The following is a 55,617-nucleotide window of genomic DNA, read 5'->3' as shown; positions in this document are numbered from 1 at the left end:
TGGCACGCCCATGCAGAGCTGCACCAGCGCATCCGGGTCGAGCACCTTTTCCTCGACCAGTTGCTTGGCGAACCACAGATGTCCGGTATCGAAGGCCTCGATCTCGGGCTTCACGCCCAGCGCCGTCATCATGCCGCCCATGGCGCGCAGCATGCCCGGCGTGTTGGTCATCACATAGTCGGCCTCGGCGAAATTCATCGTGCCACAATCCAGCGTGCAGATCTCCGGCAGGCACTGGCGCACATGCTCCATGCGGTTGGTGGCGCCTCCCATGTCGGTGCCCTTCTCGTTGAGCGGCAAAGGCGCTTCCGGCGAGCCGAACACCATGTCGCCACCCATGCCGGCGGTGAGGTTCAGCACCACGTCCACGTTCGCCTCGCGGATGCGCTCGGTCACCTCGCGGTAGAGATGCACGTCGCGCCTGGGCTTGCCGGTCTCGGGGTCGCGCACATGGCAGTGGACGATCGCCGCACCCGCCTTGGCGGCCTCGATCGCCGAATCGGCGATCTGCTTGGGCGAGCGCGGCACATGCGGGCTGCGGTCCTGCGTGCCACCGGAGCCGGTCACGGCACAGGTAATGAAGACCTCGCGGTTCATCGCAAGCGGCATTTTGATCCTCCCAGATTCGATCGGCCATGCATGCCACCCAGAAGCGGGAGCCGATAGCGGCACGGCATGCACGGCAATTCAGCAAGAATGCCCGACTTGCTGGAAACTGTTTTGCGTTTTACGAAGCTCTCATGATCAAAAGCGAAAAGCCGACCATCTTTCGGTCCGAGCGCGAGAGGCTCAAGGTTACGCTCCTCGTGTTCTCGGGGTCCTCGATCATGTGCGTGGCTTCGGCGGTCGACCCGCTGCGCGCAGCAAACCGCATCTCAGGCGAGACGCTGTTCGATTTCAAGCTGGTCTCGGTCACCGGCGAGGCGCCGGTGACGACATGCGGCCTCCCCGTGGCCGTCAGCGGCCGTTTCGACGCGGCCGAGGCCACCGACATGCTGGTTGTCGTCGCCGGCTTCGGCACGCAGAACTACGCCACGTCGGCATTGCTCGCGGGCCTGCGCAGGGCAGCGCGCGCTGCCCGCGCCTGCGGCGGCGTCGAGGCCGGCACCTGGCTGGTGGCGCGCGCCGGCCTGCTCGAGGGCCGCAGCGCCACCACGCATTGGGAAGACATGGAGGATTTCTCGACCGCCTTTCCGGGCGTGGACGTGCGGCCGGACCGCTATGTCATCGACGGGCCGGTCTTCACCTCCGGCGGCGCCTCGCCGACCTTCGACCTGATGCTGCATCTCATTCGCACCCGGCTCGGCATGGCCGCCGCGCTCGATGTGGCGAGCGTCTTCATCTACGACCAGGCGCGCGCCGCGACCGACGCGCAGCCGCTGGTCTCGCTCGGCCGGCTCGACGGCTACGATCCGCGGCTTGCGCAGGCAATCCGGCTGATGGAAGCGCATGTCGACCAGCCGCTCACCATTGACGCCGTGGCAAAACGCGCCGGCGTCACGGCAAGAACGCTGGAAAGCATTTTTCGCAAGTCGATCGGCGAGACGCCCGGCGCCTATTATCTGAGGCTGCGCCTCAGCGCCGCCCGGCGGCTCGTGGTCGATACGCGCATCGCCATGGCCGACATTGCCGGGCGTACGGGCTTTTCCTCCGCCGCAGCATTTTCCAGGGCATTTTCAAGAGCTTTCGGCGAGGCGCCGGTCAGGCTGCGGCGCGGTTGAGAATCCAGTCTGTTGCGGCGGCGAGGTCATCGACCACTGCCGTCGGAGCCGGATCGTATCGCGTCTCGTCCTTGGGTCGGTACTTGCCGGTTCGCACGAGCAGCGCCGCGCCGAGCCCGGCGCTGAGCGCGCCGGCGACATCGCTCTCCGCGTCGTCGCCGACCATGACCGCATCGGCGGCCGGGCAGTTCAAATCGGCAAGCGCCGAATGGAAGAAATCCGCCGACGGCTTGCCGAGCACGACGGGGCTTCGGCCACTGGCGAATTCGAGGGCCGCAACGAAGGCGCCGGCGTCGAGGCTGAGCTGGCCGTCCGCATCCTTGAAGGTGCGGTTGGTGGCCAAAGCCACAAAATCGGCGCCGGCGGATAACGCGCGGAAAGCACGGTTGAGACTGGCGTAGCCGAACGCCTCGCCGGCATCGCCCACGACAACCGCCTTGCCGCTTCCTCCCTCCAGGCCCGAAAACTCTGCTTCGAGATCGGGATGGATGAGCAGATGCGGCTCGCGGCCATGCCTGCGCAACCATTCGATCGCAGCGCGCGCCGGCGTCAGCAATTCTTCATCCGCAACTTCGATGCCCATGGCGGCAAGTTGCGCGACGATCTTGCTGCGCGGCGAGCGTGTCGTGTTGCTGACAAAGCGGAGCGGCAGGCCGGCCTTGCGCAAACGCCCGACCGCGGTCACAGCTCCTGCGATCGGGGTATCGCCATCATAGACGACACCCACAAGGTCAAGCAGCACCGCGCGTATCATCGGTGCAGGATGGAGAAGCCACCTCTTTTCGTCAAATCACGGGAATTGTCAGGCGGCGTCGCGGCCCTCGCCGACGATGCGCGTGCGCATGCTCTTGGCCAGCGCCGTTTCCAACCGCGCGGCGACCGCGCGGTCCCATTCATTTGTCTTGCGACCGCCCTCTTTCGAATGGGGCAAGGCCATCAGCCGGTCGATGATCGATCCGGTTTCACCGGACGAAAGCAGGGCGTCGATCTCGCGTTCGTGCTGCATATCGGTTCGCCTCCTTCTTCTTCACCCGCCACAGGAGCCACGTTTATACGAGTTCCGTGACGGCTGTTTGAAGGCAAGAGCGGGGCGATTGAGGGGCGGCTCGGGGCAAAACCTTGTCGTGAAGTTCTGCCCCGCGCGAATGCTATACGCTCGGGCATTCCGCCTGAGCGATCAGACGTAGCGGTTGACGATGTTCTCCAGCAGTTCCTGCCGGCCGGAGCGCGGCTGCGGCTCGATCTTCTCCTTCAAGACGCGCTCGGCGATCTCCTCCAGCGTGCGCTCGCCCGAAAGCATCGCCTTGCCTTCGGCGGTGTTCCAGCCGGCATAGCGCTCGGCGAGCGGGCCGGACAGCGCCTTGTCCTCGATCATCTTGGCCGCCGCCTTGAGGCCGCGTGCGCAGGCATCCATGCCGCCGATATGGCCGATCAGGAGGTCGTCCGGGTCGAGCGACTGGCGCCTGAGCTTGGCGTCGAAATTGGTGCCGCCGGTCTTGAAGCCGCCGCCTTGCAGCACCTGGTAATAGGCAAGCGCCATTTCCGGCACGTTGTTGGGGAACTGGTCGGTGTCCCAGCCCGACTGGTAGTCGTTGCGGTTCATGTCGATCGAACCGAAGATTCCAAGCGCATTCGCCAAAGCCAGCTCGTGCTCGAAGGAATGGCCGGCCAGGATCGCGTGGCCCTGCTCGATGTTGAGCTTTACTTCCTTCTCCAGCCCGAAGCGCTTGAGGAAGCCGTAGACGGTGGCGACGTCGTAGTCGTACTGGTGCTTCGTCGGCTCCTGCGGCTTCGGCTCGATCAGGATCGTGCCCGTGAAGCCGATCTTGTGCTTGTAGTCGACGACGAGGTTGAGGAAGCGGCCGGCCTGCTCCTGCTCGCGGGCAAGGTCGGTGTTGAGCAAGGTCTCATAGCCCTCGCGGCCGCCCCACAGCACATAGTTCTCGCCCTTGAGCTTCTTGGTAACGTCGATACATTTCTTCACCGTCGCCGCCGCATAGGCGAACACATCCGGATCGGGATTAGTGGCCGCGCCCGACATGAAGCGCCGGTGCGAGAAAAGGTTCGCCGTGCCCCAGAGCAGCTTGACGCCGGTCTGTTTCATCTTGTCGGCGAAATAGTCGGTGATCTCGTCGAGGCGCGCGGCACTCTCCGAAAAATCCTTGCCTTCCGGGCGCACGTCTGCGTCGTGGAAGCAGAAATAGGGCGCGCCAAGCAGCGAGAACATCTCGAAGGCGACGTCGGCCTTGAGCTTGGCCAGTTCCATCGTGTCGACGCCGCCCGGCTTGGCAAACCAGGGCCGGTCGAAGGTCTGGCCGCCGAACGGGTCGCCGCCCGGCCATGCGAAGGAATGCCAATAGGCGACGGCGAAGCGCAGATGGTCTTCCAGCCTCTTGCCGGCCACCACCTCATCGGGGTTGTAGTAGCGGTAGGCCAGCGGATTGGTCGAATCCGGCCCTTCATATTTGATTGTCTTGATGTCGCCGAAAAATCCGCTGCTCATGGTTTCCTTCCTCTCCGAGATGGTTTCCCGATTACCTCAGGCGTAATTGGTTTCACTCTTTTGCCGGGCGAAAAGCGTCATGTCGAAACGATCCAACGAAGGAACATGACAATGACCGACCTCAACACGATCGCCCGTAACTACATCGCCGCCTGGAATGAGAGCGATGCGGCCCGCCGCAAGGGGCTGCTCGACGCGGCGTTCACCAAGGATGTCAGCTATCGCGACCCGGTCATGCAAGGCGATGGCCATGACGGCATCGCCGCGCTGATCGACGGCGTGCAACAGCGCTTCGTCGGCTTCCGCTTCTCCCTGAAGGGTGAGCCGGACGGTTTCGCGGACAAGATCCGCTTCTCGTGGAATCTTGGGCCGGAAGGCACGGAATCCGTCATCGAAGGCACCGACATCGGCGTCATCGAGAACGGCCGCCTGAAGAGCGTCACCGGGTTTTTGGACAAGGTGCCGGCGCAGTGAGGCTAATTGCGGAGGGGCGGTGCGATGCACCCCCCTCTGCCCTGCCGGGCATCTCCCCCGCAAGGGGGGAGATTGGCAGCTCCGGCGCTGCCGCGCTTTTTTCAATGCTGGCGATTGGCGAAGGTCCGCGTGACAGTCAATCTCCCCCCTTGCGGGGGAGATGGCCGGCAGGCCAGAGGGGGGGGCCTCGCGCATAGTCACGCAGTTATCGCTCTTATCGCCGGATACAGCGCCCGATATCTCTGATAAGCATCAGCAAAAGCGCCACCCAGCCCAGCATCCGGCTCGATCGTCGCATCCGTGGCCGGCGCAGTGCAGACGGCAAGCGGATCGGCGCCGGTCGCGGCGATCAGGCCGAGCCGCGCCGCACCAAACGCCGCGCCGAAATCGCCGTCGGTCGGAATATCGACCGGAACCTGCAGCGCGGTGGCGATCGCCTTCAGCCAATAGCGCGAGCGCGAGCCGCCGCCGATCGCGGTCACCCGGCTCAGCGTGGTGCCGGCCGTCTTCAGCGCCTCGAGACTGTCGCGGAAGGCGAAGGCGACGCCCTCGAGCACCGCCTGCGTCAGCACGGCCCGGCTCGATTGATGCGCCAGCCCGATGAACGAGCCGCGGATGGCGGAATCATTGTGCGGCGTGCGCTCGCCCGAGAGATAGGGCAGGAAGGTAACGCCCGTCGGTGCCTTTAGCGTATCGCCGAGTTCGCCGGTCAGGTCGCCGGCGCTCTTTGCCGTGATCTCCGACAGCCAGTTGAGCGAATCGGTGGCCGAAAGGATCACGCCCATCTGGTGCCAGGTGTCGGGCAGCGCATGGCAGAATGTGTGGACCGCGCTTTCCGGATTGGGCAGATAGGAGGCGTTCGCCGCAAACAGCACGCCCGACGTGCCGAGCGACACGAAGGCATGCCCGGCGCCGACCGTGCCCATGCCGCAGGCCGAGGCCGCGTTGTCGCCGGCGCCGCCGGCAATCGTGACGCCCGTCGCGATCCCCCATTTCGAAGCGAGCTCGTTCCGCAAGGCGCCGGCCTTGGCAGTGCCTTCGACCAGCGAGGGCATGTGCTTTTCGTCGAGCGATGTCGCCGCCAGCAATTCGGGTGCCCAGCGGCGCTTGCCGACATCGAGCCACGAGGTGCCGGCCGAATCCGACATTTCCGAAACATGCTCGCCGGTCAGCCAGAGCCGCAGGTAATCCTTTGGCAGCAGCACCTTGGCCACCTTGGCGAAGATTGCCGGCTCGTTGTTCTTCACCCAGGCAAGCTTCGGCGCGGTGAAGCCCGGGAAGACGATGTTGCCGGTGAGCTTGCGGAAGCGCGGATCGGCATCGAGCGCCGCCGCCTCGACATGGCTGCGCGTGTCGTTCCACAGGATGCAGGGGCGCAGCACCTTGTCCGAGGCATCGAGCAGGGTGGCGCCATGCATCTGGCCGGAAAGGCCGATGCCTTTGACCGCGGCAAGCTCCTTCAGGTGCGAAGCCTTGAGCTCGGCAATCGCCGTCTCGCAGGCTTCGATCCAATGCGCTGGATCCTGCTCCGACCAACCCGGATGCGGCCGCGAAACGTCGAGCGAGCCATGGCCGGAGCCGATGACCTTCTGGCTGTCGTCGATCAGCAGCGCCTTGACGCCCGAAGTGCCCAGGTCGAGGCCGAGATACATGATTTCCTCCCATTGCCGTTAATTTTTTCGGATCCCGAAAAAATCTGGCTTGGCCAGTTTTTAGGACAAGATCCGCTCCGGGTCAATTCTCTGACAAATCGGCGGCGCGACGCGAGAACAGCGCCGACAGCGGGCTGTCGGACCTGGCGAGCTGCCGTTCGGCCGTCAGCGCCCGCGCGAGCGCCGTATCGCCGGCGCGCAACGCGGCCTCGATCAGCGTCAGGTCGATCACGTCGCGCTGCGCATGGCTGCCGCCGAAACGATGCGCGATCGAGCGGATCGGCCGGATCAGGCGCGCGGCCTCGTCATATTTGCCTTCGCCGAAAGCCTTGATCGCAAGCGTCAGCGGATGGCCGACATCGCGCGTGAAGACGGCGTTGTCATCCTCGCCGCGCATCGCTTCGCGTTGCGCCTCGAGCAGCGTCTTGGCCGGCGCCTCCAGGCCTGCGCCGACAAAGGCCATCATCGCATGCGCGTCGTTGAAGGCATAATTGCCGGCGGCGGCTTTTGGCATCCAGTTGCCGGCAAGCGCCGCCCAGCGGTCGCCGACATCGACGCCGCCCAGTGCGAGGCGCCACAGGATCGCCGAGGCATCGACCATGTTGAGCGCCAATGTCGAGCGGTCGCCATAGATCGGCCCGTCATAGAGCTTGAGCACCTCGTCGGTTTCGCCGAGATCGTAATGGAACAGCGCCAGATGCCACCAATTGTGGATCTGGAGAAAACTCTCCTTGGTCCATGCATCTGGATTGGCGCGCATCCAGGCGATGCCGTCTCGTTGCCGGCTTTGCATTTCCATGACATGCGCGACCGCATGCTGCGCCCAGCCGTCGCGCGGTTCGATCTCCACAGCCTGCCGGCCGAAGGATTCGGCGCGGCCATAATCGCCCATCTCCTCCAGCCCGAAGGCCTGCATGCCGAGAATGGCGTGGCAGCCCGGCATGCCTTTCTGCCAGGCCGGCAGCGCCCTGCCGATGCGGTCGCGCAGCATGCGCGCATTGCCGGTGAAGAAATCGATCTGATGCCCGACCTGCAGCGCCAGCGCATCGCGCGGAGTGTCGATCGCGATGTCTTCGAGGATGCGCGCGGCTTCATGCCAGCGGCCATTGGCGAGATGCCCAAGCGCCGCAACATGCGCCCGTTCGCGCGTGGTGCCGGCGAGCGGCAGCGCCGCCATGTGGCATGATCGCGCGACGGCCATTGCGTCCCGCTCGGTGGCGAGGCCGAACAGATAGCCCTTGAAAACATGCGCCATGACGAAGGCCGGATCATCGGCGATGGCGCGGTCGATGGAGCCGACCGGGTCGCCGATGAAGCATTGCAATTCATGCACGGCGCGGGCGTAGGACGAAAACCCGGCTTCGGTCACACCGGAATAGGTAAGACCGAATGCGTCCTTCATAGCGTCAGTTGGCCGACCGCATCGCCACCGTGGCGATGCCGGCGCCGACCAGCAGCGTGCCGCCGGTGCGGTTGAAGATGCGGATCGCCTTCGGGTTGCGCACGATCGCCCGGGCCCTGGATGCGACCAGCGCGTAGCCGAAGGCGTTGGCGAAGGCCAAGGTCAGGAAGGTCGTCTCGAAGATCAGCATCTGCGTCCAGAAATCGGCATGCCGGTCGAGGAACTGCGGCAGGAAGGCGACGAAGAAGGTGATGCTCTTCGGGTTGAGCGCCGTCACCAGCCAGGCATGCGCCATCATCCTTACTGCCGAGACCGCGTCGGTGCGGGGTTCCGCCTTCAGCGCGCCGCCGGCGCGGAACAGTTTTATGCCGAGATAAATCAGATAGCCGGCGCCGATCACCTTGAGCATGGTGAACACCGTTGCCGAAGCCGCGAGCAGCGCGCCGATGCCCAGCATCGACAGCGTCATGGCGGTGAAGTCGCCCAGCGCGACGCCGCCCGCCATCGGCAACGCGGTGCGCCAGCCCTGGCCCAGCGCGTAGGAGACGACCAGGAGGATCGTCGGGCCAGGAATGACAAGAAGGATGGAAGAGGCGGCGGCGAAGGCAGCCCAGTTTTCGAAGGACATTTCCCTGCTCCTTGAGCGCAAAGAAAAGGATAAATCCTGGGGCCGGGGAGAATGTAAAGGGGCTGTCGGAAAAATCTTCAGCGCCCGGACCGGCGGCTCATCTACCGCCATAACGATCCGTTAGGGTTAAGCCCGGCACGGGCTCTTTCACCCTTTTTCAACGATGAATGGCGAAAATGCCTGCGATCCGGCCGGACCCCCGCCGGCAGCGTAGGGTTTGTGCATGCGCGAGTTGCCGCAACGTCTGACGCCGCCTTCCAACGGCGCCGCAATGGATACCGAAATTCAGCTTTCCCGCCGCGCCGTGCTTTCCGGCGCGGGCGCCATGGCGCTGCTCGGCCTGGCCGGCTGCAGCACCACCGACACGCTCGACCTGCCGCAAATGCAGCTCGACAACACCGTCACCGGTTCCGTGCCTCCCATGCGTCCGGCGATCAGCGTCGACAAGAACATCACCGGCCCGGACGTCATGTATGCCTCGCTCACCGACGGCGGCTTCCAGGTGCCGGAGGTGCCGTGGCAGAAGGTCAAGCCGCAGTTCCGCCGCCAGATCGTCGTCGACAAGACCGGCGAGGCGCCCGGCACCATCGTCGTCCACTTGCAGGAGCGCATGCTCTATCTCGTCCAGCCGGGCGGCGACGCCATCCGCTACGGCGTCGGCATCGGCAAGGACGGCTTCCGCTGGTCGGGCCGCGCCAACATCCAGTACGGCCGCGAATGGCCGGTGTGGACGCCGCCGCCGGAAATGATCCAGCGCAAGCCCGAACTGGTGAAATGGCAAGGCGGCCAGCCCGGCGGCCTCACCAATCCGCTGGGCGCCCGGGCGCTCTACATCTACCAGAACGGCAAGGACACCGGCTACCGCATCCACGGCTCGCCCGAATGGTGGAGCATCGGCCAGGCGATGTCGTCGGGCTGCGTGCGCCTGATCAACCAGGACATCATCGACCTCTACAGCCGCGTTTCCAAGAAGAACCCGGTCGTCGTGGTCTGATCTTTCCAGGCGACCTGTCTGGCCGCCATTTCGAGATCCCGTTTCTTCCGTTGCGCGATGCCGCAAGACAGGCGAAGGTGCCGTGAAAACCTTCGCCTCGGGAGAGAAAACATGGCTGGAACCTTCGTCATCGCGCAGGGCGGCGGCCCGACCGCCGTCATCAACCAGACGGTCGTCGGCGCCACGCTGGAAATCCGCAAGCGTCATCCAGGCGCCAAGGTGCTGGGCTCGCTCCATGGCGTGCGCGGCATCCGCGACGGCAATTATGTCGATCTCTCCGCCATCCCCGAGGACAGGTTGCGGCTGATTGCCGGCACGCCGAGCGCCGCCCTCGGCTCGACCCGCGATAAGCCGGACGCCGCCTATTGCGAGGTCATCCTCAACGGCCTGAAAAAGGCCGGCGCCGACGCCTTCATCTATATTGGCGGCAACGACACGTCGGGCACGCAGCAGATCCTGACCGATGCCGCCGGCGGCTCGATCGCCTTCGTGCATGCGCCGAAGACCATCGACAACGACCTCGAGGAGAACGACCACACGCCGGGCTTCATCTCGGCGGCCGAATTCGTCGCCGGCGCCTTCCTCTCCGTCGACCTCGATTTCCGCGCGCTGCCCGGCATCTATGTCGGCATCGTCATGGGCCGGCACGCCGGCTTCCTTACCGCCGCCGCGGCCGCCTGGCAGCTCGATCCCGACAGCGGCCCGCATCTGATCTATGTGCCGGAGCGCGCGTTCTCGGCGAAGCGCTTCATCGATGAGGTGCGCGAAAAGCTGGACCACCACAAGCGCTGCATCGTCGCCGTCTCGGAAGGCGTCAGCACCGCCGACGGCAAGGCTCTCGTCGAAAGCCTGGTGCCGCCGGAAAAGCTCGAGCGCGACCAGCATGGCAATGTCAAACTGTCGGGCAGCGACCTGCCGGCGGCGCTCGAACGGGCCCTGGCCGAGGGCCTGCCCGGCAAGCGCGCGCGGGTCGACGCGCTGGGCTATATGCCGCGCGGTTATGTCGGCGCGATCAGCGCTGTCGATGCCAAGGAAGCCTTCGATGCCGGCGCCTTCGCGGTTGCCGTCGCCGGCGAAGGCGGCGGCTCGGTCGCGATCCAGTATGACGGCTCGAAAACGGTGCTGAAGAAGGTGCCGCTGAAGGCGGTGGCCGGCAAGACGCGCCACATGCCCGACGATTTCATGAAACCGGACGCCAACCAGCTGTCGGAAGCCGGCATGGCCTATCTGAAGCGGCTGGTGCCGGAAAAATACAAGGTCGGCAAGCCCTTCGTCTGATGGGCGGCGGCCCGATGCCCGAGCTTGCGGTCGGCGACTGGTTCGGCAAGGCGAAAGTCGATGCCGGCACGACGATGCTGACCGAACCCTTCGTGCATGATTTCGTGCGCGCCAACATGTGGCATTTGAAGGGCCGCGACGCCGATCTGCTGGTCGATACCGGCATGGGCATCCGTCCGCTGGCGCCTGAGATCGACACGCCGCCCGGCAAGCCGCTCATCGTCGTCGCCACGCACATCCATCTCGACCATGTCGGCTCGCTGCATGAATTCCCGCTGCGCCTGGGCCCGAAGATGAGCGCGCCGCGGTTCGACGCCATGAATGATGCCGTCACCTACGCGTACATGTTCCACAATCTCGACGGCGCCGTCTCGAAACTGCCGGCGCCGGACTGGAAGGCGGCCGATTACCGGATTCCCTCGGCACCGCTGACGCGTGCGCTCGACGAAGGCGACATCGTCGATCTCGGCGACCGCAAATTCCGTGTGCTGTATCTGCCTGGACACTCGCCGGATTCGATCGCGCTTTTCGACGAGGCCGATGGCCTCTTCCTCGCCGGCGATGCCATCTATGACGGCATGCTGATCGACGATCTGCCGGATTCGGACCGCACGGCCTATTGCCGCACCATGCGGCGCCTGCTCGACCTGCCGATCCGCATCGGCCATGGCGGCCATGGCCCGAGTTTTACCGGCCAGCGAATGCGTGAGATCGCCTCCGCTTATCTGCATCGGAGAGAGCGGTTCGTAAGCGCTCTCTGAATTAAATCTTCGTAAGGTCATCCAAAGGCCCTGATTCAGGCCATTCCGCACCCTAAATCCTGATTGTCGATCCGGCCGGCTGCCATGCAAGGCGAGGCAGGCAATCCCGGTCGCCGACACGCCAACGGATGCGTGCTTCGAGACACATCCGGGGTGCCCGATCAACCTCTCGCCCGGACAGAAACGACCATGTCACCCATGAACATTCTTCGCAGACATCGCGTCGCGGCCCTGTTGGGCGCTGCGCTGATCATTTCTCCCGTTATTGGTTCCTTTGCCGAGAGCACGAACAACGCCGGATTGAGCAACGCCGTCGCCAGCACGCAAACTCCCGCCGCCGGCGTTACCGCGCCTAACGGCTCCTTCGCTCCCATCGTTGCCACCACAAAGCCGGCAGTCGTAACAGTCACGACAATGATGAAGGGCCAGCCGGACGCCATGAGCGAGGGTTCGCCCTTCGACGGCAACTCGCCTTTCGACGACTATTTCCGGCAATTCTTCGGCGACCAGGGCATGCCGATGCCCAAGACGCCCCCTCAGCGGGCACCACGTAGCGAGGCGCTCGGCTCCGGCTTCATCGTCAGCGCGGATGGCACAATCGTAACCAACAACCATGTCATCGACGGCGCCAGCTCGATCAAGGTGACGCTCGACGACGGCACCGAGCTTCCGGCCAAGCTTGTCGGCCACGATGCGAAGCATGACCTGGCTGTGCTCAAGATCAAGGCAGACAAGCCGTTGCCGACCGTCAAGTGGGGCGATTCCAGCAAGCTGATGACCGGCGACCAGGTGCTGGCGATCGGCAACCCATTCGGCATCGGCACCACGGTTACCGCCGGCATCGTGTCGGCGCGCGGCCGCGATCTCCATAGCGGGCCGTTCGACGATTTCATTCAGATCGACGCGCCGATCAATCACGGCAATTCGGGCGGTCCGCTGGTCGACATCCATGGCAATGTGATTGGCATCAACACCGCCATCTACTCGCCCAATGGCGGCAGCGTCGGCGTCGGCTTCGCCATCCCGTCGGATCAGGCCCAGAAAGTCGTGGCCAAGCTGATGAAGGGCGGCGACATCGAATACGGCTATCTCGGTGTGCAGATCCAGCCGGTCACTCCGGATGTTGCCGGCGCCATCGGCCTCGACCATCCTGCCGGAGCCTTGGTTTCGTCGGTCACGCCGGGCTCGCCGGCGGCCAAGGCGGGCATTGAAGTCGGGGATGTGATCACCGGCTTTGGCGGCCAGGAGATCAAGGATCCGAAGGACCTGTCGCGCGCCGTCGCAGATGTCCCGCCCGGCAACAAGGAAACCGTCGACATCTGGCGTAAGGGCAAGGCGGTTCAGGTCTCCGCAGACGTCGGCCGCAACACCGACGAGGTGCAGGCCGCCTCGAATGGCGAAGGCGGCAAGCCGTCAGCGGGCCAGGGCGTGCCGTCGCTCGGCCTCGGGCTGACCGATATCACTCCCGATATCCGGCAGGAGCTCAACCTTGCCGACAACCAGCACGGCGCCGTGATTGAGCGTGTCAATCCGGACAAGGCGGCTTCGGCGGCGGGCCTCCAGCCGGGAGACGTGATCATCGGCGTCGACCAGACGCCCGTAAAGAACGCCAGACAGGCGAACCAGGCGATCGCCGAGGCAGCCAAGTCGGGCAAGAAGTCGGTGCTGCTGCTTGTCGATCGCGGCGACCAGCAGATCTTCGTCGCAGTGCCTTTCGCGGCCGGCTGACGACGTCGTGGCGACCTGCCTGTTGCAAGGCGGGTCGCCAAGATTCTTGTTGCCCCTAGAGGCATATTCGAGAACACTGCCCGCATCGTTCCGCCGGTGCAGGAGACGTCCCGATGGTCACGCGCGGCTTCTTTTCCGGACGGCGTCCTCCTTCCGACACCGACCAGCGCATTCCGCCCGGCCAGTATCTGGAACAGGGTTTCCCGGTCCTCTCGGCAGGGCCGACGCCGCGCGTGCGCACCGAGGATTGGTCCTTCACGCTCAAGCAGGGGCCAAAGCCGATCAAGAAATGGAACTGGGCCGAATTCAACGCCCTGCCGCAAAGCAAGATGACGCGCGACATCCATTGCGTGACGGCCTGGACCAAGTTCAACACGCCCTGGCAGGGCGTGATGATCGACGACATCCTCGCCGATGCCGGCATCGAGCCGCCGACGGCCTACACGCTGGCGCTGTCGTTTGACGGCTATTCCACCAATGTGCCGACCAAGGACCTCATCACCGGCAAGGCGATGGTGGCGCTGCTTTACGAAGGCAAGCCGATCACGCCTGATCATGGCGGGCCGGCCCGGCTTCTGGTGCCGCATCTCTATTTCTGGAAATCGGCCAAATGGGTGAACGGGCTGCAGTTCACCGAGCGCGACGAGCCGGGCTTCTGGGAGCTGCGCGGCTATCACATGTATGGCGACCCCTGGCGCGAGCAGCGCTATTCCAGTGACCCGTGAGGGGCGATTTGTGAGCAGCAATCGATGAGTGCCGAGCCGTCGCCGCAATCGCCCTGGCAGGCAGCCACGATCACCCGCATCGAAAAGCGCACGCCACGCGTCACCAGCTTCTGGTTCCAGCCGTCGCGGCCCTTCGCCCATCTGGCCGGACAGCATGTCGACGTCCGGCTGACGGCGCCGGACGGCTATCAGGCGCGCCGCTCCTATTCTATTGCCTCGGCGCCGGGTGCCGTCGTCGAGCTCGCGATCGAGCGGCTCGACGACGGCGAGGTCTCGCCCTTCTTCCACGATGTCGCTGCCGTCGGCGACGAGATCGAGCTGCGCGGACCGCTGGGGGGCCATTTCATCTGGGAGGAGAGCGACGGCGGGCCGATCCTTCTGGTAGGCGGCGGCTCGGGCGTCGTGCCGCTGATGGCGATGGTGCGCCATCGCACGCTGCGCAACAAAGCGGTGCCCGTTGCGCTGGTGTTCTCGGCCCGGGTTTGGGACGAGGTGATTTTCCGCGACGAGCTGATCGGCCTCGACGATCGTCGTGACGGGTTCGATCTGGTGCTGACGCTGACCCGCGAGCCGGCGAGGCGGCCGCCCGACTATTCCCGGCGCGTCGACGCCCGCATGATGGTGCAGGCCGTCGAGCGCCTGCCGAAGGCACCGAGGCTCGCCTATGTCTGCGGCTCGAACGCCTTCGTCTCGGCCGCCGCTGATGCCCTGATTGGCGCCGGCGTTCCGGCGGGGATTATCCGCACCGAGCGCTATGGAGTTTGACAGAAGCCCGTTGAAATTCGACCGAAAGGTAATACCTTACTTACAATTGGTATTACTGAGGAGCGAAGATGGCCACCACCGTTACGTCAAAAGGACAGGTCACCATTCCAAAACCGGTCCGCGATCTGTTGGGGATCGTCCCGGGAAGCAGGGTCGATTTCCGGCGCGCCGCCGATGGGAGCGTAGTGCTTGCTCGTGTCGACAGAAAGCAAACGGCGAGCCGCTTCGCCAAGTTGCGCGGCCATGCCGGCGAGGGGCTTACGACCGACGCGATCATGGCGCTGACGCGTGGTGAAGCGTGACGCTCATCGACACCAACGTCCTGCTTGACCTTGTTACTGACGATCCAAACTGGGCAGATTGGTCGGTTGCTCAGCTTGAGGCGGCGAGCCTCACCGGACCATTGTTGATCAACGATGCGGTCTATGCCGAGCTCGCCGTACGCTATGCCCGCATCGAGGATCTTGACGCTTTTCTCGATGCGGCCGGTCTTGAAATGGCTCCCATGCCGAGGGCCGCTCTTTTCCTTCCCGGAAAGGTATTTACACAGTACCACCGGTCAGGAGGACAAAAGACTGGTGTTTTGCCGGACTTCTTCATTGGTGCGCACGCTGCGGTCGGCCGTCTTCCACTTCTGACCCGCGATATCGGCCGATATCGAACCTATTTCCCCTCCCTGAAGCTGATTACCCCAGGCTCTTGAGCCGTCCCGGACTGTTGCGCTGATGTCAGCCGGTCGGAGAGAATTTCGCCGAAACGAGCTGGAAAGGCAGCGCGCCGTAGCTGGCGACGGCCTGCTCGTTGTCCCAGACGCGAAACTGGCGTGACGGCCGAGCCTCCAGCACCAGGGCCCGTCCTGTCCCCTCAAGCTTCACCTTGCCGCGAAAGCGCAGCATCCGCTCCCCGCCGGAACGACTGATCGACATCGAGCGCAGCCGGGCCACGTGCCGGTCGCCCGCATTGATCTCCATCTCGATGCGTCGCCTGACCGGCGGGACGACGATGCGAACGATGAGATCGAGCATCACCTCGCTGGCCTCGCCCTGCGGTCCGTCCAGGGGTTGCGAGAGCACAAATGCGGCAGGCTCGCCTATGGCCTTGGTCGTCACGGACTTGCCGCGCCACACGATGTCGGGCTCGGTCTGCTTCAGCCGGCCCTTCTTGCGCTGCAGGCGCAGCTGCTTTGCAAATCCCCGCGACAGCCAGATCAGCGCGCCGAAATCGGTGCGCGGCTTGGCCTGCAGAACCGACGACAGCCGCGCCGCGCCGCGCCGGTCAGCCATGTCCACCACCTTGGCCAGCACGGCCTCCGGCACAGCGATGCCGATCTCCAGCGCAAGATAGGAAAGCGCCACCGCCGCGGCGACGGCGAGACTGCGCCTGGCGATGATATCGAGGAATATGGTCCAGTCGACAGTGCCGCCCTCGATGGCCACGGTGCAATCGACCAGCCAGTCGCTATGCGTATGTGCGTCGAGGCCGCCATGCGCGATGGCGAGCGCGATGCGGTCGGCGGCCGAGGGGACGACTACGCTGACATCGCTGAATTTGGCGGCAATCGCGCGGCGCCAGATGGCGAGGTCGTCCTCGGTGTTCTGCTGCGACCCGTCATAGGCAAGCTGATGCAGGTCGATGTCGCCGTAATTGCCCTTGAAGAAATTCATCGAGCGCAGCGATCCCAGCCGTGCGCGCAGATATTGCGGGGAAACACCGCTGGCGATCTGCCAGCCGCGGTCGCGCAACACATCAAAGGCCGGCTGCATATCGCCCGGCCGCACCAGTATATCGATGTCATGCGCCACGCGCCCGCGCTGCGCGGCGGCATCGAGTGCGATGCGGCTGGCGCCCTTGATCAGCATCACCGTGCAGCCGGCATCGACCATCGCCTTCAGTGCGGGCTCGGCCTCGCGCATGGCCATGCGCGACTTGGTCCACAGCATCTTCTGCAGGCCGACCAGGCGCGGATAAGCGGCGTTGCCGGCAAGCTTGCGTCCGAACCTGTCGGAAATCGCGGCAAGCAACCGGTGTTCCCGGAAGGAGACGTGGTCGATGTCGTTCTCGTTCAGCCAGCCGGCGGCGCAAAGGCGCGCCGCCTCTTCGTCGGGCAGAAGTGCTGCCTTGAGCAACTGGTCGAGCGAGCCGGTCGGCCAGGACCAGCCATAGTCTGGAAAACGCCTGCCGATGCGACGGTTCTTCGCCATCAGCTGGAGCTGGCTTTGCTTTGCGCCCGTCGCAGCATGGCCAGGCGTGCCACTTCCAGGTAACCGCGGTCGCGTGCCGCGTCGCGCCCATAGGACAGGCTCCCCGGCCTGATGCGCCGCAGCGCCAGGACATCAGGCATCATGTCGAGGACAAAACCGCTTTCCCGCGCGCGGGCGATCCAGTCGATCATCTCGCCGCGGCCGCCCGGCGGATCGACCATCGGGCCGACGCTCTCCGCGGTCTCCCGGCGCATCAGCATCGTTGAGCGCGACCAGCCGGGGGTTGCGGTCGGGGCCATCGCGTCGGGCTCTCCGTCGCGGAAGGCGCGCATATGGGTGAAGACCCCGGATACGCCGGGAAGCCGTTCGAGATGGGCAAGCTGCGCCGCGATCTTTCCAGGCAGCCAAAGGTCGTCGGCATCGAGCGTGGCGACGAAGGGCGTCGACAGCGCGGCGATGCCGCGGGTGGTCGCGCTGCCGGGTCCGGCATTGTCCTGGCGCAAAAGCCTGAGCGGCAGGTCGATGCCGCCGATCGCGCCGGCGAGATCGTCGGTCGAGCCGTCGTCGACCACCACGACCAGTTCGGGCCGCAACGTCTGCGCCGCCACCGAGCGCAGCGTCTCCGCGATCGTGGCGCTGGCGTTGTAGGCCGGAATGACGACGCCGTATGCGCTCATCACATGAACTGCCAGTCCGCGAGTTTCTTCAGTTCGAAGATGCCTTCGATCGGCTTGAGCGAAGGGTTGGCCCTGCGCCGCTTCATCGACTTGTAGATCGCGCGCATGAACTCGCGCGACTGGACATCTTGCTGCCTTGTCATGTTGCCGGCGTGCCGCCGGTAATAAAGCGCCAGCGTGTCCGGAAGCGCGCATCGGGGGCCGACCTCGAAGCTGCGCAGCAGGAAGTCCGTATCCTCGGCCTGGACGAAGTCCTCGTCGAAAGCGCCGATCCGGTCGACCAGACGGCGCGAGAAGATCGCCGCCGAGAGATGGATGCCGCGAACCGTGATGCGGTCGCTGTCGCGGGTCGGCTCCAGCGTCTCGTCGTCGATCCTGTCGACAAGCATCATCCTGGAATAGGTGAGCTCGAGAGAGGGATCGCGCCTGAAAAGGTCCAGATCCGCCGCGAAGCGCCCGGCTGGCGAGATGTCGTCCGAATCGAGAAAAGACACCAGTTCCGTCTCCGGCTTGAGCCGGCTGAGCCCGCTGTTGCGCGCCCGGGTCACGCCCATGTTTTCCTGCCGAAACAGCCGGATGCAAGATGCTTCGTCCATCATCGCGCGCACCGCTTGGGCCGAACCGTCGGTCGAGCCGTCATCGATGACGATGATGTCGAGATCGGCGGCGTCGCGCTGCCTGATGAGCGAACGCAATGCCGCAACGACATAGCGCTCGCGGTTGTAGACAGGCATGATCACGCTCAACTTCACCGGGCGCTCCGGACAAGGAAATCCGCAATCGTAGCGGCGATTTCTCCTGGGCGTGACCCAAGTGAAATCCGGTAGCATGGCAGTAGCCGGGTCAGATCGCTGAAGAAGCGAAAACCGCTTTCGCGTTCGCCAGGCATCTGGGCGATGCCGGACGGCGCCAGCGCGATGATGGCATCCTTGCGCGAAATCGGTGCGATCGAACTTGTCTTTCCGCCGCTGACATGTGGCACCAGCAACGCGCAAATGTCCAGACTCTCACCTACTGGCCGGGGCGCGATCTCGTGAATGTGGAAGGCATGCTTGCCTTGCCAGTTGAGCGGGCGGCCGGTTCCCAGCCGCCTTTCCAGCCCGAGCCGGGCGAAACCCGGCGGATCCTGCTTCAGGATCGAAAACAGCGGTCGCGCCGTCACGCCGCCGGAAAGGTCGATCAGCACGTAATCGTCGCCGACGCTGTCCAGCCCGTTGAGCAGTCCTGCTACGACGGTTCCGGATTTTCCCGCACCCCCGGCGCCTGCCAGCAGCACGCCCCTGCCGTCGAGGCCCAGCGTGCCGGCATGGGCAAGGCGCATGCCGCGCGCGGCGTATTCCCAGTGCAGGAAGGCGCGCAGCGGCGACCCCTGCTCCCAAGGCGGAAACGCGTCGGGAGACCGCATCAACTGGACGCCGATCCGTCGGGCGGGATCGTAGACCTGCCAGAAATCCAGATCGTGGTAATGATGGCCGCGCAGCCCTGCCTCGGCAAGTTTCCGGGCAAAGCCGTGCTCGGTGAAATGCGCATCGCCCCAGCTTGCCGGTTCCGGCATGTCGCCGATGCCTGGATGGCCGATGAAGATACGGCATTGGCGGGAGTCCCGCGGATCGCCTTCGGCTTCGATGAAGGCCTGGCCAAGGGCATCTGCGAGCGCGCCGGGATCGAGATGCGCGATCAATTCCAGGCCTGGCAGGCGGACAGCACGCCGGACCGGAAACTGCCCGGCCGCGCCTTCGGCAGCGGCGATGAGAAAGCGGGCATGGCCCGGCAGGGTCTCGAGCGTCACGCGTGGCATGGTCTGCTCCTGCCTGCCTGAACCCTTCGCCGGTCGCTCAGGAAACCTGCTTGACGGCCGGCCAGCCGAGCGGCTCCTCGACTTCATGGATCGGGTCGACGATGATCAAGTCGGCAAGGTCGTCATGGACGCTCACGGTGAGCGGTTCGCTCGCCGCAGCCAGCGCCGCCGGCAAATCGTCGGATGACGGCAGCGGCGTTGCGCTGGAAGGCGCCAGCAGCCCGAACTCGACCAGCTGCGTAATGAATGCCTCGATGGCGGCGGCGTCGATCCTGCCAGCGGCCGATCGGATCAGCGCTTCGGTGCCGACACCCGAGGACAGCGCCTGCCACACTTTGCTGCCGGAATCGGAGAAGCCGAAATACTTGCCGTTGGAGAGGTCGAGCACGACAGCTTCGCCGTCGAAGGATTCGAAAACGATGTCCCGGCTCGCAACGGCGTAGACGTCGGAAAGAGGCATGTTCTTGACCCCCGCTCTGCAATTCCGGCCGGCGGCTGCGCCGGCCGTATCGTTGCCCTGACCCCTGGACACCGCCTGTAAACACTCGATCCTTGCTTGGCAAGGCAGGGCATAACGGCGCCATCTCGACCATTTTGGCGTTCAACTCGCGGTTCGAGCCCCGATTTTGAGCGCCGACAAGCAGGGCGACCGCGACCCTCCCGGCGCGAATGCCCGCTGGCCTGCAGTCTGACCACGATCATGGAGCGGGCCGAATCGGCCTGTGGAACGGGGGTATGTTGGTTAATGGTATCGAAAAGTGACTATTAGGAGATTCTAAAATCGAACTGAACAGTTCGTTTCTGTTGACGGTGCGTGCAGGACGCTGTGAACGTTGGCGCTCCGATACATTTGGTGAGCCAACGGTCAAACACGAATAAGCCATTGATTAAATGCGATAAAAATAGAGTCATAGGCATGCTTATCAAAACTTCAAGATGCGCAATCATGGTCCAGATGGAAAAACTTCGTGATTGGAATCCTGCCCTCGGCTCACCCAAATCAGCGCTGTCCGAACGACGCGATTTCATTCCCAAGACACGCCGCTAGACGGACTGAATAAAGATACTGGAGTAGCAAAAATGAAAAAGATTGTTCTCACTGCCGCAGCCCTTCTGGCAATTTCTGGCAGCGCCTTTGCTGGTAGCGACCATTACAACCCGAATGAAGCCAATCAGGCGGCGGCCAAGGTCGACTCGTCCTACACGGCTGCGGTCCGCCAGTCTGCGCCGGCCACTCAGCAGCCTGCCACAACGGGCGCCGACCACAACCTTTTCGGCAACAACTAACGGTCGACTTGAACCGGCGGCGGGCTCGCCCGCCGCATCGGTCGGACCACAAGATTCAGGAGCACTGAAATGAAGAAGATCGTTCTTGCCACGGCCGCCCTGTTGGCCGTTTCCGGCGCTGCTTTTGCGGGCAGCGACAATTACAACAATAGTGGCGTCAACCAGCCGGCCCCGGCGGTCGATACCACCCCTACGTCGTCGATCGGCACCGACTCGCCTGTCTACAAGCTGCTGAACTCGTCGCGCGACGTGCAGAAGTCGGCGCCTCAGGGTGCCGACCGCGACCACTTCGGCAACCGTTGACAGCCGACTGTGATTTGAAAGAGAGAGCGGCGGGCCAGGCCCGCCGCTCTTTTTTTGCCGGGAAAGCCAGCCTGCCGATAAAGCAATTCCAGGAAAAGTGTAAGCGGTTTTCCGTCCGGAATTGCGTGAAAACAAAGAGATAGAGAGTTTCGCCGTTTCGGTGAAACGGTGAAACTCTAGCGTCAGGCAGCCTTTGCTTCCTCGCGATGCAGCGTGAAGGAATGGCCGTCGGCGTCGAAGATGTGCAGATCGCCGGCGCCGGCGTTGAGCCGCAGCGTCTCGCCGCGCTTGACCTCGACATTGCCCGGCAGCTTGGCAACCAGCGGCAGGTCGGCGCGGCCTATATCGATATAGACGAGCTGAACCTCGCCGAGCTGCTCGATATAGTCGACCTTGCCTTCGAACAGAAAGTCCGCGCCTGTGGCAATCGCGAGATCCTCCGGCCGCACGCCGAAGCTGACCGCCGCGCCATTGGCCGAGGCCGGCGTCGCGATCGGCACCGTCGCCTTGCGGCCGCCGACATGGCTGACCACGGTCGGATTGCCGGCCTTCTCGATCTTTGCCGGCAATATGTTCATGGCCGGTGAGCCGATGAACTGGGCGACGAACAGGTTGCCGGGCCGCTTGTAGAGTTCCATCGGCGTGCCGACCTGCTCGATAACGCCTTCCTTCAAGACCACGATGCGGTCCGCCAGCGTCATCGCCTCGACCTGGTCGTGCGTGACGTAGATCATGGTGGTGTTCGGCATCGATTCCTTGAGCTTGGCGATCTCGATACGGGTGGCGACGCGCAGTGCTGCGTCGAGATTCGACAACGGCTCGTCGAACAGGAACACCTTCGGGTTTCGCACGATGGCGCGGCCGATGGCGACGCGCTGGCGCTGGCCGCCCGACATCGCCTTGGGCAGGCGGTCGAGATATTTGGTCAGTTGCAGGATCTCCGCCGCCTGGCGCACGCGCTTGTCGATCTCGGCCTTGCTTTCCTTGCCGATCTTCATCGAGAAGGCCATGTTGTCGTAAACCGTCATATGCGGATAGAGCGCATAGGACTGGAACACCATGGCGATGCCCCGCTTCGACGGCGGCACGTCGTTCACCACCTCGCCGTCGATCTTCAGCTCGCCCGACGTGATCTCCTCGAGGCCGGCGATCGACCTCAGCAAGGTCGACTTGCCGCAACCCGACGGCCCGACGAAGACGATGAACTCGCCTGATTTGATATCGAGGTCGATGCCGTGGAGAATGTTGAGGTTGCCGTATGATTTCTTCACCTGGTTGAGCGTGACATCGGCCATGTTTTTCTTCTCCCGTTGATCCTGTTTTAGAAGTTCAGTCGATGCGTCCGAACCAGGCGCCGTAGCCGCCGAGGCGGACCGGCCCGCTGCCAGTCTGTCCCGAAAAGCCGTGCCCGGGCAAGGGTTGCAGCGCACCTTTGCCGAGATCGACCTCGGAGGGCTTGCTGCCGAGATTGAAGGCGCAGACGATCCGCTCATTGCCCTCGCGGCGCGTGAAGGCGACGGTGTCGCCATCGCTTTCGATAAAGTTGATGTCGCCCTTGGTCAGCGCCGGATGCTGGCGCCGGAAGGCTAGGAAGCGGCGGTAATGTTCGAGCAGCGAGCTTGCGTCGCCTTGCTGCGCGTTGACCGCCTGCGACAGGTGCTTGCCCGGCACCGGCAGCCACGGCTTGGCGGTCGAGAAACCGCCATTTTTGGCGGCCGCGTCCCAAACCATCGGCGTGCGGCAGCCGTCGCGACCCTTGAACTCCGGCCAGAACCGGATGCCGTAGGGATCCTGCAGGTCCTCGAACTTCAGCTCCGCCTCGCCAAGGCCGAGCTCTTCGCCTTGATAGATGCAGACCGAGCCGCGCAGCGACATCAAAAGCGCCGAGATCACCTTCAGATAGGCAGTCGGATCCGCCTCGTTGGCGGCCCAGCGCGAGGCGACCCGCATCACGTCATGGTTGGAGAAGGCCCAGCACGACCAGCCGTCGCTGGCGACCGTGCCGAAGGCCTCCAGCACCGCGCGCGCTTTCGCCGCGCTGATCTTCTCCGGCGCCAGGAAGTCGAAGGAATAGCACATATGCACGCGCTTGCCGTCGGCGGTGTAGGCGGCGACCACCTCCAGGCCGCGCTGGGAATCGCCGACCTCGCCGACGGCCGCCTGCGCCGGATATTCGTCGAGAAGCGCGCGGAAGCGCTCCAGGAAGCCGAGGTTCTCCGGCCGGCTCTTGTCGTAGATGTGGTCCTGGTAATTGTAGGGATTGACCGCGGGCGCCGTCTGGTCGTTGCGCTGTTCCGGCGGCAGCGGCGGATTGTCCTCCAGCCCCTGGCTGTGGAAGTAGAAATTGATCGTGTCGAGGCGGAAGCCGTCAACGCCGCGCTCCAGCCAGAAGCGGGTGATGTCGAGCAGCGCGTCCTGAACTTCTGCGTTGTGGAAGTTGAGGTCGGGCTGCTCGGCCAGGAAATTGTGCATGTAATATTGCTGGCGGCTGGTGTCCCACTGCCAGGCCGAGCCGCCGAAGATCGACAGCCAGTTGTTGGGCGGCGTGCCGTCGGGTTTTGCGTCCGCCCACACATACCAGTCGGCTTTCGGATTGTTGCGGCTGGAACGGCTTTCCTTGAACCAGGGGTGGATGTCGGCGGTGTGCGACAGCACCTCGTCGATCATCACCTTGAGCCCCAGCCGATGGGCTTCCGTCACCAGCGCGTCGAAATCGGCGAGCGTTCCGAACATCGGGTCGACGTCGCAATAGTCCGACACGTCATAGCCGAAATCCTTCATCGGCGATTTGAAGAAGGGCGAGATCCAGATGGCATCGACGCCGAGCGAAGCGATATAGGGCAGGCGCTGAACAATACCCTTCAGGTCGCCGATGCCGTCGCCGTTGGAGTCCTGATAGGAGCGCGGGTAAATCTGGTAGATCACCGCGCCCCGCCACCAGTCGCGGTCGACGGCCGGGTCTGGCTGCGACGTCGCCTTCAAAGCCGATTGCATGTCTTCAACCTCCTTTCACCGAGCCGGCAAGCAGCCCGCGGACGAAATAGCGCTGCAGCGAGAAGAACACGAACAGCGGCACGATGATGGTGATGAACGCCGATGTGGTCAGGATCTCCCACTTGCCGCCGCGCGAGCCGAGCAGCGCGTTGAGCTTGGCCGTCAGCACGATCTGATCGGGCGCCGTGCCGAGGAAAACCATCGCCACCAGCAGATCGTTCCATACCCACAGGAACTGGAAGATGGCGAAGGAGGCAAGCACAGGGAAGGACAGCGGCAGCACGATCTTGACGAAGATCTCGAAGTCGCTGGCGCCGTCAATGCGTGCCGATTCCATGATCTCGCGCGGCAGGCCGGCGATATAGCTCCTCAGCAGGTAGATGGCGAAGGGCAGACCGAAGCCGGTATGTGCCAGCCATATGCCGAGATAGGTCTTGGACGGCACGCCGAAGAAGGCGCCGACCCCGTTATAGAGCCTGAGCAGCGGGATCAGCGACATCTGCAGCGGAACCACCAGAAGGCCGATGATCACCGCGATCAGCAGCGGCCGTCCGGGAAAGCGCATCCAGGCCAGTGCGTAGGCTGCGAAGGCTGCGATCAGGATTGGGATGATCGTCGCCGGGATGGTCACCGTCAGCGAGTTCATGAACGAGCGGCCGATGCCTTCGGAAAACAGCACCGAATCGTAGTTGTCCGTGGTGAATTTCGGCGGCGCCGAGGAGGCGAAATAGACGCGCTGGCCGCGGTCGCCCTCGAAGGCCTTCGGTGACGACAGCACGAAGCCGCCGTCGGCATTCATCTGCAGCGTGACGCCGTCATCGAGGTCGGCAACCGATCCCGCCTTGTACTGCGTCGGCGCGGAGGACTTGACGCCGAAGGCGCTGATCTCGCGCTTGGGGCCATCGCCGAAGATATTGCCCTCGATGACGTATTTGCCGTCCTTCTGGGTTTGGGCCGACGCGCCCGGCAGCCGTCCCGCCTCGCTCTGGCTGGAGCTGGCGAAGGAGTTCCACCAGCCGGAGGCGACGATCTGGTCCTTGTCGCGCAGCGACGAGACGAGGATGCCGAGGGTAGGGATTGTCCAGATCGCCACGAAGACGAGCACGGCGATATGGACGCCGAAGCGGCCGACGAAGGACTTTCCGGTCTTGGTCGCCATCTCAGTGCCCTCCCGTCTCTTTGTTGGCCTGGCGGATGTTCCAGACCATGATCGGGATGACCGCGATCATGATGATGATGGCGATGGTCGCGCCGCGGCCGAAATCGCCGCCGCCGCGGAACATCCAGTCGAACATCAGATTGGCAAGCACCTGTGTATTCCACTGGCCGTTGGTCATGGTCAGCACGATGTCGAACACTTTCAGCACCAGGATGGTGATGGTGGTCCACACCACGGCGATCGTGCCCCAGATTTGCGGCACCATGATCTTCCAGAAGATCTGGAACGGGTTGGCGCCGTCGATCACGGCCGCTTCCAGCGTCTCTTCCGGAATGCCGCGTAGCGCCGACGACAGGATGACCATCGCAAAGCCGGTCTGGATCCAGATCAGGATGATCATCAGGAAGAAATTGTTCCAGAACGGCAGCGATATCCAAACCTGCGGCTGGCCGCCGAAATATTGGATGATAGCGTTGAGCAGGCCGATCTGCACCTGGCCCTCGCCACGATACTCGTAAATGAATTTCCAGATCACGCTGGCGCCGACGAAGGAGATCGCGAGCGGCAGGAAGATCAGGCTCTTGGCGATGGTGCCCCACCAGATCTTGTCGGTGAGAACGGCGATGATCAGGCCGAGGAAGGTGCAGGCAGCCGGCACCACGGCCAGCCACAGGATGTTGTTGAAGATCGAATTGCGCAAATCATGATCGCTGACCGCCCATTCATAGTTGGCGAGCCCGACGAAATTGGTGCCGCCGCGGTCGAAGAAGGAGAGCCACAGCGTCGCGATCACCGGGTAGATCAGGTAGATGGCTAGGATGATCATCGCCGGCCCGACGAACAGCCAGGGCCGCACCATACCCTGCCGGCGCAAATTGTCGACGGCGGCGGTGCCTGAGACACCGCGTGACGGGAAGACGAGATCGAGCAGTTTGTTGGCGCCCCAGAAATAGGCGACGCAGCCGCCGACGCCGATGATGATGACGAATATGGCCGAGAAAATCTGAGCCGCCATGGGTCCCTCTCCCTGCGCATGACCGGCCGGCCGAGGCTGGCGATCGGATGCACCGACTTTCGGTTATTCGGAACAATCGAAACGCGAAGGCTTCCGCGCGGACCGCCGGTCGGACCCGGGCCGTAGCCCGGGTCCAGTAGGAGGATTAGGAAGATTTCAGGATGCTATTTGATGCCGTCCCAGCTTTTCTGGATGTCGGCTGCGACGTCCTGCGCGGACTTGCCGCCCACCAGGTCGACCATGCCGGTCCAGAACGAACCCGCGCCGATCTTGCCCGGCATCAGGTCGGATCCGTCGAACCGAACCGTCGTGGCGCCGACCAGAATCTCGCCCTGCTTCTTCAGCGCGTCGCTGCCATAGGCTTCCTTGTTGGCTGCCTTGAAGGGGGTGACGAAGCTCTTCTGCGCCATCCACAATTCATGCGCGAGCGGCATCTCGAGGAACTTGATGAACTCGCGCGAGGCCTTGGAATCCTTGGTGATCATCACCAGCGTGCCGGCCACTTCCAGCGGCGTGCCCAGTTCCGGCTTGGAGGCGTAAGGCGGGTAGGGGAAGAAGTCGGCGTCCTGGCCGAGCTTCACGTTTTCCGGGAAGAAGGAGGGGATGAACGATGCCTGGTGGTGCATGTAGCACTTGGGCGGCACGGTGAAGAGGCCCTTCGGGCTGTCGCGGAAGTCGGTCGCCGCGACCGCCTTGGCGCCGCCGTCCACCATCTTGTCGTCGGTGGCGATCTTGCCGAAGATGTCGATGGCGTTGACCACGGCCGGATCGGTGAACGGGATCTCGTTCTTCACCCACTTGTCGTAGACTTCCGGCGGCTGCGTCCTCAGCATGATGTCCTCGACCCAGTCGGTCGCCGGCCAGCCGGTGGCGCCGCCCGAACCCAGCCCGATGCACCAGGGCTTGCCGCCGTCGGCGACGATCTTCTTCTCCAGATCGGCGAGTTCTTCTTGGGTCTTCGGCACCTTGTAGCCGGCCTCGTCGAAATTGTCGGGCGAGTACCAGACGAGCCCCTTCACGTCGATCTTGTAGGGAAAGGCATAGAAGCCCGATTTGCCGTCCTTGCCCGTATAGGTGCCGAGCTTGGCCCAGGAGTCGCCGGCGGCGTAATTTTCCTTGATCCAGGCCGCGACGTCGTCGCCCAGCGGGGTCAGCACGCCCTTGGAAGCAAGATCCTGGATGAGGCCGGGCTGCGGCAGGACGGCGATGTTGGGCGGGCTGCCGGCCTGGGTGTCGATGACGATCTGCTGCTCATAATTCTCGGACGAGGAATATTTCACCTCAGCGCCGGTCGCTTCCTGGAAATAGTCGAGAACGGATCGGACAAGCGCCTCGTCCTCGCCGCGCCACGGCCCGAAGATCGTCAGCGTCTCGCCCTTGAGGTCGACCTTCTTGAGGTCGTCGTAATTGGCCCAATGAAATTTCGAATCCTCGCCCGGCTTGAACTTCAGTTCGGCTTGCGCCGGCAGGCTGAGGGTGAGTGCCGCGAACGCCGCACCCAAGAGAAGCATTTTCTTCATCGCAAGTCCTCCCAGTGATCACAAAAAGGACGAAACCTCCATTTCGTCCGCCGACGCCGCGGAACTGTGACTCAGCGAAAGGGCAACCGCAACCTTTCGAAGAGACTTCCAAAGCGCTTTGGCTATTTTGATCTCGCCATTGAATCGCCTTGGAGTCAAGTGGGCGACGTCATTAATCGATTTAAATAGGAGAAGATTAAGCGAAAAAAGTGCAGCGCAGCATGCTTTTTTGGCACTGCAGCAGCAATTTTGCTTCAAACGACGCTGTCTGGCCTCTAAGGTCGTCATGCTTGATGATCACGCCAACAATCGTCAGACCGATTCAAAATTGAAAGCGCTTTGAGGCTGGAGGGCCTCCGATGAACCTCAAGCAGCTGTCGCATATGCTGTCGCTCTCGCAGACCACGGTGAGCCGGGCGCTGAACGGCTACCCCGAGGTTAACGAGGAGACCCGGCGCCGGGTTATGGATGCCGCCAAGCGCCATGGCTACCGGCCCAACCCCAGCGCGCGCCGGCTCGCCACCGGCAAGTCGGGAATGATCGGCTATGTGCTGCCGACCGGTGCCGCCGTCGACATCGATCCGCACTTCGTCGAATTCCTCTCCGGCCTCGGCGACTATGCCCGTGCGCACGAGCTCGACCTTGTGCTTTCGCCCGCCGATGCCGACGACGAGGAAACGACCTACCGCCGCATCGTCGCCAACCGCCAGGTCGACGCCGTCTACCTGTCCTCGCCGCGGCCGGCCGACAAGCGGCTGGCGCTGGTCAACACGCTGGGCATCCCTTTCATCGTCCATGGCCGCAGCGAAGGCTTCGATTTCGACTATCCCTATCTCGACATCGACAATGAGGGCGCCTTCCACGAAGCGTCGAGACTGTTGATCCAGCTCGGCCACAAGCGCCTAGCGCTGATCAACGGCAACGAGCGCGAGACCTTCGCCATCCACCGCGAGCGCGGCATGCGCCGCGCGCTTGCCGCGAACGGGCTGGCACTCGGCGAACGCCACATCCGCTCGGTGGCGATGACCGAGGAAAACGGCTACCGGGCCGCCCGCCGCCTGCTCGAGGAGGCTGAGCCGCCGACGGCGATCGTCTGCTCCAGCCTGATCATGGCGCTGGGTGTGGTGCGCGCCGTGCGCGATCTCGGCCTCACCATTCCGGGCGACCTCTCGCTGATCGCCCATGACGACGTCTTCCCCTGGCTGCGGCCGGAGAATTTCCCGGTGCCGCTGTCGACGACACGCTCCTCGATCCGCCTCGCCGGCGCGCGTGTCGCCGAGCGCCTCGCCGCGCGGATATCGGGGTTGGAAGAGGGGGCTCGCGGTGAGGTCTGGCCAGTGGATCTGGTGGTGCGAGGGTCGGTGGCCGGAGCGCCGGTATAGGGGCCTAATCCAACAGCTTCGCCACTGACTCATTCCGGGCGACTGCCGTGGGACAACGGTCAGCCTTCGGCTGCTCCTGATGCTGGACGGTGACAACCGGTAAGCCAGAACCGTCAACCAGTCCTTCCGGGTGCGCCATTTGCCGACATTCCCGTTCACCGAAGCGGATCCAGTCCAGTACCCCGGTCCTCCGCCGAAGACTTCGGAGGTGGTGATCGTCGGCGGCGGGATCATCGGCGTAACGACGGCCCTCTTCCTTGCTTCCCGAAACATTCCGGTGACGCTGCTGGAAAAAGGCCGCGTTGCGGCCGAACAGTCCTCCCGCAATTGGGGATGGATCAGAAAGCAGGGACGGGACGCGGATGAGCTGCCGATCGTCATCGAGGCCATTCGCCTATGGCGGCAACTGGCCGAGGAATGCGGCGAGGACATCGGGCTGAACCAGACAGGCGTGACCTACCTGGCGAACGCCGACAAGGACATGGCCAAGTTCGAAGAATTCATGAGGATCGCCGCGATCCATGAGCTCGACACACGCCTCCTGGGCGCCGACGAGACCGCAAAACTCATCACCGGCATGTCGCGCAGGTTCAAGGGCGCGATGACGACGCCCTCCGATATGCGCGCGGAACCTTGGTTGGCGGTGCCGGCGCTTGCCAGGCTTGCCATGCGAAAGGGCGTCAGGATCGTGGAGAATTGCGCGGCGCGCACCCTCGAGATCGCAGCCGGCAGGATCAAGGGCGTTTGGACCGAGGCGGGAAATATCGAGACCTCAACCGTGCTGGTCGCGGGCGGCGCCTGGTCGTCCCTGTTCCTGGCGAGACATGGCGTAGCCATCCCCCAGCTCAGCGTCCGCGTTACCGCGGCCGCCACAGAACCCATGCCTGAGGTCTATCGAGGCGCGGCCGCCGACGACCACATCGCTTTCAGGCGCAGGCAGGATGGCGGATATACGCTCGCTGCGAGCGGCAGCCACTTGCTTTACCTGGGGCCTGACGCATTCCGGCACTTCACCAAGTATATTCCCGCCCTCAGGGACAATCCGTTCGGAACGCGCTATTTCCCGTTCGCTCCGTCAGGCTACCCGGATGGCTGGTCGACGCCGCGCGATTGGGCGCCGGATTCCTCAAGCCCTTTCGAAAGAATGCGCGTGCTCAACCCAGCCCCTGAGCCGGCAAAGCTTCGCTCGATCGAGCGCAATTTCAAACAGCTTTTCCCCCGGTTCGAGACGGTTCGCCTGAAGGCCGGCTGGGGCGGCATGATCGACGCCATGCCCGACGTCGTCCCCGTCGTGGATCGGGTCCAGGCGATCGGCGGTCTTTTCGTCGCGACCGGCATGAGCGGCCACGGATTCGGTATCGGGCCTGGCATCGGCCGCGTCGTCTGCGACATAATCCAGGGAAATGACACCGGGCACGATCTCAGCCGTTTTCGACTGTCGCGTTTCTATGATGGAAGCCCTGTCCGGCTAGGTCCGGCCCTTTGAATGGGTAACTGGTTGCTCCGATCTCGGCATTTCGATAGCCGGCTGCCCGGGCTCACTCTTTGGCCGCTCCGGCCGCCTTGATATCCAGCAACCCGTAGCCGAAGTCATTGTCCCGCCCCTTGGGCCCAAGATCCTTGGCCGTTGCGGCAAGCGCTTTCTCGATGTCATCGGCCGTGCGGTTCGGCGCGGCATGGATGAGATTGGCGATGGCGCCGGATACGATCGCGGCGGCGAAGGAGGTGCCGGTCACCACGTCGGAGCCGGCGCCGCTCGGCGCCACCATCTCGACACCCGGCGCCGAGATGAAGACATAGGCGCCGCGATTGGCCTGCGGCATCAGCCCGTCCTTGGCGTCGGTGGCGGTCACGGCGATCACGCCGTCGAAGGCCGCCGGATAGCCATAGGGCGCCTTCGGGCCGTTGTTGCCGGCGGCCGCCACCAGCACCATGCCCAGCCCCCGCGCATTCCGGCAGGCGATGCCGAGCAGGTCGTTCTTCGGGCCGACGAAGCTCATATTGATGATGCGCACATTCTGCTCGGCTGCCCAGTCGAGCGCCGACAGGATGACGTCCATGGTCGACTTGCCGCCTTCGAAGGCTCGGGCGTGGTAGATTTTGGCGCCGGGCGCCATGCCTTCCAGCGGACCGACACCGGCAATCAGTCCGTCGACCGAAGTGCCGTGGTCGCGCTTCTCGATCGGCACGTTGGGCATGGCATCGTATTGGCCGGCGATCACGCCGGCGAGCGCTGGGTTGCTGTCGTCAATGCCGGTGTCGATGACGGCGACCCGCACATTCTCGCCGCTCGCCTGGTTTGCATCGAGCGCGATGCGCTCGAAGGCGTAGTTGACGATGCCCGCCGCCTGCTGCAGCGAATAGATATGGTTCGGCTCGCGCCGCTGCGTGCGCCCATCGGCTGCGAGCTGCGCCAGCACGACGCCGACCGGCCGCCCGTCGGTGATGCCGAAGCGCACCAAAGTGGTGCCAAGCAGCCGCGACTGGCGCTGCGAGCGCACCTGCAGGCCGAAGGAATTGGCGATCTGCTGCACCACGCCGGCATCGCCGGCGACCGTCACCAGCACCTCGTCGGGCACGAATTCACCGCTGATCGCGCGCGGCGGTTCGGCAAGGTTGAGGCCCTGCGGCACCGTGACGGGCCCGCTCGGCGTTGGAGCGGGTGGCGCCGTGGTGCTGGAACCGTTCGATGACGACGTTCCGTCCGCCGGCGTTTGCGGGGCGGTGCCCGCCGGGGGATTCGGGAACAGGTCGACGATGAGCGCCGGCAGGACCACCGCGCCCATGGCCGTGCCCGGCGTCGCGCCGCCATTCCTGGCACCGCCCTCCTTGTCGCAGCCGCCACCGGCCGCCGTCGTGCGGTCCAGGCAATCGAGCTGTTTTTGCGTCAGGTTCGGATCGTTGGTCTGCGCGGAGGCAGGCGCGGCGACAAATGCCGCCGCCGCAAGGAGAGCCGCATGCAGAATGACCGTCTTAGCCGCCATCGGCCGGTTTCCTTCCCTGCACCACAGCCTCCGCGAAAGGCTGGGCGGCAATAAGGCCGACGAACTTGTCGTAATCGGCCGCCGTGCTGGCCGGGATCGTCAGGTGGAACACGCCGTCGGCGGTCGGTCCGCCGGCGATCTTCAACCCGTTCTGGCCGAGGAAGGCGGCGATATCGGCCATCTTCGCATCCGGCTTGAACTTGACCAGCGCGAAAGGCAGCTTCGCCAGATCATCCTGAGCGCCGGCCACCTCGAAGTCCTTGCCCCCCGGCTGTTCGAAGGACTGCACGATGACCAGCGCAAGCAGCGCCGCGGCGGCCGCCCAGGCGACGCCGGCAGGCATTGCCGTCACCCGGCCGAAGACTCTTGCCAGCCAGGATTGGCCGGGCGTGCGCACCGGACCGGCCTCGGCGTCCAGCGCCTTGGAGAAGCGGGAGAACGCGTCGGCGGGCGGCCGGATCGCCTCGTTGGCGGCTGCGGTGCCGGAGAACTCGGCCTCCGCTTCGCCAAGCGCATTCATCGCCGCCGGATCGGTGGCCAGCCACTCCTCGACGGCCTCCAGCTCGGCGCCTTCCAGCGAGCCGTTCAGGTAGAACGGCAGCAGCGTTTCCATCTCGTCGCGACGCGACATCTTTTCAGCGGCGCTCATGGCCAACCCCTGTCGTAACCGGCGGCCTTGAGGGCTTCGCCGAGTTTCTTGCGGGCGTAGAACATCCTGGTCTTGACGGTCGCGACCGGGATGTCGAGCACCTCGCCGATCTCGGTCACCGACTGGCCATGATAATAGGCAAGGTCGATCACCGTGCGGTGTTCTTCCGGCAGGGCATCGACGAAGCGGCGCAAGGCGGCGGCCTTGTCTTCCTTCATGGTCACGACTTCCGGCGTGTCGGCGCCGTCGGGAACCTGCGCCGCATCGTCGTCGTCGATCCAGTCTTCCTTCTTCTTGCGCAGCATGGATAGCGCCTTGAAGCGGGCGATGCCGAGCAGCCACGTGGAAACTTCAGAGCGGCCCTCGAAACTGGGCGCCTGTTTCCACAGCTCCAGAAAAACCTCATTCGTGATATCGTCGGCCATCATTTCCGATCCCGTCTGGCGCGCCACGAAGCGGTAGATCCGCGCGTGGTGACGCATGAACAGGAGCCGGACGGCGGCCCGGTCGCCCTTCGCGACCCGGTCCACAAGCGCGCGATCGGTTTCCGTCGCCGCATTCATGGCCGGTCGAGCCGCCTGGCTCCTCGAAGCTCTGTCGCTGATCGGTCCAAAAAGGTTCACCCTCCGCCAAGGATTCTTTGGAGGCTAACTGAAGAGCGCGGAGGTTGCCAGTAGGGACGCTTTTCCTTCTCCCCTTGTGGGAGAAGGTGTCGCCGAAGGCGACGGATGAGGGGTGCTCCAGGAATGCCAACGTCTCACTGCGCTGGAACACCCCTCATCCGTCTCGGCGCTGCGCGCCGATCCACCTTCTCCCACAGGGGGGAGAAGGAAAGGCCGCGCTTACCCCAAAAACGCCTTCGCCTTCATCGTCTCCGGTATCGTCACGCCAAGCCGGCTCAGCACTGTCGGCGCGAGCTGCAGCTGGTCGAGCAGCGCGTCGGCCTCAGGCCCTTTCGCAGGTCCGAAATAATAGAGCGCGAAATCCTGCATCTCGTCGTCATGGCCCCCATGGTGGCCGCGGCCGGTCTGGCCATGGTCGGCCGTCACGATCACTTCATAGCCGGCTTGGCGCCATTGCGGCAGGAAGGCTGCCAACATGCCGTCCATCGCGTAGCAGGCATGATCCATCTCGTGGCAGTCATGGCCGAAGCGGTGACCCATCGAATCCAGCGTGCAGGTGTGGAGGATGCCGTAGTCGATGCGATGGCGTTTGGTCAGCATCGTCAGCGTCGCGAACAGGTCGACATCGCTTGGCGTCATCTGATTCTTGAGATTGTAGCCGGTCATGGTGTGGAAGCGGCCATGCGTGATCGGCCCGCTTGGCTCGTCGAACTCCATGTCCTCGACAAGATCGAACGGATACGAACGGAAGAATTCCGACCAGTAGGAGTGGGTCACCGCGCCCGTCCTGCCGCCGGCCTTGCTCACTTCCGAAAAAATGTCCGGCTGCGTGACGCGAAAGCGGTTCTCGTTGGAAAGAATGCCGTGCACCTGCGGCGTGACACCGGTGTGGATCGAGGCGTAACAGCAGGCGGAGGTCGACGGCAGCACCGAGCGCATCTTCCACACCTGCGCCTCGCCCGATTGCGCCCAGCCTTCGAGGTTGCCCATCAGCCGGCGCCAGTTCCGGTAGGGCACGCCGTCGAGGATAATGAGCAGCAGTTTGGATTTGAGCGGCACGGCGGTTCCCATGCATTGAAAACAGAGGCGCCGCCTGTCGCGCGGACACACGGCGCTGCTTTGGATAGCTTGCTATCAAGCGTTCAGCCAGCACTCGTTGAGCGCATAGCCGTCCATCATCTCGCCATTCGGGTTCTTCACCCAGCCGCCAACCTTCTTGGTATTGGCGGCGACGCTACTCCGTGCGGAAAGCCGCCTTAACAGTTCTGCGGGAATTGCGTCAGTTGCCGGCGCTTTCCATGCGCCGGCCCTTGATGGCCTTCTCCAGCCAGCCGATCTCCATTTCGGGAACGGAGGACAACAGAAGGTCGGTGTAGGCGTCGAAGGGCGGCGTCAGAACCTTGCTCTTGGAGCCGTAGCGCACCACTTCACCGCGATACATCACCGCGATCGAATCGGCGATCGACTTCACCGTCGCGAGGTCGTGGGTGATGAAGAGATAGGCCACCTTCTCGATCTGCTGCAAGTTGAGCAGCAGCTTGAGGATGCCGTGGGCGACCAGCGGATCGAGCGCCGAGGTCACCTCGTCGCAGATGATCAGCTTCGGCTTGGCGGCGAGCGAGCGGGCGATGCAGACGCGCTGCTTCTGGCCGCCGGAAAGCTCGGCCGGATAGCGGTCGATGAAGCCCTTGCCCATCTCGATCTCGTCGAGCAGTTCGGCGACGCGCTTGTCGCGCTCGCGGCCCTTCATGCCGAAATAGAACTCCAGCGGCCGGCCGATGATGGTGCCTACCGTCTGGCGCGGATTCATCGCCACGTCGGCCATCTGGTAGATCATCTGCAGCTGGCGAAGGTCCTCCTTCGGCCGGTCGGCGAGCCTGTTGGCAAGCGTGCGGCCGTCGAAGACAACGCTACCTTTCTCGGGCGGCAAGAGACCGGTGATGGCGCGCGCCAGCGTCGATTTGCCGGAACCGCTCTCGCCGACCACGGCCAGCGTCTGGCCCGGAAAGATGTCGACCGAAACGTTCTTCAGCACCTTGACGTGGCCGCCGCCATAGGCGGCCGTCACGTTCTTCACCGATAGCATCGGCGTCGTGCCCGGCTGCTGTTCCTGGTGTTCGATCTGATGCACCGAGACCAGGGCGTTGGTGTATTCCTGGCGCGGCTCCTTGATGATCTGGTGGGTGCCGCCCCATTCGACCAGCCGGCCGTGACGCAGCACCATGATCTCGTCGGACACCTGTGCCACGACGGCTAGATCGTGGGTGATGTAAAGGGCCGCGACATGGGTGTCGCGGATGGCATCCTTGATCGCTGACAGCACGTCGATCTGCGTCGTCACGTCGAGGGCCGTCGTCGGCTCGTCGAAGACGATCAGGTCCGGCTCCGAGCACAACGCCATCGCCGTCATCACGCGCTGCAGCTGGCCGCCCGATACCTGATGCGGGAAGCGTTGGCCGATCGTTTCGGGATTGGGCAGGCTGAGCTTCCTGAACAGGGCGACGGCGCGTTTCTCGGCTTCGGCGCGGGTCGCGGTGCCGTGCAGGAGGGTAGCCTCCACCACCTGGTCCATCAGCCGGTGCGCCGGATTGAAGGCCGCCGCAGCCGACTGGGCGACATAACAGACTTCGCGGCCGCGCAGCTTGCGCAGGCCTTCCTTGCCGCCTTTCAGTATGTCGCGGCCGTTGAGGATGACCTCGCCGCCGGTAATCCGAACGCCGCCGCGGCCATAGCCCATCGACGACAGGCCGATGGTCGACTTGCCGGCGCCGGACTCGCCGATCAGCCCAAGCACCTTGCCCTTCTCCAGCGTCAGCGAAACGTCGTGGACAAGCGTGATGGTTCTCGGTGCTTCGCCCGGCGGATAGACCGTCGCTTCGATGCGCAGGTTGCGGATGTCGAGGAGAGGACCGGACTTTGCTTTGCCGTCAACCATCAGCCGCGTCCTCCCTTCAGGCTCGTCGTGCGATTGAGCACCCAGTCGGCGACGAGATTGACCGAGATCGCAAGTGCCGCGATCGCCGCCGCCGGGATGAGCGCCGCCGGAATGCCGAACACGATGCCGTCCTTGTTCTCCTTGACCATGCCGCCCCAGTCGGCATCCGGCGGCTGCACGCCGAGGCCGAGGAAGGACAGCGTCGACAGGAACAGCACGGCATAGATGAAGCGCAGCCCGAGTTCCGAGACCAGCGGCGACAGCGCATTGGGAAGGATCTCGCGGAAGATGATCCAGCCGCTGCCTTCGCCGCGCAACTTCGCTGCCTCGACATAATCCATGACGTTGATGTCGACGGCGACCGCGCGCGACAGTCGGTAGACGCGGGTCGAATCGAGGATGCCCATGACCAGGATCAGCGTCACCAGGTTCGACGGCAGCACTGAAAGCACGACGAGGCCCATGATCAGCGTCGGGATCGACATGAGGAGGTCGACGAGCCGCGACAGGATCGTGTCGTACCAGCCGCCGAATACCGCCGCCGAAAAGCCGAGAATGGCGCCGAGCGAGAACGACAGCGCCGTCGCCAGCACTGCGATGAACAGCGTGATACGGGCGCCGTAGATCATGCGCGACAACAGATCGCGGCCGAGATTGTCGGTGCCCAGCCAGTGCGCGGCCGACATCGGCTCCCACACGTCGCCGACGATCTCGGCGTTGCCGTGCGGCGCGATCAAGGGCGCGAAGATTGCCGCCAGCACGAACAGCGCGGTCAGCACCAGGCCGACCAGCGATGGCAGGGGGATGCGTCTGATATCGAGCATATCGGCCGCCCCTACTTCGGATGCCTGAGTCGCGGATTGGCGACGATCGCCGCAATGTCTGCGATGATGTTGAGGGTGATATAGACGGCGGCGAAGATCAAGCCGACCGCCTGCACGACCGGCACGTCGCGCTTCGTGACGTGGTCGACCAGATATTGCCCCATGCCTGGATAGACAAAGATCACCTCGACCACGACGACGCCGACCACCAGATAGGCAAGGTTGAGCATGACGACATTGATGATCGGCGCGATCGCGTTCGGGAAGGCATGCTTGCGGATAACGGCAGCGGCCGACAGCCCCTTGAGTTCCGCCGTCTCGACATAGGCCGACTGCATGACGTTGAGGATCGCCGCACGCGTCATGCGCATCATGTGGGCGAGCACCACCAGAGTCAGCGCTGCCGCAGGCAGCGCGATGGCCTGCAGGCGCTCACCCAAAGACATTCCGTCATAGACGGTCGAGATGGCCGGGAACCACTGGTGCTGGACCGCGAAGTAGAAGACGAGCAGATAGCCGATGAAGAACTCCGGGAAGGAGGTCGAGGCAAGCGCCACGCCGGAGATCAGCTTGTCGACCCAGCCATTGCGGTAGCGCACCGCGATCAACCCAAGCGTGATCGCCAGCGGGATAGCCACGATGGCCGCCCAGAAGGCCAGGAACAGCGTATTCCACAGCCGTTCCTTGATTGATGTCGCGATGTCCTGTCCGCTCGACATGGCAGTGCCGAGATCGCCGGTCAGCACGCCGCCCAGCCAGTGGAAGTAACGGATATAGGCAGGCTGGTTGAGCCCGAGCTGCTCGCGCAGGTTGGCCAGCGACTCCGGGGTCGCCGATTGTCCAAGGATGGCTTGCGCGACGTCGCCGGGCAGAATCTGCGTGCCGGCGAAGATCAGGACCGAAACGGCCAGCAGAAGGAGGATGCCCAGCGCAATGCGCTGGGCCACCAGTTTCACGATGGGTGAGGACATCTCCGCAAGGCCGTGCTCAGGCTTCGAGCCAGCACTTCGCCAGCGCGTAGCCGTTGCAAAGCTCCTGATGCGGATCCTCCACCCAGCCCGCCACCTTGGGGCCTGTTGCGTCGATGAACTGATTGAACATCGGCAGAATCAGGCCGCCTTCGTCGCGCACCATGACGGCCATGTCATGGTAGATCGCCTTGCGCTTGGCCTCGTCGAGTTCGGCGCGCGCGGCCAGCACCATCTTGTCGAAGTCCGGGCGCTTGAAACGCGTGTCGTTCCAATCGGCGGTCGACAGATAGGCGGTCGAGTACATCTGGTCCTGGGTCGAGCGACCGCCCCAATAGGAGGCGCAGAAGGGCTGCTTGTTCCAGACTTCGTTCCAATAGCCGTCGCCGGGCTCGCGCTTGAGCTCGATCTTGATGCCGGCCTTGGCGGCGCTCTGCTGGAAAAGCTGGGATGCATCGACAGCGCCCGGGAAGGCGACGTCCGAGGTCCTAAGCAGCACAGGGCCGTCATGGCCGGACTTCTTGTAGTGGAATTTGGCCTTGTCCGGATCGTACTTGCGCTGCTCGATCTCGGTGAATAGCGGGTAGGAGGCGTTGATCGGGAAATCGTTGCCGAGCGAGCCGTAGCCGCGCAGCACTTTTTTCAACATCTCCTCGCGGTCGATCGCCAGCTTCAACGCCATCCTGAGATCATTGTTGTCGAACGGCGCCGTGTTGCAATGCATGATGAACACGTAGTGGCCCGGACCGGAGTGGTTGCGGATGGTGACGCCAGGCACGCGCTTGATCAGATCGACGATCTTCGGCTCGACGCGGTTGATCATGTCGACCTGGCCGCCCTGCAAGGCCGCCGTGCGCGCCGTCGCATCGTTGATGACGATGATTTCGATCTGGTCGGCGTGGCCCATCTTGTCGCCCTGCCAGTAATTGGCGAAGCGTTCGCCGCCATGGCGCACGCCGGGCTCATTGACCTTGACCTTGTACGGACCGGCGCCGATGCCCGCATCGGCCTTGTCCTTGCCGCCGTTCGGCTGGACGATCAGGTGATAGTCGCTGAGAAGGTAGGGGAGGTCGGCGTTAGGCTCCTTCAGCGTCAGCACGACTTCCTTGCCGTTGACCTTGATGGTGTCGATGCCCTTCATGTAGCCCAACGCGCCGGACTTGGACTTCTCGTCCGAATGACGCTCGAGCGTGGCAGCGACGTCTTCTGCGGTAACCGTCTTGCCGTTGTGGAACTCGATGCCGTCGCGTATTTTCAGCGTCCAGACCTTGGCGTCGTCCGAAGAGCCGATCTCCTCGGCGATGCGGTTCTCCAGCTTGCCGTCGGGCGAGAGCTCCACGATCAATTCGCCCCACATTTTGCCGAAGGCAAAGGGCACCTGGGTCATGAACAGGGCCGGATCGAGGCTGTTGGTGGATTCACCCCCGACCAGACCGGCCTTCAGCGTGCCGCCCTTGACCGGGCCGGCAGCGCGCACGGCGCTGGAGAGCAGCGAGTTGGCAAAGGTAGCGGTAACGCCGAGCGCGGCGGCGCGACCGAGAAAGTCGCGACGGCTAAGTTTTCCGGCCGCGACTCGCCGGCTGAGATAGTCGAGTTCGTTGGACATTATGGTTCCTCACTCTGGGTATCCGACCTTATGGTCGTTTCTTGCTATTGGAGGAGATAATGACCGTAAGGGAAAGCGGCAGGCAAGACCGAATGCGACATACCTTGGCGTAAATCGTACGTCGCATTTGGACCAATCTTGCTTCGGCTCAAACCATGGAGCGGGGAATCGTCTGCTCGAAGTCGCGTTCGAAGACCAGCTTTTCGCCCTCATAGGCTTCGATTCTGGCGCTGACGATGAAGTTTGCGGCGTCCGATCGCATCTCGGCAAAAGTCTCGGTCCGCACCGACCATTCATTGCGCGACAAGGTCTGTGTCCAATGCGTGGCTCCTGTGGCCGATAGCGGGTCGTCGGGATGGATCGTCCATGTCTCGCGCACGACGCTGCCATTGACCAGTCCGTGATCGAGGTCGCGCACCTCGCCGAAATCGTCGGTTATGGAGAGTGTGACCAGACCGGTCTTCTCGTCGCGGTCGGCATGGCGTTCGGAACTCGCCGGCCGGATCGTCTCGGTCGCCCACGGTGTCGCGCCTTCCGGCTCAGGGAACGAAACCTCATCCCCTCTTGCCAACGGGCGTAGCGGCAGCCTCAGCGTCGCCTTGACGAGATCCAGCCGTACCGGTTCCGGCGAGGGCCAGATCATCGGCCAGTAGGCGGTCGAAACGGCGATGCGCAGTTTGTGGCCGGCCGGCACACGATAGGCGCATTGGTCGAGCACGACGCGCGCCGAAACCATCTGCCCGGGAACCAGCGCTTGCGGAAATTCATGCGAGTTGCGGTGGGTCAGATTGAGCACGCCATAGGAGATCAGCTCCGAGGCGCCGTCGGGATGCACGTCGCAGATCCGCACCGCGATGTTGGCCTGCGGCCGGTCGGAGGCAAGCTGGACATCGAGCTCCGGCGCCCCGACTATGTCGATCGCTTCGCCGAGCTCGGGTTGATCGAAACAAACCGACAGCGCGTCGTCGGGGCGTTGGTCGCCCGGCAGTTCCGGCCCGAAGGTGAAGGGAAAATATTCGCCGCCGGCAAGTCCGCAGGTCTGTGGCGATGCGACGATCGCGGGCTTGGCGCCGTCGGGGATGAGCTCGATCGTCTCAAGCTTGATGTTGGCCGACGGCCAGGTCTGCTCGGCCACCCAGCGGCCCGGCCGCTCGGGATGCCAGCGCGCCGGGCGCACGCTGTCCATCACATAGGCGCGGTAGGCCGGATCGGCCTCGACGCCGGTTTCAGCGCCCTTCAGCCAGCGGTCCCACCAGCGCAGCGCTTCCTGCAGGAAGCCGATCGCCGGCTTGGGCCCGGCGTAATGCGGGTATTTGTGGATCCACGGACCGACGATACCTTTGACCGGCGACTCGATGTTGGTGACGAGATTGGAGATCGTGTTGCGGTAGCCGTCATGCCAGCCACCGATCGACAGCACGGCCGCTTTCACCGCCGAAAAATCCTCGCAGATCGAGCCGCGTTTCCAATAGGCGTCGCGATGCTGGTGGCTGAGCCAGAGCGGCAGAAGGAAAGGCTGGTTTTCCAGCCGGCTAAGCCACAAATCCCGCCAGCGGTTGCCGCCGGCAATCGCCGGATCCGGAGGCCGCGACGAATAGGACAGCATCGTCGAGGCCCAGCCGAAATTTTCCAAGAGCAGGCAGCCGCCTTTGTAGTGGATGTCGTCGGCATAGCGGTCGACCGTCGAGCACAGGCTGATCACCGCCTTCAGCCCCGGCGGCTGCTTCGCCGCCACCTGCAGGCAGTTGAAGCCGCCCCAGGAAATGCCCATCATGCCGACATTGCCGTTGCACCAGGGCTGCGCGGCCGCCCAGGCGATGACGTCGCAGGCGTCCTGCAATTCCTGCTCGGAATATTCGTCGTCCATCAGCCCTTCGGAATCACCATTGCCGCGCATGTCGACGCGGATCGAGGCGTAGCCGTGCCCGGCGAAATAGGGATGGGTGAGCTGATCGCGAAAGATGGTGCCGTCGCGCTTGCGGTAGGGCAGGTGCTCAAGGATGGCCGGCACCGGATCGTCAGTCGCGTCCTCCGGCATCCAGACGCGCGCCGACAGCCGGCAGCCATCCGGCATGACGATGCCCATATCGGGAAATTCGACGACTTTGCGGGGGAATTCGGTGACGGTTTTCATGGGGCGCATAACGCTACGCGGTGCGCCGACTTTCAATCGCCAATCGCGACTGGAGCATCAAAAAATGCGACCTGGGTCGTTAGCGAACGCAGCCTCGATTATCCGGCTTCCTCTTGCATCCCGGGTAATTTATGTATTACGTTTATTCACGTGGCCCGACGCAGACACAATGGATGATCTCGCCTGAAAATCGTTGGGGATGAGCCAAAACGGGTGATGAACCTCGCAAGCCGGGTTTCGATTTCGCCGATCTCGATATCGAGTTTTTTGCCACGTCAATCGTCCTCCCGGCCAAAGCCGGTCGGCTGAAGGCGATTGGAGAATTTGGAGAGATCATTCTCGCCGTGATCTTCAAGCCGCTTGGTTCCGAAGCGATCTCGGTGATCTCGATGCGTCACGCCAGCCGAAAGGAAAGGTCCGTATATGAGCAACACTAAGTCACACATTCGGCGGCTTACCGATGCCGAGGAAGCCGAAATTCAAAGACAGATTGCTGCCGATCCCGAGGACGGGGAGGCGACCGACGAACAGCTGGCACAAGCCAAGCCTTTCGCGGAAGCGCTCCCGGAACTTTTCGAGAGCATAAGGCGTTCCCGTGGCCGACCGGCCCTGGAGAAACCAAAGCAAGTCGTCTCCATCCGCCTCGACCAGGACGTTGTCAGAAAATTCAAGGCGACCGGCAAGGGTTGGCAGGCACGGATAAATGAAGTGCTGAAAAACGCGAAGGTAAGGTAGGCTATACACTTCAGTTCAGCGGAATGTCGTTGTCGGCCTTGCTTGCCTGATAGGCCTCCGACAGCTCGTCATAGCGCGCCGAAATCCTGCCGATCCGAGCCTCCAGCCGCTTGCGCTCAGCGTCGGGCAAAGCCCTGACCAGCCTGCGTATGGAAAAGCTCTTCCAATAGGCGTTCTCGGCATTGTAGCCGCCTGGATCCAGGGTGAAGACCTCTTTCAGGATTCTCAGATCGTGCGGAATGGCAAAACTGTCGCGCGAATCCTCATGGCTGAAGAGGTAGTAGAAATTGTCGAAACCGGTCCAGGTGATCGCCGACAGGCAGAGCGAGCAGGGCTCGTGCGTGGCGACGAACAGCGCATCCTTGGTGTCGACGCGCTCGGCCTTGGGCATCTCGTAGAAGCGCTTCAGGCAGTGCACCTCGCCATGCCAGAGCGGATTTTCCATCTCGTTGTTGGTCTCGGCCAGCACCAGCGAGCGGTTGTCTTTCCGCAGGATCGCGGCGCCGAACAGCTTGTTGCCATGGGCGACGCCTTGCGCCGTCTTCGGCACGATGTCGTGCTCGATCACATCGAGCAGGCGGTCGATCAGCGAAATGTCGGTCATGGGGATCGCGAGCTTTCAGGGAAGGTGGATCTCGTAAGGATGCGAGAAATAAAATTCCTCAAGATTGGAGCCGTCGCCGCCGCGGTCGACGATGAGGAAATCCTGTTCCTCGCCGATCGGCGTCAGCACGCCGTGCCAGAGATTGCGGCGGTAGTTGATGCCTTGTCCGGGGCCGGCGAGAAAGGCATGCGGTTCACTCGGGCCGTCCTTCGTGTCATGGCAGACGACCACCAGGAACGGCCGCGGCGACAGCGGGATGAAGGCCTGGCTGCCGAGCGGATGGCGCTCGACCATGGTGAGCTTCAGCGGCATCTCATAGGGCGTGCCGCGCACCATGGAGATCAGCACGCGCGCATTCGGCCCCGCGGCTTCCGCCGTGGCGAGGTCGTGATAGCGCATCGCCTTGCCGCCGTTGATCGGGTAGCGGTTGTCGCCGCCCATGTCGATGACGTCACCGAACGGCGCGAAGCTCTCGCGGGTCAGCGGTCGAGCGACGATGCGGCTCACCGCGCCTTGCTCCCTAGATAGCCGCCCAGCCTGGCATGCCGGTTGACGTCCTTGTAGAGCAGGTAGCGGAAATTGCCGGGGCCGCCGGCATAGCAGGCCTGCGGGCAGAAGGCGCGCAGCCACATGAAATCGCCGGCTTCGACCTCGACCCAGTCCTGGTTGAGGCGGTAGACCGCCTTGCCTTCGAGCACATAGAGCCCGTGCTCCATGACATGGGTTTCGGCGAAGGGGATGACCGCACCCGGCTTCAGCGTCACGATGGTGACATGCATGTCGTGGCGCATGTCGGCCGGGTCGACGAAGCGGGTCGTTGCCCAGCGCCCTTCGGTGCCCGGCATCGGGCTCGGCGCAACGTCCTGATCGCTGGAGAAGAAGGCTTCCGGCGCGTCGAGGCCGTCGACCGCCTCATAGGCCTTGCGAATCCAGTGGAAGCGAACGGCGCTGCCGCTCTCGTTGCGCACCGTCCAGCCGCTCGACGGCGGCAGGAAGGCAAAGCCGCCGGGGGCAAGTACATGTTTTTTGCCGGCAAGCGAAACGGTGAGCTCGCCCTCGACGACGAACAGCACACCCTCGGCGCCAGCGTCCAGTTCGGGCCGGTCGCTGCCGCCGCCCGGCAGGACCTCGACGATATATTGCGAAAACGTCTCGGCGAAGCCCGAGAGCGGCCTTGCGATAATCCAGGCCCGCGTCTCGTCCCAGAACGGCAGCGGACTGGTGACGATGTCCTGCATCACGCCTCTGGGGATGACCGCGTAGGCCTCGGTGAAGACGGCGCGGCCGGTCAGAAGCTCGTTCTGGCCGGGATGGCCGCCATGCGGGGCATAATAGGTTCGCTCGGCAGTCTTGATCATATCCATCGGTCCTGGCCCTCAGAGCAATTCCAGGAAAAGTATGCAGCGGTTAGGTTGGCGGCTTCGCCGTGGCCTTCCATACGGAATTGCGTGAAAAACAAACATTAGAGTGGGAGCATGTCTTTCAGGCGAAGCAGCGCGATGCGTTCGACCTGTTTGCAGGCGGTTTCGAGCTCGGCGCCGCGGCTGTTGCCGATCCGCGCCTCGAACTCCGCCAGGATTTCGTCCTTGGTCTTGCCTTTGACCGCGATGATGAAAGGGAAGCCGAAGGTGGTGACATAGGCGGCGTTGAGTTTCGAAAACAGCTCGCGCTCCTTGTCGGTCAACGCGTCGAGCCCGGCGGAGGCCTGTTCCTTGGCCGATTCCGGCGTCAGCCGCTTGGCCGCCGCCAGCTTGCCGGCGAGGTCCGGATGGGCGTTGAGGACGGAAAGCCGTTCGGCCTCGCTCGCCGCGCGGAAGACGCGGCAGAGCGCATTGTGCAGGCCGCCGGCGCTGTCATGCGCGGGCCCGAGTTCCAGTTCGTAGGCGCGCTCGGCGATCCAAGGCGAATGCTCGAACACGCCGCCGAAGGCATGCACGAATTCCTCGAACCCCATCCGCGACGGCCGCAGCGCCGGTGCCTCGTAGGGGTGCGTCTCGCGCCAGTGTTTGGCGATGTCGATGCGCCGTGTCAGCCACACCTTGTCATGCGATTTCACATAGTCGACGAAGCGCTTCAGCGCCGCGACCCGTCCGGGACGGCCGACCAGCCGGCAATGCAGGCCGATATTCATCATGCGCGGCCTGCCCGCCTTGCCCTCGGCATAGAGCGTATCGAAACTGTCCTTCAGATAGGCGAAGAACTGGTCGCCGGAGTTGAAGCCCTGCGGCGTCGCGAAGCGCATGTCGTTGGCGTCGAGCGTGTAGGGGATGATGAGCTGCGGCTTCTGCAGCCCGTCGCGGTCGAACCAGTAGGGCAGCTCGTCGTCATAAGTATCGGAGACGTAGTCGAAGCCGCCTTCCTCGGCGACGAGCCGTACCGTGTTGACCGAAGTGCGGCCGGTGTACCAGCCGGTCGGCCGCGCGCCGGTCACCTCGTAGTGCAGCTTGATCGTCTCTTCGAGATCGCGCCGCTCGTCCTCGGCCGAGTGGTCGCGATAGTCGATCCATTTCAGCCCGTGCGAGGCGATTTCCCAGCCGGCCTCCTGCATCGCCGCGACCTGATCGGGCGAGCGCGCCAGCGCCGTGGCGACGCCATAGCAGGTCACCGGCACTTGCGCTTCGGTGAACAGCCGGTGGAGCCGCCAGAAGCCGGCCCGCGCGCCGTATTCATAGATCGATTCCATGTTCCAATGGCGTTGGCCAACCCAGGGCGCCGCGCCGACGATTTCGGACAGGAACGCTTCCGAGGCCTTGTCGCCATGCAGCACGCAGTTCTCGCCGCCCTCTTCATAGTTGACGACGAACTGCACCGCGACATGCGCGCCGCCGGGCCATTTCGGATCCGGCGGATTTGCCCCGTAACCGCGCATGTCCCGATCGTAACGCATTGCCGCTCCTGCCCGATGGTCGAGATGAAGATATCGAAAGGAGTGCGCATGCATTCCCCCGAAAATTTTTGAAAGTGCTTTTTGCCACGCTCCGCTCGACCGGGGCTTATGCATAGCCTTTAATTGGCGCACAATTGACCTGAAACTGAACCGGGATGGGAGGCGGCCAGTGGCAGAGACGTCGAAAGCCGATGGCGGGCGCCTGACGACCCATGTGCTCGACACCGCGGCCGGCCGGCCTGCAAAGGGCCTGTCGATCGGCCTTTTTCGCATCGAGGGCCAGGGCCGCACGCACCTCAAGACCGTCGCCACCAACGATGACGGGCGCTGCGACGCGCCGCTGCTTGCCGGCGCCGATTTCCGCACCGGCGAATATGAACTGGTCTTCGCCGCCGGCGACTATCTGCGCGGCCAGGGGATCGACCTGCCGCAACCTGCTTTCCTCGACATCGTGCCGATCCGCTTCGGCATGGCGGAAGCACGGCACTACCACGTCCCGCTCTTGATTTCGCCTTACGGCTACTCGACCTATCGGGGGAGCTGAGACATGGCTGAGACCCGCAACGAAATACGCTTCATCCTGAACGGCAGCGACGTGGCGCTGAAAGACGTCGCGCCCGATGTGACCTTGCTGGACTGGCTGCGGCTCAACCGCTCGCTGCGCGGCACCAAGGAAGGCTGCGCCGAGGGCGATTGCGGCGCCTGCACGGTGCTGGTCGGCAAGCTCTCCACCGAAGGTCTCGTCTATGAAAGCGTCAATGCCTGCATCCGCTTCGTGGGCTCGCTCGACGGCACCCATGTCGTCACCGTGGAGCATCTGCGCGGCGACGGTGAAAAACTGCATCCGGTGCAGCAGGCGATGGTCGATTTCCACGGCTCGCAATGCGGCTTCTGCACGCCAGGCTTCATTATGTCGCTCTACGGACTGTGGATGAAGACGCCCGACCCGTCCAACGCGGCGATCGAAAAGGCTCTGCAGGGCAATCTGTGCCGCTGCACCGGCTATGAGGCGATCATGCGCGCCGCGCACGCCATTTCGAGCTACGGCAGGGCGGCTAAGGATCCGCTGGCCGTGGAGCGCGACGACATCACCGCGCGGCTGAAGGCACTGCGCGATGGCGCCAGGGTCGAGATCGGGTCGGGCAAGGCGCGGCTGATCGTGCCGGCCAGCGTCGACGATTTCGCAGCCTTGCTCGAGAAGGAACCGGGCGCCACCATCGTCGCCGGCTCGACCGATGTCGGCCTGTGGGTCACCAAGCATATGCGCGACATCTCGCCGGCGATCTTCATCGGCGGCCTCGACGGCTTGCGTACGACCTCGGAAAAAGACGGCGTCATCACCATCGGCGCCGGCGTGACCTACACCGAAGCCTTCGAGACGCTGTCGAAGCGTGTCCCGGCATTGGGGCCGCTCGTCGACCGCATCGGCGGCGAGCAGGTGCGCAACATGGGCACCATCGGCGGCAACATCGCCAACGGCTCGCCGATCGGCGACATGCCGCCGCCATTGATCGCGCTCGGCGCGCAGCTCACGCTGCGCAAGGGCGAGGCCCGCCGCACCATACCGCTCGAAACCTTCTTCATCGCCTATGGCAAGCAGGACCGTCAGCCCGGCGAATTCGTCGAATCCGTGCATGTGCCGGTGCCGGCAAAGGACACGAAGTTTGCCGTCTACAAAGTTACCAAGCGCCGCGACGAGGATATCACTGCGACGCTCGGGGCATTCAACCTGACCTTGGCCAAGGATGGCGCGGTAGCCGACATCCGCATCGCCTATGGCGGCATGGCGGCGACGCCGAAGCGCGCCGCGGCAGTCGAAAAGGCGCTTATTGGCAAAACCTGGAGTGAAGCGACAGTGGAGGCCGCGATGGCGCAATACGCCAGCGACTTCACGCCGCTGACCGACATGCGCGCGACCGCCGAATACCGGGCGCTGGCGGCAAAGAACCTTCTGCTGCGCTTCTATATCGAGACGACCGGAACGAAAGCGCCGTTCCAGGTCTCGCGCGACGAGGCGGCCTGATGAACAAGCACGCCACTCCCAACCTCAAGGCGGAAAAAATCGCCGGCGGTGTCGCCACCGACCAGCGGCACGATTCCGCGCACAAGCATGTCAGCGGCGCCGCCGTCTATATCGACGACATGCCGGAGCCTGCCGGCACGCTGCATATCGGCCTCGGCCTGTCGAAGGTCGCACACGGCACGCTGAAGAGCGTCGACCTGTCTGCCGTGCGCTCGGCGCCGGGCGTGGTGGATGTGCTGACCTATGCCGACGTGCCCGGCGAGAACGATGTTTCGCCGAGCAACATGCATGACGATCCGGTGCTTGCCGAAGGCAAGGTCGAGTTTTATGGCCAGCCGATCTTCGCCGTGGTTGCCGAGACGCGTGAGGAAGCGCGCCGCGCGGCGCGTTTCGCAAAAATCGAGTATGACGAGCTTCCGGCCGTCATCGACATCTGGAACCTCGACCCGGTCAACGACAAGCAGGTCACCACGCCGTTGATCCTGAAGCGCGGCGATGCCGCCGCGGCGATTGCCGCCGCTCCGCGCCGCATCAAGAACCGCATGTGGCTCGGCGGCCAGGATCATTTCTATCTCGAAGGCCAGGTCTCGCTGGCGATCCCCGGCGAGGACGACGAGGTCGTCGTCTATTGCTCGACGCAAGGTCCGAGCGAGACGCAGCATCTGGTTGCCCATGCGCTCGGCGTGCCGAGCCATGCGGTGACAGTCGAAGTGCGCCGCATGGGCGGCGGCTTCGGCGGCAAGGAGACGCAGGCCAATCAGTGCGCGGCCATCGCGGCCATCGCCGCCAAGAAGCTGAAGCGCGCGGTGAAAATCCGGCTCGACCGCGACGAGGACATGACCGCCACCGGCAAGCGGCACGACTTCGCCATCGACTACGAGGTCGGCTTCGACGACGAGGGTAATATCCTGGGCGTCGACTTCACCTATGCGTTGCGCTGCGGGTTCTCCGCCGACCTCTCCGGTCCGGTCGGCGACCGCGCGCTGTTCCACTGCGACAACGCTTATTTCTATCCGGCGGTGCATGCAAAGTCGGCGCCGCTCTACACCAACACCGTCTCCAACACCGCCTTCCGCGGCTTCGGTGGTCCGCAAGGCATGGTCGGCGCGGAGCGCGTGATTGACGAGGTGGCCTTCGCCGTCGGCAAGGATCCGCTCGAAATCCGCAAGCTCAATTTCTACGACCCGATGGAGGCCATCGGCGAGCGAAGCGTCACGCCCTACCACCAGAAGGTCGAGGATTGCATCATCCAGCGGATCGTCGCCGAGCTGGAGGAAAGCGCGAACTATGCGCGGCGACGCCGCGAGATCAGCGCCTTCAACAACAACAGCCGTTTCATCAAGCGCGGCCTGGCCTTGACGCCGGTCAAGTTCGGCATTTCCTTCACCAAGACGGAGGCCAATCAGGCCGGCGCGCTGGTGCATGTCTATGCCGACGGCTCGGTTCATATGAACCATGGCGGCACCGAGATGGGCCAGGGCTTGCATCTCAAGGTGGCGCAGGTCGTGGCGGAAGAGTTCCAGATCGATCTTGACCGGGTCAAGATCACCGCCACCACCACCGCCAAGGTGCCGAACACCTCGCCGACGGCCGCGTCTTCCGGCGCCGACCTCAACGGCATGGCAGCGCAGGACGCCGCCCGCCAGATCCGCAAGCGGTTGACCGATTTCGCAGCCGACAAATATCAGGTGCCCCTGGACCAGGTCGTGTTCCTGCCCAACCGCGTGCGCATCGGCAATCAGGAAGTGGCCTTCAACGATCTGGTCAAGCAGGCCTATATCAACCGCATCCAGCTCTCGGCGGCCGGCTTCTACAAGACGCCGAAGATCCATTGGGACCGCAGCAAGGGCCGCGGCCATGCCTTCTACTATTACGCCTATGGCGCGGCCTGCTCGGAAGTCTCGGTCGACACGCTGACCGGCGAATACGTCGTCGAGCGCACCGATATCCTGCATGACGCCGGCCGTTCGCTGAACCGGGCTATCGACCTCGGCCAGGTCGAGGGCGGCTTCATCCAGGGCATGGGCTGGCTGACGACGGAGGAGCTGTGGTGGGATGACAGCGGCCGGCTGCGCACGCATGCGCCGTCGACTTACAAGATTCCGCTCGCGTCCGACCGTCCGAAGATCTTCAACGTTAAGCTGACCGACTGGTCGTCTGCCTATGAACCGACCATCCACCGCTCCAAGGCTGTAGGCGAGCCGCCGCTGCCGCACGGCATGTCGGTGCTGCATGCGCTGTCGGACGCGGTGGCCAGCGTCGCGGATCATAAGATTTGTCCACGCCTCGATGCTCCGGCGACGCCGGAACGGGTGCTGATGGCGATCGAGAGGTTGAAGCGGGAAGCCGCGAAGCCGGCCTAAAACGTGCAATTCGGGCCGAAAAACCCTATATTTCCCAAGTGGAAATGCAGACGATGAACTCGAAGGCGCAACAGCTGAAGGAATTCCTCGGCCGGGTCGGCCGGGCTGCATTGGTGGAGGTGGCGGCGACGAAGGGTTCGACGCCGCGCGAAGCCGGTGCCTTCATGCTTGTCTCGGCATCGTCGATTTTCGGCACCATCGGCGGCGGTCAGCTCGAATACATGGCGATCGACAAGGCGCGGCAGGTATTGAATGCAGGGCAGCGGTCGCGATCTCCGGCCGGTGAAGCCCGTACCGAGGTCGATGAGATCTGCGCCACGCTTGACGTCCCGCTCGGTCCGGAAATCGGCCAATGCTGCGGCGGCCGGGTCGAGGTGTCGATCCGCCTCGTCGATGCTTCGCTGGAGCAGCAACTGATCGCCAAGGCTGAATCGGAAGAGGCGCATCTGCCGCATGTCTATCTCTTCGGCGGCGGCCATGTCGGCCAGGCGCTGGCCGCGTCGCTGGCGCTGCTGCCGATCCATGTCTTCGTCGTCGAGACCCGATCCGAGGCGTTGGAAGGCATGCCGGAAACGGTGGAGACGCGGCTGACGCCAATGCCCGAAGCCGTGGTGCGCGATGCGCCGGCGGGCGCGGCCTTCGCGATCCTGACCCATGATCATGCGCTGGATTTCTTGATCGTCGCCGAGGCGCTGAAGCGCGACGACAGCGCCTATGTCGGCATGATCGGCTCGAAGACCAAGAAGGCGACCTTCAGGAACTGGTTCCTGAAATCCGCCGAGGGCAGCGAAGCGCAGTTCGCCCGGCTCATCTCACCGATCGGCGGCAATGCGGTGAAGGACAAGCGCCCGCCGGTGATTGCAGCGCTCGCCGCCGCAGAGATCATGACGGCGCTGGTGTCGCACGGCGCCCAGCCGGCTGCTTCGGCCACGCCCGAAAAGACGATGGCGGGCTAACCTGCCGGCCATGTTGTGAAAGCCGGGAAGCGCCTGGCTATTCTTTTTCCTGCGTGTGCGCCTCGAGGAACCACAGCAATTTGTCGAGCGAGCGCGAATAGGCGGTGAAGATGTCCGCCGTATCGCGATCGCCGGCGTCGTCGGCCTCGTCGATTGCTTCGCGGGTCAGCTTGGCGGCCGTGGCATAGCGGTCGATCAACGCCGCCAGATGATCCTTGGTCTTGTGGATGTCGGTCGGATAAGGCCTCAGCTTGGTCGCCTTCGACACTTCCTGCGAGGTGCCGTGCGCGGTGCCGCCGAGCTGCACGGCGCGCTCGGCGATGATGTCGACATGGCCGTCGATCTCCTCGCGGAATTCGTCCAGCATCTCGTGGATGGCGATGAATTGCGGGCCCTTGACGTTCCAATGCGCCTGCTTGGTGATCAGCGCCAGGTCGATGGCGTCGGCAAGCCTGGCGTTGAGCAGATCGATCGATTCCTTCTTGGCATCGGATTTGAGGTCGTTCTTGGTGACGATGGCGTCCATGGTCGGCTCCTGTCCCGCTGCGTCGCATGATGAAAGCTGAAGGCGGCCCGAACGACCGCCAACCGTCAGAACGGCGATGACCAGAATTTCGTTCCGCGTTGGATCGAGGGGCACCATCCCCGACTGCAGGTGTGACTGGCGCTCACCGCTGTTTGCTGCTTTCTTCATTTCCCAAAGCGGCTCGAAACGTGTTTGTTGCGCCTCGCGGGACAACGGGGTCAGGAACATGGACGTATTGAAGATCGCAGCCTTTTCGGACGGGAACACCGGCGGCAACCCCGCCGGAGTGATGATGGGCGGGGCCTTGCCGGATGCGGCCGACATGCAGCGCGTCGCGGCCGAAATCGGTTTTTCCGAAACTGCCTTCGCGGCGCCCGAGGGCGGCGGCTGGCGCGTGCGCTACTTTTCGCCTGAATCGGAAGTGCCGTTCTGCGGCCATGCCACGATCGCGCTCGGCGCGGCGCTGGTCGGAAAGTTCGGCGACGGCATCTTCAAGCTGACCCTCAACCAGGCGGACATCACCGTCGAAGGCTTTCGCGATGGCGCCAACTTTGCCGCCGCCTTGCAGTCGCCACCGACGCGCAGCAGGCCTGCATCGGCCGAACTCGTCGAGGAGGCTCTCGCCTTGTTTGGCTATCAGCCGGGCGATCTCGATCCCGCCATTCCACCGGCGCTCATCCATGGCGGCGCCGATCATCTCGTGCTGGCGCTGAAGTCGCGCGCGGCGTTGGCCGCCATGGCCTATGACTTGAAGCAGGGCCAGTCCTTCATGCGGCGCGAAGGCCTGGTCACCATCCTGCTCGCCTATGCCGAGACACCGCGCCTCTTTCACACGCGCAATCCCTTCGCGTCCGGCGGCGTCTACGAGGATCCTGCGACGGGCGCTGCGACCGCTGCCTTTGCCGGCTATCTGCGTGATCTCGGCTGGCCGCATGGCGGCGCCATCGACATCGTCCAAGGCGAGGATATGGGTATGCGCTCGCGGCTTCACGCCGACATTCCGCCGGCGCCGGGCAGCTCGATCAGGGTGTCCGGAACGGCCAGGCTAATGGACTGATCCGAAGCAATTCCAGAAAAATGCGCCGCGGTTAGGGTCGGCGCTTTTCGCCGTAGCCTTCCGTCCGGAATGGCGACGCCACCGGCCGTTACTTCCCGGCCAGGAGGTCCTTGATCAGCCGCTGGCAGCGCTCGGCCATGAAGTCGAGCAGCAGCCGCACCTTCGGATCCTGCAGCTTCTTGTGCGGATAGACGGCGGCGAACTGCACCGGCGTCGGTGGCGCCTGGGGCAGGATCACCTTCAGCCGCCGGTCGCGGATGAACGGCTCGACCTCGAAACGCGGCTTGTTGATGATGCCGCGCCCCGATAGTGCCCAGCCGGTCAGAACGTCGCCGTCGTCGGTGTCATAGGGACCGTGCACCTCGAATTTCTGAGGTCCGTTCGGCGTCTGCAGCGTCCAGACATATTCGCGCGCGCCGGCATAGCGCAGCATCAGGCAGTCGTGCTTTTTACCGATCAGCTCCTGCGCCTCGGTCGGCTCGCCGCGCGCTTCCAGATATTTCGGTGCCGCCACCAGCACGCGCTCGCATTCCATGATGCCGCGCATCCTGAGGCTCGAATCCTCGATGATGCCGAGCCGGAAGGCGACGTCGATGCCTTCCTTCATGATATCGACATTGTGGTCGGAGAGCCGAAGCCGCACCTCGATATCGGGATATTTGTCATGGAAATCCGGGATGCCTGACGCGATCAGCCTCCGGCCGAGGCCGAGCGGCGCCGTGACCCTGATGGTCCCGCGTGGCTGGCCGGAGAGCGCCGCGACCGCCGCTTCCGCCTCAGTGATCGCGTCCAGCACCTGCTTGGCGCCGGTGTAGAACACGGTGCCATGCTCGGTCGGCATCAACTGCCTTGTCGTACGGTTGAACAGCCGCACCCCAAGATGCTTCTCCAGCTCTTTGATGCGGTTGGAGGCGACCGCCGGCGAAATGCGCATGTCGCGCCCCGCCGCCGACAAATTGCCGAGCTCGACGACGCGGACGAAGACAGCGATGTTGTCGAGATAGGCCATGTGTGGCTCTCAAAAGGCTGAGCGGGGCAACCTTAGTATTTTCCATTTTTTTTTGAAAGTCATCGCGCACCTCGCCTCTTTTCGTTTGCGCGCCAGACCGTAAAGTCGCTCTCATCGGCAGGGACGAGTGCAATGATGGATTTCGCGATTTTCTGGGACTGGCTGAGCTTCGCGGTCCGCTGGCTGCATGTCATCACCGGCATCGCCTGGATCGGGTCGTCCTTCTATTTCGTCGCGCTCGACCTTGGCCTGCGCCAGCGGCCCGGCCTGCCCGCCGGCGCCTTCGGCGAGGAATGGCAGGTGCATGGCGGCGGCTTCTACCACATCCAGAAATATCTGGTGGCACCGGCCGAGATGCCGGAGCACCTCACCTGGTTCAAATGGGAATCCTACGCCACCTGGTTGTCGGGCTTCGCCATGCTCTGCGTGGTCTATTATGCCGGCGCCGATCTATTCCTGATCGACCCCAACGTGCTCAACATCTCGGTGCCGGTCGGCATTCTCTTGTCGCTGGCCACCATCGGCGTCGGCTGGATCGTCTACGACCTGCTCTGCCGCTCGCCGCTGGGCAAAAGCGACACCGGGCTGATGCTGGTGCTTTATTGCGTGCTGGTGTTCATCGCCTGGGGGCTGACGCATCTTTTCACCGGCCGCGCCGCCTTCCTGCATCTCGGCGCCATCACCGCCACGATCATGTCGGCCAATGTCTTCATGGTCATCATCCCCAACCAGAAGATCGTCGTCACCGACCTGATCGCCGGCCGCAAGCCGGACCCGAAATACGGCAAGATCGCCAAGCAGCGCTCGCTGCACAACAACTACCTGACCTTGCCGGTTCTGTTCCTGATGCTGTCGAACCACTACCCGCTGGCTTTCGGCACCCAGTTCAACTGGGTCATAGCCTCGCTGGTCTTCATCATCGGCGTTCTGATCCGGCATTATTTCAACACGGTGCATGCCAGGAAAGGCAACCCGACCTGGACCTGGTTGGGTGCCGCCGTGCTGTTCATGATCATCATCTGGCTGTCGACGGTACCGAAGGTGCTGACCGGCGAGCCGAAGATCTCCGCCGCATCCGCCGCCGCGCAGGTCTACATCGCCTCGGCGCATTTCCCGGCCGTGCGCGACACCGTGCTGGGCCGCTGCTCGATGTGCCATACGGAGGAGCCGGTCTATGAAGGCATCTACCATGCGCCGAAGGGCGTGCTGCTCGACACTGATGAGCGCATCGCCGAGCATGCGCGCGAGATCTACATCCAGGCCGGCCGGGCGCATGCCATGCCGCCCGCCAACGTCACCCAGATAACCGACCAGGAACGGGCCCTTCTGGTCGCCTGGTTCGAAGGCGCCGGAAAGTAAGCATGACAGCGAAAATTCTGCGCGGCCGCACACTCTCCTTCCTGCGCTGGCCCGAAGCGATCGACGACCATTCCGCCTGGCGCTACGAGGAGGATGGCGGTCTGCTGATCGAGAACGGCAGGATCGTCGCCGCCGGCTCCTATGCGGAGGTCTTGAAGAAGGCGGCTGCCGGTGTCGAGACGATCGACCATCGTCCGCATCTCATCTTGCCCGGCTTCATCGACGCGCATGTGCATGTGCCGCAGATGCAGATCATCGCCTCCTACGGCGCCGAGCTGCTCGACTGGCTGAACAAATACACCTTTCCCGAAGAGTCGAAATTCCAGAACGCGCAGCATGGCCGCCGCATCGCCAGGGTCTTCCTCGACGAGATGCTGCGCCAGGGCACGACGACCATCGTCGCCTATT

The 55,617-nt window shown here is 63.8% G+C and carries 55 protein-coding genes and 1 pseudogene (2 of these 56 running past the window's edge); 24 read left to right on the top strand and 32 right to left on the bottom strand.

What is annotated here, in order from left to right; genetic code table 11:
• Positions 1–609, bottom strand: partial view of a 3-keto-5-aminohexanoate cleavage protein gene (locus LB523_RS16180; RefSeq protein WP_224604370.1) — the 5' portion only. The gene continues 315 nt to the left of window position 1, outside the view; 609 of the gene's 924 nt are visible here — the first part of the coding sequence; its start codon is at positions 607–609; its stop codon lies off the left edge, out of view.
• Between the two features lie 131 nt (positions 610–740).
• Between LB523_RS16180 and LB523_RS16175 the strand changes: the two genes are divergently transcribed.
• Positions 741–1,721: a GlxA family transcriptional regulator gene (locus tag LB523_RS16175; RefSeq protein WP_224604367.1), complete on the top strand. Its 981-nt coding sequence runs from the start codon at positions 741–743 to the stop codon at positions 1,719–1,721.
• Here LB523_RS16175 and LB523_RS16170 read toward each other — a convergent pair.
• From LB523_RS16170 to xylA, 3 genes are all read right to left on the bottom strand, one after another.
• Entirely contained in the window at positions 1,702–2,463 is a 762-nt protein-coding gene (locus LB523_RS16170; RefSeq protein ID WP_318011965.1) for a TIGR01458 family HAD-type hydrolase, read from the bottom strand. The genes LB523_RS16175 and LB523_RS16170 overlap by 20 nt on opposite strands.
• Positions 2,464–2,523: 60 nt before the next feature.
• Positions 2,524–2,727: a hypothetical protein gene (locus LB523_RS16165; RefSeq protein ID WP_224531740.1), complete on the bottom strand. Its 204-nt coding sequence runs from the start codon at positions 2,725–2,727 to the stop codon at positions 2,524–2,526.
• 171 nt (positions 2,728–2,898) lie between these two features.
• A complete protein-coding gene (gene xylA, locus LB523_RS16160; RefSeq protein WP_224531741.1) occupies positions 2,899–4,224 on the bottom strand; it encodes a xylose isomerase in 1,326 nt (441 codons plus the stop codon).
• Between the two features lie 111 nt (positions 4,225–4,335).
• On the opposite strand from xylA, the gene LB523_RS16155 reads away from it, so the two are divergent.
• Positions 4,336–4,698 carry a nuclear transport factor 2 family protein gene (locus LB523_RS16155; protein WP_224604363.1) on the top strand — a complete coding sequence of 121 codons (363 nt, stop codon included), beginning with the start codon at positions 4,336–4,338 and terminating at the stop codon, positions 4,696–4,698.
• A gap of 197 nt (positions 4,699–4,895) precedes the next feature.
• On the opposite strand, the gene xylB is transcribed toward LB523_RS16155, so the two are convergent.
• The 3 genes from xylB to LB523_RS16140 all read right to left on the bottom strand — a co-directional run bounded on the left by xylB (position 4,896) and on the right by LB523_RS16140 (position 8,380).
• Positions 4,896–6,350, bottom strand: coding sequence for a xylulokinase (gene xylB / locus LB523_RS16150; RefSeq protein WP_224604360.1), 1,455 nt, complete (start codon positions 6,348–6,350; stop codon positions 4,896–4,898).
• A gap of 82 nt (positions 6,351–6,432) precedes the next feature.
• A complete protein-coding gene (locus LB523_RS16145; RefSeq protein ID WP_224604358.1) occupies positions 6,433–7,752 on the bottom strand; it encodes a tetratricopeptide repeat protein in 1,320 nt (439 codons plus the stop codon).
• 4 nt (positions 7,753–7,756) lie between these two features.
• Positions 7,757–8,380 (bottom strand): LysE family translocator, encoded by a 624-nt coding sequence (locus LB523_RS16140; protein WP_224604356.1) that lies wholly within the window; start codon positions 8,378–8,380, stop codon positions 7,757–7,759.
• 271 nt (positions 8,381–8,651) lie between these two features.
• Between LB523_RS16140 and LB523_RS16135 the strand changes: the two genes are divergently transcribed.
• From LB523_RS16135 to LB523_RS16100, 8 genes are all read left to right on the top strand, one after another.
• Positions 8,652–9,374, top strand: coding sequence for a L,D-transpeptidase (locus LB523_RS16135; protein WP_224604354.1), 723 nt, complete (start codon positions 8,652–8,654; stop codon positions 9,372–9,374).
• A 111-nt stretch (positions 9,375–9,485) separates the two neighbouring features.
• On the top strand, positions 9,486–10,652 hold the full coding sequence (locus LB523_RS16130; protein WP_224604352.1) for a diphosphate--fructose-6-phosphate 1-phosphotransferase: 1,167 nt from the start codon (positions 9,486–9,488) through the stop codon (positions 10,650–10,652).
• 14 nt (positions 10,653–10,666) lie between these two features.
• Complete coding sequence (locus LB523_RS16125) at positions 10,667–11,413, top strand: MBL fold metallo-hydrolase (RefSeq protein ID WP_224604349.1); 747 nt, start codon at positions 10,667–10,669, stop codon at positions 11,411–11,413.
• Between the two features lie 189 nt (positions 11,414–11,602).
• Positions 11,603–13,141 carry a DegQ family serine endoprotease gene (locus LB523_RS16120; protein ID WP_224604346.1) on the top strand — a complete coding sequence of 513 codons (1,539 nt, stop codon included), beginning with the start codon at positions 11,603–11,605 and terminating at the stop codon, positions 13,139–13,141.
• 113 nt (positions 13,142–13,254) lie between these two features.
• Positions 13,255–13,866, top strand: coding sequence for a sulfite oxidase-like oxidoreductase (locus LB523_RS16115; protein WP_224604343.1), 612 nt, complete (start codon positions 13,255–13,257; stop codon positions 13,864–13,866).
• Between the two features lie 24 nt (positions 13,867–13,890).
• Positions 13,891–14,631 (top strand): ferredoxin reductase, encoded by a 741-nt coding sequence (locus LB523_RS16110; protein ID WP_224604341.1) that lies wholly within the window; start codon positions 13,891–13,893, stop codon positions 14,629–14,631.
• A 68-nt stretch (positions 14,632–14,699) separates the two neighbouring features.
• Positions 14,700–14,933, top strand: coding sequence for an AbrB/MazE/SpoVT family DNA-binding domain-containing protein (locus LB523_RS16105; RefSeq protein ID WP_095768178.1), 234 nt, complete (start codon positions 14,700–14,702; stop codon positions 14,931–14,933).
• On the top strand, positions 14,930–15,334 hold the full coding sequence (locus LB523_RS16100) for a type II toxin-antitoxin system VapC family toxin (protein WP_224604327.1): 405 nt from the start codon (positions 14,930–14,932) through the stop codon (positions 15,332–15,334). The genes LB523_RS16105 and LB523_RS16100 overlap by 4 nt, the downstream gene beginning before the upstream one ends.
• A gap of 25 nt (positions 15,335–15,359) precedes the next feature.
• Here the strand turns inward: LB523_RS16100 and LB523_RS16095 are convergent, their stop codons facing one another.
• From LB523_RS16095 to LB523_RS16075, 5 genes are read right to left on the bottom strand one after another with little or no spacing between them, the layout of a single operon-like run.
• Positions 15,360–16,832 carry a nucleotidyltransferase family protein gene (locus tag LB523_RS16095; protein WP_224604324.1) on the bottom strand — a complete coding sequence of 491 codons (1,473 nt, stop codon included), beginning with the start codon at positions 16,830–16,832 and terminating at the stop codon, positions 15,360–15,362.
• On the bottom strand, positions 16,832–17,509 hold the full coding sequence (locus LB523_RS16090; RefSeq protein WP_224604322.1) for a glycosyltransferase family 2 protein: 678 nt from the start codon (positions 17,507–17,509) through the stop codon (positions 16,832–16,834). Before LB523_RS16090 ends, LB523_RS16095 begins: the two co-directional genes overlap by 1 nt.
• Positions 17,509–18,261 (bottom strand): glycosyltransferase family 2 protein, encoded by a 753-nt coding sequence (locus LB523_RS16085; protein WP_224604320.1) that lies wholly within the window; start codon positions 18,259–18,261, stop codon positions 17,509–17,511. Before LB523_RS16085 ends, LB523_RS16090 begins: the two co-directional genes overlap by 1 nt.
• On the bottom strand, positions 18,258–19,307 hold the full coding sequence (locus LB523_RS16080) for a serine kinase (protein WP_224604318.1): 1,050 nt from the start codon (positions 19,305–19,307) through the stop codon (positions 18,258–18,260). Before LB523_RS16080 ends, LB523_RS16085 begins: the two co-directional genes overlap by 4 nt.
• Positions 19,308–19,344: 37 nt before the next feature.
• A complete protein-coding gene (locus LB523_RS16075; protein ID WP_224531766.1) occupies positions 19,345–19,767 on the bottom strand; it encodes a PqqD family protein in 423 nt (140 codons plus the stop codon).
• Between the two features lie 620 nt (positions 19,768–20,387).
• Here LB523_RS16075 and LB523_RS16070 point away from each other — a divergent pair.
• The gene (locus LB523_RS16070) at positions 20,388–20,594 is read left to right on the top strand and encodes a DUF680 domain-containing protein (protein ID WP_095768185.1); all 207 of its coding nucleotides are present in this window, start codon (positions 20,388–20,390) and stop codon (positions 20,592–20,594) included.
• Positions 20,595–20,663: 69 nt separating this feature from the next.
• Complete coding sequence (locus LB523_RS16065) at positions 20,664–20,897, top strand: DUF680 domain-containing protein (protein ID WP_095768186.1); 234 nt, start codon at positions 20,664–20,666, stop codon at positions 20,895–20,897.
• A gap of 182 nt (positions 20,898–21,079) precedes the next feature.
• Here LB523_RS16065 and LB523_RS16060 read toward each other — a convergent pair whose 3' ends face one another.
• From LB523_RS16060 to LB523_RS16040, 5 genes are all read right to left on the bottom strand, one after another.
• Positions 21,080–22,192, bottom strand: coding sequence for an ABC transporter ATP-binding protein (locus LB523_RS16060; protein ID WP_095768187.1), 1,113 nt, complete (start codon positions 22,190–22,192; stop codon positions 21,080–21,082).
• A 34-nt stretch (positions 22,193–22,226) separates the two neighbouring features.
• Positions 22,227–23,891: an alpha-glucosidase gene (locus tag LB523_RS16055; RefSeq protein ID WP_224545304.1), complete on the bottom strand. Its 1,665-nt coding sequence runs from the start codon at positions 23,889–23,891 to the stop codon at positions 22,227–22,229.
• Positions 23,892–23,895: 4 nt separating this feature from the next.
• Positions 23,896–25,050 carry a carbohydrate ABC transporter permease gene (locus LB523_RS16050; protein WP_140844682.1) on the bottom strand — a complete coding sequence of 385 codons (1,155 nt, stop codon included), beginning with the start codon at positions 25,048–25,050 and terminating at the stop codon, positions 23,896–23,898.
• A 1-nt stretch (position 25,051) separates the two neighbouring features.
• Positions 25,052–26,065: a carbohydrate ABC transporter permease gene (locus tag LB523_RS16045; protein ID WP_095768190.1), complete on the bottom strand. Its 1,014-nt coding sequence runs from the start codon at positions 26,063–26,065 to the stop codon at positions 25,052–25,054.
• 164 nt (positions 26,066–26,229) lie between these two features.
• Positions 26,230–27,585 (bottom strand): ABC transporter substrate-binding protein, encoded by a 1,356-nt coding sequence (locus tag LB523_RS16040; RefSeq protein ID WP_095768191.1) that lies wholly within the window; start codon positions 27,583–27,585, stop codon positions 26,230–26,232.
• A 118-nt stretch (positions 27,586–27,703) separates the two neighbouring features.
• On the opposite strand from LB523_RS16040, the gene LB523_RS16035 reads away from it, so the two are divergent.
• The 3 genes from LB523_RS16035 to LB523_RS16025 all read left to right on the top strand — a co-directional run bounded on the left by LB523_RS16035 (position 27,704) and on the right by LB523_RS16025 (position 30,453).
• Positions 27,704–27,928, top strand: a complete 225-nt coding sequence (locus LB523_RS16035) for a hypothetical protein (RefSeq protein WP_224604316.1) — start codon at positions 27,704–27,706, stop codon at positions 27,926–27,928.
• Between the two features lie 16 nt (positions 27,929–27,944).
• Positions 27,945–28,967: a substrate-binding domain-containing protein gene (locus tag LB523_RS16030; RefSeq protein ID WP_224604314.1), complete on the top strand. Its 1,023-nt coding sequence runs from the start codon at positions 27,945–27,947 to the stop codon at positions 28,965–28,967.
• A gap of 139 nt (positions 28,968–29,106) precedes the next feature.
• Positions 29,107–30,453 (top strand): NAD(P)/FAD-dependent oxidoreductase, encoded by a 1,347-nt coding sequence (locus LB523_RS16025; RefSeq protein WP_224604312.1) that lies wholly within the window; start codon positions 29,107–29,109, stop codon positions 30,451–30,453.
• A 52-nt stretch (positions 30,454–30,505) separates the two neighbouring features.
• Here LB523_RS16025 and LB523_RS16020 read toward each other — a convergent pair whose 3' ends face one another.
• The 9 genes from LB523_RS16020 to LB523_RS15980 all read right to left on the bottom strand — a co-directional run bounded on the left by LB523_RS16020 (position 30,506) and on the right by LB523_RS15980 (position 41,690).
• Positions 30,506–31,951: a S8 family serine peptidase gene (locus LB523_RS16020; RefSeq protein ID WP_224604310.1), complete on the bottom strand. Its 1,446-nt coding sequence runs from the start codon at positions 31,949–31,951 to the stop codon at positions 30,506–30,508.
• Entirely contained in the window at positions 31,941–32,600 is a 660-nt protein-coding gene (locus LB523_RS16015; RefSeq protein ID WP_224604308.1) for an anti-sigma factor, read from the bottom strand. Before LB523_RS16015 ends, LB523_RS16020 begins: the two co-directional genes overlap by 11 nt.
• Complete coding sequence (locus tag LB523_RS16010; RefSeq protein ID WP_095770209.1) at positions 32,597–33,163, bottom strand: sigma-70 family RNA polymerase sigma factor; 567 nt, start codon at positions 33,161–33,163, stop codon at positions 32,597–32,599. The genes LB523_RS16015 and LB523_RS16010 overlap by 4 nt, the downstream gene beginning before the upstream one ends.
• A 279-nt stretch (positions 33,164–33,442) precedes the next feature.
• A complete protein-coding gene (locus LB523_RS16005) occupies positions 33,443–34,282 on the bottom strand; it encodes an alkaline phosphatase family protein (RefSeq protein WP_224604306.1) in 840 nt (279 codons plus the stop codon).
• A gap of 220 nt (positions 34,283–34,502) precedes the next feature.
• Positions 34,503–36,158, bottom strand: coding sequence for an ABC transporter ATP-binding protein (locus LB523_RS16000; RefSeq protein WP_224604302.1), 1,656 nt, complete (start codon positions 36,156–36,158; stop codon positions 34,503–34,505).
• Positions 36,158–36,982 carry an ABC transporter permease gene (locus LB523_RS15995; RefSeq protein WP_224604299.1) on the bottom strand — a complete coding sequence of 275 codons (825 nt, stop codon included), beginning with the start codon at positions 36,980–36,982 and terminating at the stop codon, positions 36,158–36,160. Before LB523_RS15995 ends, LB523_RS16000 begins: the two co-directional genes overlap by 1 nt.
• A gap of 11 nt (positions 36,983–36,993) precedes the next feature.
• A complete protein-coding gene (locus tag LB523_RS15990; protein ID WP_224532595.1) occupies positions 36,994–37,953 on the bottom strand; it encodes an ABC transporter permease in 960 nt (319 codons plus the stop codon).
• Positions 37,954–37,969: 16 nt separating this feature from the next.
• Positions 37,970–39,556, bottom strand: a complete 1,587-nt coding sequence (locus LB523_RS15985) for an ABC transporter substrate-binding protein (protein ID WP_224604296.1) — start codon at positions 39,554–39,556, stop codon at positions 37,970–37,972.
• 148 nt (positions 39,557–39,704) lie between these two features.
• Positions 39,705–41,690, bottom strand: a complete 1,986-nt coding sequence (locus LB523_RS15980) for a CocE/NonD family hydrolase (protein ID WP_224604294.1) — start codon at positions 41,688–41,690, stop codon at positions 39,705–39,707.
• Between the two features lie 183 nt (positions 41,691–41,873).
• Between LB523_RS15980 and LB523_RS15975 the strand changes: the two are divergent.
• Both LB523_RS15975 and LB523_RS15970 read left to right on the top strand, forming a co-directional pair.
• Positions 41,874–42,127: pseudogene (locus LB523_RS15975) on the top strand (BrnT family toxin).
• Positions 42,114–42,425 carry a BrnA antitoxin family protein gene (locus tag LB523_RS15970; RefSeq protein WP_140679043.1) on the top strand — a complete coding sequence of 104 codons (312 nt, stop codon included), beginning with the start codon at positions 42,114–42,116 and terminating at the stop codon, positions 42,423–42,425. The pseudogene LB523_RS15975 and the gene LB523_RS15970 overlap by 14 nt, the downstream one beginning before the upstream one ends.
• A gap of 10 nt (positions 42,426–42,435) precedes the next feature.
• Here LB523_RS15970 and LB523_RS15965 read toward each other — a convergent pair whose 3' ends face one another.
• The 4 genes from LB523_RS15965 to puuE all read right to left on the bottom strand — a co-directional run bounded on the left by LB523_RS15965 (position 42,436) and on the right by puuE (position 45,916).
• A complete protein-coding gene (locus LB523_RS15965) occupies positions 42,436–43,029 on the bottom strand; it encodes a nucleoside deaminase (RefSeq protein ID WP_140844705.1) in 594 nt (197 codons plus the stop codon).
• Between the two features lie 15 nt (positions 43,030–43,044).
• Positions 43,045–43,536 carry an ureidoglycolate lyase gene (locus LB523_RS15960; RefSeq protein WP_224604289.1) on the bottom strand — a complete coding sequence of 164 codons (492 nt, stop codon included), beginning with the start codon at positions 43,534–43,536 and terminating at the stop codon, positions 43,045–43,047.
• Positions 43,533–44,393 carry a bifunctional allantoicase/(S)-ureidoglycine aminohydrolase gene (locus tag LB523_RS15955; protein ID WP_224604286.1) on the bottom strand — a complete coding sequence of 287 codons (861 nt, stop codon included), beginning with the start codon at positions 44,391–44,393 and terminating at the stop codon, positions 43,533–43,535. The genes LB523_RS15960 and LB523_RS15955 overlap by 4 nt, the downstream gene beginning before the upstream one ends.
• Positions 44,394–44,491: 98 nt before the next feature.
• Positions 44,492–45,916, bottom strand: coding sequence for an allantoinase PuuE (puuE, locus tag LB523_RS15950; protein WP_224604284.1), 1,425 nt, complete (start codon positions 45,914–45,916; stop codon positions 44,492–44,494).
• A 169-nt stretch (positions 45,917–46,085) separates the two neighbouring features.
• Between puuE and uraH the strand changes: the two genes are divergently transcribed.
• The 4 genes from uraH to xdhC are packed head-to-tail and all read left to right on the top strand — an operon-like array spanning position 46,086 to position 51,258.
• Positions 46,086–46,460 (top strand): hydroxyisourate hydrolase, encoded by a 375-nt coding sequence (gene uraH / locus LB523_RS15945; RefSeq protein WP_224532603.1) that lies wholly within the window; start codon positions 46,086–46,088, stop codon positions 46,458–46,460.
• A 3-nt stretch (positions 46,461–46,463) separates the two neighbouring features.
• Positions 46,464–47,939 carry a xanthine dehydrogenase small subunit gene (gene xdhA / locus LB523_RS15940; RefSeq protein ID WP_224604265.1) on the top strand — a complete coding sequence of 492 codons (1,476 nt, stop codon included), beginning with the start codon at positions 46,464–46,466 and terminating at the stop codon, positions 47,937–47,939.
• Positions 47,939–50,302: a xanthine dehydrogenase molybdopterin binding subunit gene (gene xdhB / locus LB523_RS15935; protein ID WP_224604262.1), complete on the top strand. Its 2,364-nt coding sequence runs from the start codon at positions 47,939–47,941 to the stop codon at positions 50,300–50,302. The genes xdhA and xdhB overlap by 1 nt, the downstream gene beginning before the upstream one ends.
• A 53-nt stretch (positions 50,303–50,355) precedes the next feature.
• Complete coding sequence (gene xdhC, locus LB523_RS15930) at positions 50,356–51,258, top strand: xanthine dehydrogenase accessory protein XdhC (protein WP_224604258.1); 903 nt, start codon at positions 50,356–50,358, stop codon at positions 51,256–51,258.
• A 37-nt stretch (positions 51,259–51,295) separates the two neighbouring features.
• Here xdhC and dps read toward each other — a convergent pair whose 3' ends face one another.
• Positions 51,296–51,784, bottom strand: a complete 489-nt coding sequence (dps, locus tag LB523_RS15925) for a DNA starvation/stationary phase protection protein Dps (RefSeq protein WP_140628686.1) — start codon at positions 51,782–51,784, stop codon at positions 51,296–51,298.
• 226 nt (positions 51,785–52,010) lie between these two features.
• Here dps and LB523_RS15920 point away from each other — a divergent pair, with 226 nt between their 5' ends.
• Positions 52,011–52,841, top strand: coding sequence for a PhzF family phenazine biosynthesis protein (locus LB523_RS15920; RefSeq protein WP_224604255.1), 831 nt, complete (start codon positions 52,011–52,013; stop codon positions 52,839–52,841).
• An 88-nt stretch (positions 52,842–52,929) separates the two neighbouring features.
• Here the strand turns inward: LB523_RS15920 and LB523_RS15915 are convergent, their stop codons facing one another.
• Positions 52,930–53,850, bottom strand: a complete 921-nt coding sequence (locus LB523_RS15915) for a LysR family transcriptional regulator (protein ID WP_140844725.1) — start codon at positions 53,848–53,850, stop codon at positions 52,930–52,932.
• A 132-nt stretch (positions 53,851–53,982) separates the two neighbouring features.
• Here LB523_RS15915 and LB523_RS15910 point away from each other — a divergent pair, with 132 nt between their 5' ends.
• Complete coding sequence (locus LB523_RS15910; protein ID WP_224604252.1) at positions 53,983–55,209, top strand: urate hydroxylase PuuD; 1,227 nt, start codon at positions 53,983–53,985, stop codon at positions 55,207–55,209.
• Positions 55,210–55,211: 2 nt separating this feature from the next.
• Positions 55,212–55,617, top strand: the start of a protein-coding gene (guaD, locus tag LB523_RS15905; protein ID WP_224604239.1) for a guanine deaminase. 911 nt of this gene lie beyond the right edge of the window; only the first 406 of its 1,317 coding nucleotides appear in the window; its start codon is at positions 55,212–55,214; its stop codon lies beyond the right edge, outside the window.

Source organism: Mesorhizobium sp. ESP-6-4, from assembly GCF_020164735.1.
Classification (GTDB): Bacteria; Pseudomonadota; Alphaproteobacteria; order Rhizobiales; family Rhizobiaceae; genus Mesorhizobium.
This window is presented reverse-complemented; position numbering and strand designations above follow the sequence as displayed.

Bases quoted from the DNA above. Each gene is read 5' to 3' on its own strand.
- LB523_RS16175 (WP_224604367.1), top strand. From the start codon at position 741: ATGATCAAAAGCGAAAAGCCGACCATCTTTCGGTCCGAGCGCGAGAGG.
- LB523_RS16165 (WP_224531740.1), bottom strand. From the start codon at position 2,727: ATGCAGCACGAACGCGAGATCGACGCCCTGCTTTCGTCCGGTGAAACC.
- xylA (WP_224531741.1), bottom strand. From the start codon at position 4,224: ATGAGCAGCGGATTTTTCGGCGACATCAAGACAATCAAATATGAAGGG.
- LB523_RS16155 (WP_224604363.1), top strand. From the start codon at position 4,336: ATGACCGACCTCAACACGATCGCCCGTAACTACATCGCCGCCTGGAAT.
- xylB (WP_224604360.1), bottom strand. From the start codon at position 6,350: ATGTATCTCGGCCTCGACCTGGGCACTTCGGGCGTCAAGGCGCTGCTG.
- LB523_RS16145 (WP_224604358.1), bottom strand. From the start codon at position 7,752: ATGAAGGACGCATTCGGTCTTACCTATTCCGGTGTGACCGAAGCCGGG.
- LB523_RS16140 (WP_224604356.1), bottom strand. From the start codon at position 8,380: ATGTCCTTCGAAAACTGGGCTGCCTTCGCCGCCGCCTCTTCCATCCTT.
- LB523_RS16135 (WP_224604354.1), top strand. From the start codon at position 8,652: ATGGATACCGAAATTCAGCTTTCCCGCCGCGCCGTGCTTTCCGGCGCG.
- LB523_RS16130 (WP_224604352.1), top strand. From the start codon at position 9,486: ATGGCTGGAACCTTCGTCATCGCGCAGGGCGGCGGCCCGACCGCCGTC.
- LB523_RS16125 (WP_224604349.1), top strand. From the start codon at position 10,667: ATGCCCGAGCTTGCGGTCGGCGACTGGTTCGGCAAGGCGAAAGTCGAT.
- LB523_RS16120 (WP_224604346.1), top strand. From the start codon at position 11,603: ATGTCACCCATGAACATTCTTCGCAGACATCGCGTCGCGGCCCTGTTG.
- LB523_RS16115 (WP_224604343.1), top strand. From the start codon at position 13,255: ATGGTCACGCGCGGCTTCTTTTCCGGACGGCGTCCTCCTTCCGACACC.
- LB523_RS16110 (WP_224604341.1), top strand. From the start codon at position 13,891: ATGAGTGCCGAGCCGTCGCCGCAATCGCCCTGGCAGGCAGCCACGATC.
- LB523_RS16105 (WP_095768178.1), top strand. From the start codon at position 14,700: ATGGCCACCACCGTTACGTCAAAAGGACAGGTCACCATTCCAAAACCG.
- LB523_RS16095 (WP_224604324.1), bottom strand. From the start codon at position 16,832: ATGGCGAAGAACCGTCGCATCGGCAGGCGTTTTCCAGACTATGGCTGG.
- LB523_RS16090 (WP_224604322.1), bottom strand. From the start codon at position 17,509: ATGAGCGCATACGGCGTCGTCATTCCGGCCTACAACGCCAGCGCCACG.
- LB523_RS16080 (WP_224604318.1), bottom strand. From the start codon at position 19,307: ATGCCACGCGTGACGCTCGAGACCCTGCCGGGCCATGCCCGCTTTCTC.
- LB523_RS16075 (WP_224531766.1), bottom strand. From the start codon at position 19,767: ATGCCTCTTTCCGACGTCTACGCCGTTGCGAGCCGGGACATCGTTTTC.
- LB523_RS16070 (WP_095768185.1), top strand. From the start codon at position 20,388: ATGAAAAAGATTGTTCTCACTGCCGCAGCCCTTCTGGCAATTTCTGGC.
- LB523_RS16065 (WP_095768186.1), top strand. From the start codon at position 20,664: ATGAAGAAGATCGTTCTTGCCACGGCCGCCCTGTTGGCCGTTTCCGGC.
- LB523_RS16060 (WP_095768187.1), bottom strand. From the start codon at position 22,192: ATGGCCGATGTCACGCTCAACCAGGTGAAGAAATCATACGGCAACCTC.
- LB523_RS16055 (WP_224545304.1), bottom strand. From the start codon at position 23,891: ATGCAATCGGCTTTGAAGGCGACGTCGCAGCCAGACCCGGCCGTCGAC.
- LB523_RS16050 (WP_140844682.1), bottom strand. From the start codon at position 25,050: ATGGCGACCAAGACCGGAAAGTCCTTCGTCGGCCGCTTCGGCGTCCAT.
- LB523_RS16045 (WP_095768190.1), bottom strand. From the start codon at position 26,065: ATGGCGGCTCAGATTTTCTCGGCCATATTCGTCATCATCATCGGCGTC.
- LB523_RS16040 (WP_095768191.1), bottom strand. From the start codon at position 27,585: ATGAAGAAAATGCTTCTCTTGGGTGCGGCGTTCGCGGCACTCACCCTC.
- LB523_RS16030 (WP_224604314.1), top strand. From the start codon at position 27,945: ATGAACCTCAAGCAGCTGTCGCATATGCTGTCGCTCTCGCAGACCACG.
- LB523_RS16020 (WP_224604310.1), bottom strand. From the start codon at position 31,951: ATGGCGGCTAAGACGGTCATTCTGCATGCGGCTCTCCTTGCGGCGGCG.
- LB523_RS16015 (WP_224604308.1), bottom strand. From the start codon at position 32,600: ATGAGCGCCGCTGAAAAGATGTCGCGTCGCGACGAGATGGAAACGCTG.
- LB523_RS16010 (WP_095770209.1), bottom strand. From the start codon at position 33,163: ATGAATGCGGCGACGGAAACCGATCGCGCGCTTGTGGACCGGGTCGCG.
- LB523_RS16000 (WP_224604302.1), bottom strand. From the start codon at position 36,158: ATGGTTGACGGCAAAGCAAAGTCCGGTCCTCTCCTCGACATCCGCAAC.
- LB523_RS15995 (WP_224604299.1), bottom strand. From the start codon at position 36,982: ATGCTCGATATCAGACGCATCCCCCTGCCATCGCTGGTCGGCCTGGTG.
- LB523_RS15990 (WP_224532595.1), bottom strand. From the start codon at position 37,953: ATGTCCTCACCCATCGTGAAACTGGTGGCCCAGCGCATTGCGCTGGGC.
- LB523_RS15985 (WP_224604296.1), bottom strand. From the start codon at position 39,556: ATGTCCAACGAACTCGACTATCTCAGCCGGCGAGTCGCGGCCGGAAAA.
- LB523_RS15980 (WP_224604294.1), bottom strand. From the start codon at position 41,690: ATGAAAACCGTCACCGAATTCCCCCGCAAAGTCGTCGAATTTCCCGAT.
- LB523_RS15970 (WP_140679043.1), top strand. From the start codon at position 42,114: ATGAGCAACACTAAGTCACACATTCGGCGGCTTACCGATGCCGAGGAA.
- LB523_RS15965 (WP_140844705.1), bottom strand. From the start codon at position 43,029: ATGACCGACATTTCGCTGATCGACCGCCTGCTCGATGTGATCGAGCAC.
- LB523_RS15955 (WP_224604286.1), bottom strand. From the start codon at position 44,393: ATGGATATGATCAAGACTGCCGAGCGAACCTATTATGCCCCGCATGGC.
- puuE (WP_224604284.1), bottom strand. From the start codon at position 45,916: ATGCGTTACGATCGGGACATGCGCGGTTACGGGGCAAATCCGCCGGAT.
- xdhA (WP_224604265.1), top strand. From the start codon at position 46,464: ATGGCTGAGACCCGCAACGAAATACGCTTCATCCTGAACGGCAGCGAC.
- xdhB (WP_224604262.1), top strand. From the start codon at position 47,939: ATGAACAAGCACGCCACTCCCAACCTCAAGGCGGAAAAAATCGCCGGC.
- xdhC (WP_224604258.1), top strand. From the start codon at position 50,356: ATGAACTCGAAGGCGCAACAGCTGAAGGAATTCCTCGGCCGGGTCGGC.
- dps (WP_140628686.1), bottom strand. From the start codon at position 51,784: ATGGACGCCATCGTCACCAAGAACGACCTCAAATCCGATGCCAAGAAG.
- LB523_RS15920 (WP_224604255.1), top strand. From the start codon at position 52,011: ATGGACGTATTGAAGATCGCAGCCTTTTCGGACGGGAACACCGGCGGC.
- LB523_RS15915 (WP_140844725.1), bottom strand. From the start codon at position 53,850: ATGGCCTATCTCGACAACATCGCTGTCTTCGTCCGCGTCGTCGAGCTC.
- LB523_RS15910 (WP_224604252.1), top strand. From the start codon at position 53,983: ATGATGGATTTCGCGATTTTCTGGGACTGGCTGAGCTTCGCGGTCCGC.